The organism is Gordonia crocea (genome assembly GCF_009932435.1).
GTDB classification, from domain to species: Bacteria; Actinomycetota; Actinomycetes; order Mycobacteriales; family Mycobacteriaceae; genus Gordonia; species Gordonia crocea.
The window spans coordinates 2040690-2097399 of sequence record NZ_BJOU01000001.1 but is presented as its reverse complement, the minus strand read 5'-3'; the positions used below and the strand labels follow the sequence as shown (position 1 = coordinate 2097399).

55 protein-coding genes and 1 riboswitch (2 of these 56 only partly in view) are annotated in these 56710 nt (G+C 69.4%); of the genes, 10 read left to right on the top strand and 45 right to left on the bottom strand.

From position 1 onward, the window contains the following. Positions 1 to 756: the 5' portion of an alpha/beta hydrolase gene (locus nbrcactino_RS09920; protein ID WP_228460763.1), read on the bottom strand. The gene continues 588 nt to the left of window position 1, outside the view; the window shows 756 of its 1344 coding nt (coding positions 1–756); it begins with the start codon at positions 754 to 756; the stop codon falls past the left edge of the window. A gap of 335 nt (positions 757 to 1091) precedes the next feature. Here nbrcactino_RS09920 and nbrcactino_RS09915 point away from each other — a divergent pair, with 335 nt between their 5' ends. Beyond that, the gene (locus nbrcactino_RS09915) at positions 1092 to 1556 is read left to right on the top strand and encodes a MarR family winged helix-turn-helix transcriptional regulator (protein WP_161927196.1); all 465 of its coding nucleotides are present in this window, start codon (positions 1092 to 1094) and stop codon (positions 1554 to 1556) included. Here nbrcactino_RS09915 and nbrcactino_RS09910 read toward each other — a convergent pair. Together nbrcactino_RS09910 and nbrcactino_RS18185 are read right to left on the bottom strand one after the other, a co-directional pair. Continuing rightward, on the bottom strand, positions 1553 to 2557 hold the full coding sequence (locus nbrcactino_RS09910; RefSeq protein ID WP_161927195.1) for an IS481 family transposase: 1005 nt from the start codon (positions 2555 to 2557) through the stop codon (positions 1553 to 1555). The two genes, nbrcactino_RS09915 and nbrcactino_RS09910, sit on opposite strands and share 4 nt — an antisense overlap. 112 nt (positions 2558 to 2669) lie before the next feature. After that, positions 2670 to 3038 carry a hypothetical protein gene (locus nbrcactino_RS18185; RefSeq protein WP_228460762.1) on the bottom strand — a complete coding sequence of 123 codons (369 nt, stop codon included), beginning with the start codon at positions 3036 to 3038 and terminating at the stop codon, positions 2670 to 2672. 34 nt (positions 3039 to 3072) lie between these two features. On the opposite strand from nbrcactino_RS18185, the gene nbrcactino_RS18180 reads away from it, so the two are divergent. From nbrcactino_RS18180 to nbrcactino_RS09900, 3 genes are read left to right on the top strand one after another with little or no spacing between them, the layout of a single operon-like run. Next, positions 3073 to 3588 carry an MFS transporter gene (locus nbrcactino_RS18180; protein ID WP_228460761.1) on the top strand — a complete coding sequence of 172 codons (516 nt, stop codon included), beginning with the start codon at positions 3073 to 3075 and terminating at the stop codon, positions 3586 to 3588. Next, complete coding sequence (locus nbrcactino_RS18175; protein WP_228460760.1) at positions 3540 to 4079, top strand: MFS transporter; 540 nt, start codon at positions 3540 to 3542, stop codon at positions 4077 to 4079. The genes nbrcactino_RS18180 and nbrcactino_RS18175 overlap by 49 nt, the downstream gene beginning before the upstream one ends. Before the next feature lie 17 nt (positions 4080 to 4096). Continuing rightward, the gene (locus tag nbrcactino_RS09900) at positions 4097 to 4381 is read left to right on the top strand and encodes a GlsB/YeaQ/YmgE family stress response membrane protein (RefSeq protein ID WP_161927700.1); all 285 of its coding nucleotides are present in this window, start codon (positions 4097 to 4099) and stop codon (positions 4379 to 4381) included. Here the strand turns inward: nbrcactino_RS09900 and nbrcactino_RS09895 are convergent. Together nbrcactino_RS09895 and nbrcactino_RS09890 are read right to left on the bottom strand one after the other, a co-directional pair. Next, a complete protein-coding gene (locus nbrcactino_RS09895) occupies positions 4378 to 4809 on the bottom strand; it encodes a PPOX class F420-dependent oxidoreductase (protein WP_161927194.1) in 432 nt (143 codons plus the stop codon). The two genes, nbrcactino_RS09900 and nbrcactino_RS09895, sit on opposite strands and share 4 nt — an antisense overlap. A 54-nt stretch (positions 4810 to 4863) precedes the next feature. Beyond that, entirely contained in the window at positions 4864 to 5247 is a 384-nt protein-coding gene (locus tag nbrcactino_RS09890; RefSeq protein WP_161927193.1) for a VOC family protein, read from the bottom strand. An 81-nt stretch (positions 5248 to 5328) separates the two neighbouring features. Between nbrcactino_RS09890 and nbrcactino_RS09885 the strand changes: the two genes are divergently transcribed. Then, the gene (locus nbrcactino_RS09885) at positions 5329 to 6066 is read left to right on the top strand and encodes a TetR/AcrR family transcriptional regulator (protein WP_161927192.1); all 738 of its coding nucleotides are present in this window, start codon (positions 5329 to 5331) and stop codon (positions 6064 to 6066) included. A 9-nt stretch (positions 6067 to 6075) separates the two neighbouring features. Further along, positions 6076 to 8460 carry an ATP-binding cassette domain-containing protein gene (locus nbrcactino_RS09880; protein ID WP_161927191.1) on the top strand — a complete coding sequence of 795 codons (2385 nt, stop codon included), beginning with the start codon at positions 6076 to 6078 and terminating at the stop codon, positions 8458 to 8460. Here nbrcactino_RS09880 and nbrcactino_RS09875 read toward each other — a convergent pair. Then, positions 8457 to 9320 carry a universal stress protein gene (locus nbrcactino_RS09875; RefSeq protein WP_161927190.1) on the bottom strand — a complete coding sequence of 288 codons (864 nt, stop codon included), beginning with the start codon at positions 9318 to 9320 and terminating at the stop codon, positions 8457 to 8459. The two genes, nbrcactino_RS09880 and nbrcactino_RS09875, sit on opposite strands and share 4 nt — an antisense overlap. A gap of 138 nt (positions 9321 to 9458) precedes the next feature. Here nbrcactino_RS09875 and nbrcactino_RS09870 point away from each other — a divergent pair, with 138 nt between their 5' ends. After that, positions 9459 to 9980, top strand: coding sequence for a hypothetical protein (locus tag nbrcactino_RS09870; RefSeq protein ID WP_161927189.1), 522 nt, complete (start codon positions 9459 to 9461; stop codon positions 9978 to 9980). A 32-nt stretch (positions 9981 to 10012) separates the two neighbouring features. Then, positions 10013 to 11305: a flotillin family protein gene (locus nbrcactino_RS09865; RefSeq protein ID WP_161927188.1), complete on the top strand. Its 1293-nt coding sequence runs from the start codon at positions 10013 to 10015 to the stop codon at positions 11303 to 11305. A gap of 9 nt (positions 11306 to 11314) precedes the next feature. Here nbrcactino_RS09865 and nbrcactino_RS09860 read toward each other — a convergent pair whose 3' ends face one another. From nbrcactino_RS09860 to nbrcactino_RS09790, 15 genes are all read right to left on the bottom strand, one after another. Continuing rightward, positions 11315 to 12130, bottom strand: a complete 816-nt coding sequence (locus nbrcactino_RS09860) for an SDR family oxidoreductase (RefSeq protein ID WP_161927187.1) — start codon at positions 12128 to 12130, stop codon at positions 11315 to 11317. Between the two features lie 39 nt (positions 12131 to 12169). Beyond that, entirely contained in the window at positions 12170 to 14416 is a 2247-nt protein-coding gene (locus nbrcactino_RS09855) for a SulP family inorganic anion transporter (protein WP_186343333.1), read from the bottom strand. A 236-nt stretch (positions 14417 to 14652) separates the two neighbouring features. Next, a complete protein-coding gene (ppc, locus tag nbrcactino_RS09850; protein ID WP_161927185.1) occupies positions 14653 to 17511 on the bottom strand; it encodes a phosphoenolpyruvate carboxylase in 2859 nt (952 codons plus the stop codon). 52 nt (positions 17512 to 17563) lie between these two features. Then, the gene (gene secG / locus nbrcactino_RS09845) at positions 17564 to 17800 is read right to left on the bottom strand and encodes a preprotein translocase subunit SecG (RefSeq protein ID WP_161927699.1); all 237 of its coding nucleotides are present in this window, start codon (positions 17798 to 17800) and stop codon (positions 17564 to 17566) included. A gap of 124 nt (positions 17801 to 17924) precedes the next feature. Beyond that, positions 17925 to 18716, bottom strand: coding sequence for a triose-phosphate isomerase (gene tpiA / locus nbrcactino_RS09840; RefSeq protein ID WP_161927184.1), 792 nt, complete (start codon positions 18714 to 18716; stop codon positions 17925 to 17927). A 3-nt stretch (positions 18717 to 18719) separates the two neighbouring features. After that, on the bottom strand, positions 18720 to 19934 hold the full coding sequence (locus tag nbrcactino_RS09835) for a phosphoglycerate kinase (protein WP_161927183.1): 1215 nt from the start codon (positions 19932 to 19934) through the stop codon (positions 18720 to 18722). Positions 19935 to 19969: 35 nt separating this feature from the next. After that, positions 19970 to 20989 carry a type I glyceraldehyde-3-phosphate dehydrogenase gene (gene gap / locus nbrcactino_RS09830; protein ID WP_161927182.1) on the bottom strand — a complete coding sequence of 340 codons (1020 nt, stop codon included), beginning with the start codon at positions 20987 to 20989 and terminating at the stop codon, positions 19970 to 19972. A gap of 106 nt (positions 20990 to 21095) precedes the next feature. Further along, positions 21096 to 22073: a DNA-binding protein WhiA gene (gene whiA / locus nbrcactino_RS09825; protein WP_186343371.1), complete on the bottom strand. Its 978-nt coding sequence runs from the start codon at positions 22071 to 22073 to the stop codon at positions 21096 to 21098. A gap of 46 nt (positions 22074 to 22119) precedes the next feature. After that, positions 22120 to 23166, bottom strand: a complete 1047-nt coding sequence (locus nbrcactino_RS09820; protein ID WP_161927180.1) for a gluconeogenesis factor YvcK family protein — start codon at positions 23164 to 23166, stop codon at positions 22120 to 22122. Beyond that, entirely contained in the window at positions 23163 to 24044 is an 882-nt protein-coding gene (rapZ, locus tag nbrcactino_RS09815; protein ID WP_161927179.1) for an RNase adapter RapZ, read from the bottom strand. The genes nbrcactino_RS09820 and rapZ overlap by 4 nt, the downstream gene beginning before the upstream one ends. Next, a complete protein-coding gene (uvrC, locus tag nbrcactino_RS09810; protein WP_161927178.1) occupies positions 24037 to 25989 on the bottom strand; it encodes an excinuclease ABC subunit UvrC in 1953 nt (650 codons plus the stop codon). The genes rapZ and uvrC overlap by 8 nt, the downstream gene beginning before the upstream one ends. A gap of 10 nt (positions 25990 to 25999) precedes the next feature. Next, positions 26000 to 26566 (bottom strand): PH domain-containing protein, encoded by a 567-nt coding sequence (locus nbrcactino_RS09805; RefSeq protein ID WP_161927177.1) that lies wholly within the window; start codon positions 26564 to 26566, stop codon positions 26000 to 26002. Beyond that, positions 26563 to 27033, bottom strand: coding sequence for a 6,7-dimethyl-8-ribityllumazine synthase (gene ribH / locus nbrcactino_RS09800; RefSeq protein WP_161927176.1), 471 nt, complete (start codon positions 27031 to 27033; stop codon positions 26563 to 26565). The genes nbrcactino_RS09805 and ribH overlap by 4 nt, the downstream gene beginning before the upstream one ends. Continuing rightward, positions 27030 to 28352, bottom strand: coding sequence for a bifunctional 3,4-dihydroxy-2-butanone-4-phosphate synthase/GTP cyclohydrolase II (locus nbrcactino_RS09795; RefSeq protein ID WP_161927175.1), 1323 nt, complete (start codon positions 28350 to 28352; stop codon positions 27030 to 27032). The genes ribH and nbrcactino_RS09795 overlap by 4 nt, the downstream gene beginning before the upstream one ends. After that, a complete protein-coding gene (locus tag nbrcactino_RS09790) occupies positions 28345 to 28965 on the bottom strand; it encodes a riboflavin synthase (RefSeq protein WP_161927174.1) in 621 nt (206 codons plus the stop codon). Before nbrcactino_RS09790 ends, nbrcactino_RS09795 begins: the two co-directional genes overlap by 8 nt. Positions 28966 to 29093: 128 nt before the next feature. Next, a riboswitch (FMN riboswitch) is annotated at positions 29094 to 29242 on the bottom strand. Positions 29243 to 29359: 117 nt separating this feature from the next. On the opposite strand from nbrcactino_RS09790, the gene nbrcactino_RS09785 reads away from it, so the two are divergent. Continuing rightward, a complete protein-coding gene (locus tag nbrcactino_RS09785) occupies positions 29360 to 29602 on the top strand; it encodes a LapA family protein (protein WP_161927173.1) in 243 nt (80 codons plus the stop codon). On the opposite strand, the gene ribD is transcribed toward nbrcactino_RS09785, so the two are convergent. From ribD to nbrcactino_RS09670, 23 genes are all read right to left on the bottom strand, one after another. Beyond that, entirely contained in the window at positions 29599 to 30621 is a 1023-nt protein-coding gene (ribD, locus tag nbrcactino_RS09780) for a bifunctional diaminohydroxyphosphoribosylaminopyrimidine deaminase/5-amino-6-(5-phosphoribosylamino)uracil reductase RibD (RefSeq protein WP_161927172.1), read from the bottom strand. The two genes, nbrcactino_RS09785 and ribD, sit on opposite strands and share 4 nt — an antisense overlap. 9 nt (positions 30622 to 30630) lie before the next feature. Beyond that, the gene (rpe, locus tag nbrcactino_RS09775; RefSeq protein ID WP_161927171.1) at positions 30631 to 31323 is read right to left on the bottom strand and encodes a ribulose-phosphate 3-epimerase; all 693 of its coding nucleotides are present in this window, start codon (positions 31321 to 31323) and stop codon (positions 30631 to 30633) included. Positions 31324 to 31378: 55 nt separating this feature from the next. Continuing rightward, positions 31379 to 32401: a zinc-binding alcohol dehydrogenase family protein gene (locus nbrcactino_RS09770; RefSeq protein WP_161927170.1), complete on the bottom strand. Its 1023-nt coding sequence runs from the start codon at positions 32399 to 32401 to the stop codon at positions 31379 to 31381. Positions 32402 to 32416: 15 nt separating this feature from the next. Further along, the gene (locus nbrcactino_RS09765) at positions 32417 to 33817 is read right to left on the bottom strand and encodes an RsmB/NOP family class I SAM-dependent RNA methyltransferase (protein ID WP_161927169.1); all 1401 of its coding nucleotides are present in this window, start codon (positions 33815 to 33817) and stop codon (positions 32417 to 32419) included. Further along, a complete protein-coding gene (gene fmt / locus nbrcactino_RS09760; RefSeq protein ID WP_161927168.1) occupies positions 33814 to 34785 on the bottom strand; it encodes a methionyl-tRNA formyltransferase in 972 nt (323 codons plus the stop codon). The genes nbrcactino_RS09765 and fmt overlap by 4 nt, the downstream gene beginning before the upstream one ends. 10 nt (positions 34786 to 34795) lie before the next feature. Next, entirely contained in the window at positions 34796 to 36355 is a 1560-nt protein-coding gene (locus nbrcactino_RS09755; RefSeq protein WP_161927167.1) for a DUF222 domain-containing protein, read from the bottom strand. A 118-nt stretch (positions 36356 to 36473) separates the two neighbouring features. Continuing rightward, complete coding sequence (locus nbrcactino_RS09750; protein ID WP_161927698.1) at positions 36474 to 38435, bottom strand: primosomal protein N'; 1962 nt, start codon at positions 38433 to 38435, stop codon at positions 36474 to 36476. An 87-nt stretch (positions 38436 to 38522) separates the two neighbouring features. Further along, positions 38523 to 39731 carry a methionine adenosyltransferase gene (gene metK, locus nbrcactino_RS09745; RefSeq protein WP_161927166.1) on the bottom strand — a complete coding sequence of 403 codons (1209 nt, stop codon included), beginning with the start codon at positions 39729 to 39731 and terminating at the stop codon, positions 38523 to 38525. A gap of 102 nt (positions 39732 to 39833) precedes the next feature. Then, on the bottom strand, positions 39834 to 41078 hold the full coding sequence (gene coaBC / locus nbrcactino_RS09740; RefSeq protein WP_161927165.1) for a bifunctional phosphopantothenoylcysteine decarboxylase/phosphopantothenate--cysteine ligase CoaBC: 1245 nt from the start codon (positions 41076 to 41078) through the stop codon (positions 39834 to 39836). A 14-nt stretch (positions 41079 to 41092) separates the two neighbouring features. Continuing rightward, a complete protein-coding gene (rpoZ, locus tag nbrcactino_RS09735) occupies positions 41093 to 41389 on the bottom strand; it encodes a DNA-directed RNA polymerase subunit omega (RefSeq protein WP_161927164.1) in 297 nt (98 codons plus the stop codon). A gap of 20 nt (positions 41390 to 41409) precedes the next feature. Next, positions 41410 to 42000, bottom strand: coding sequence for a guanylate kinase (gene gmk / locus nbrcactino_RS09730; protein WP_161927163.1), 591 nt, complete (start codon positions 41998 to 42000; stop codon positions 41410 to 41412). After that, a complete protein-coding gene (mihF, locus tag nbrcactino_RS09725; protein ID WP_161927162.1) occupies positions 41993 to 42310 on the bottom strand; it encodes an integration host factor, actinobacterial type in 318 nt (105 codons plus the stop codon). Before mihF ends, gmk begins: the two co-directional genes overlap by 8 nt. 363 nt (positions 42311 to 42673) lie before the next feature. Beyond that, entirely contained in the window at positions 42674 to 43510 is an 837-nt protein-coding gene (pyrF, locus tag nbrcactino_RS09720) for an orotidine-5'-phosphate decarboxylase (RefSeq protein ID WP_161927161.1), read from the bottom strand. Then, positions 43507 to 46878: a carbamoyl-phosphate synthase large subunit gene (gene carB / locus nbrcactino_RS09715; protein WP_161927160.1), complete on the bottom strand. Its 3372-nt coding sequence runs from the start codon at positions 46876 to 46878 to the stop codon at positions 43507 to 43509. Before carB ends, pyrF begins: the two co-directional genes overlap by 4 nt. Continuing rightward, positions 46878 to 48104, bottom strand: coding sequence for a glutamine-hydrolyzing carbamoyl-phosphate synthase small subunit (gene carA, locus nbrcactino_RS09710; RefSeq protein WP_161927697.1), 1227 nt, complete (start codon positions 48102 to 48104; stop codon positions 46878 to 46880). Before carA ends, carB begins: the two co-directional genes overlap by 1 nt. A gap of 8 nt (positions 48105 to 48112) precedes the next feature. Then, positions 48113 to 48658, bottom strand: a complete 546-nt coding sequence (locus nbrcactino_RS09705) for a PH-like domain-containing protein (RefSeq protein ID WP_228460759.1) — start codon at positions 48656 to 48658, stop codon at positions 48113 to 48115. Then, positions 48655 to 49968 carry a dihydroorotase gene (locus nbrcactino_RS09700; protein WP_228460758.1) on the bottom strand — a complete coding sequence of 438 codons (1314 nt, stop codon included), beginning with the start codon at positions 49966 to 49968 and terminating at the stop codon, positions 48655 to 48657. The genes nbrcactino_RS09705 and nbrcactino_RS09700 overlap by 4 nt, the downstream gene beginning before the upstream one ends. Next, a complete protein-coding gene (locus nbrcactino_RS09695; RefSeq protein WP_161927159.1) occupies positions 49965 to 50951 on the bottom strand; it encodes an aspartate carbamoyltransferase catalytic subunit in 987 nt (328 codons plus the stop codon). Before nbrcactino_RS09695 ends, nbrcactino_RS09700 begins: the two co-directional genes overlap by 4 nt. 1 nt (position 50952) lies before the next feature. Further along, positions 50953 to 51531, bottom strand: a complete 579-nt coding sequence (pyrR, locus tag nbrcactino_RS09690; RefSeq protein WP_161927158.1) for a bifunctional pyr operon transcriptional regulator/uracil phosphoribosyltransferase PyrR — start codon at positions 51529 to 51531, stop codon at positions 50953 to 50955. Positions 51532 to 51608: 77 nt separating this feature from the next. Continuing rightward, a complete protein-coding gene (locus tag nbrcactino_RS09685; protein WP_161927157.1) occupies positions 51609 to 52766 on the bottom strand; it encodes a YncE family protein in 1158 nt (385 codons plus the stop codon). Positions 52767 to 52823: 57 nt separating this feature from the next. Next, a complete protein-coding gene (nusB, locus tag nbrcactino_RS09680) occupies positions 52824 to 53297 on the bottom strand; it encodes a transcription antitermination factor NusB (RefSeq protein WP_161927156.1) in 474 nt (157 codons plus the stop codon). A 19-nt stretch (positions 53298 to 53316) separates the two neighbouring features. Further along, positions 53317 to 53880, bottom strand: coding sequence for an elongation factor P (efp, locus tag nbrcactino_RS09675; RefSeq protein ID WP_161927155.1), 564 nt, complete (start codon positions 53878 to 53880; stop codon positions 53317 to 53319). Positions 53881 to 53935: 55 nt separating this feature from the next. Next, the gene (locus tag nbrcactino_RS09670; protein ID WP_161927154.1) at positions 53936 to 55048 is read right to left on the bottom strand and encodes an aminopeptidase P family protein; all 1113 of its coding nucleotides are present in this window, start codon (positions 55046 to 55048) and stop codon (positions 53936 to 53938) included. 103 nt (positions 55049 to 55151) lie between these two features. On the opposite strand from nbrcactino_RS09670, the gene nbrcactino_RS09665 reads away from it, so the two are divergent. Continuing rightward, entirely contained in the window at positions 55152 to 55625 is a 474-nt protein-coding gene (locus nbrcactino_RS09665) for a B-4DMT family transporter (protein WP_228460757.1), read from the top strand. 10 nt (positions 55626 to 55635) lie between these two features. On the opposite strand, the gene aroB is transcribed toward nbrcactino_RS09665, so the two are convergent. Beyond that, on the bottom strand, positions 55636 to 56710 hold the 3' portion of the coding sequence (gene aroB / locus nbrcactino_RS09660; RefSeq protein ID WP_161927153.1) for a 3-dehydroquinate synthase. It continues 5 nt past the right edge of the window; the window shows 1075 of its 1080 coding nt (coding positions 6–1080); the start codon falls outside the window, past its right edge; its stop codon occupies positions 55636 to 55638.

Below are 56710 nucleotides of genomic sequence, written 5' to 3'. Positions count from 1 at the left end.
GGCCTCATTGAACCCGAAGGAGCCTCGGTCACCGGCCGGGATCGGGTCGTCGATCAGCGGTCGGACCAGATCGAGGAACCGCTCGGTGGCCTGCGCCGGAACAGAACCCAGGGGACAATCCGACTGGCGCGAACAGAACGCGGCCAACTGGTCGAACGCACGCTGAAAGCCGCGCCACTGGATCACGCGCCGGCTCGAGGTATCCAAGTTGGGATCGACGGCACCGTCGAGAACCAGGGCCCGAACCTTCTTCGGGAACATCTCCGCATAGACGGCGCCCAGACGCGTGCCATAGCTCTGACCGAGGAAGTTCAGCTTGGAATCGCCGATCGCTTCGCGGAGGACATCCAGGTCGCGGACCGTGCTTCGCGTGCTCATCGCCTGCAACGCGTCCATTCCCCCGGTGTGTTCGGCACACCTGTCGACCAGAGCGCGACTGCCAGCCTCGGTGACCTTGCCCAGCCCGACGGTGGCAGACATGGCGGCCTCGCCACGATCCACCTCCGCGTCGGAGAAGCAGCGGATTGCGGGAGTCGACGCGCCGACGCCGCGCGGGTCGAACCCGATCACGTCGAACCGTTCGGTGAGCGCGCTGCGCGCCCATGTCGTCGCAGCCCCCGCTGCCATCGGCACTCCGGGACCGCCCGGCCCACCGGGATTGACGACGAGGGACCCGATCCGCTGTCCACGGGCCGGAACCTTCAGGACCGCGATCTCGGCGGTCCGTCCCTGCGGCGAGTCATAGTCGAGCGGCACCCTTCAAGCGGGCGCACTGAAACCGCTTGTCCCCCACAACGATTGCCTCATCCGTCGAGGTGGAGCCGAACCCGGCACAGGAACCGAAGGTCAACTACTGACCGTAGAACGCGTCCAACGCCTCACGGGCGCCTCCGCCAGACGACGTCGAGCACGCCCCGACCGCACTTGCCGCCACCGCCACCGCCAGGACCGCCGCGCCACGTCTCGCAGGTCTCCCCCACACCCCTAACCCGTCATGGCCCCATCATGGCCGATTCCGCACACGCGGCGCGTGCCATCGTCGCGCGGGCTCATTTCGGTAGGCCGCTATTCGATAGCGGTATATTCAGGCCATGGGCCGCGCGACAACACCGATCGACGACAATCCCCTACTGCTGGAGCGCCAGGTGTGTTTCGCCTTGGCCGTGGCCAACCGCTCGGTTCTCAAGATCTACCGCCGGGTGCTCGACCCGCTCGGGCTGACCCACCCGCAATACCTGGTGATGCTCGCCCTCTGGGAACACGAACACCTCTCGGTCAAGGCGATCGGTTCGCTGCTCCAACTCGACTCGGCGACCCTGTCCCCGCTGTTGAAGCGACTTGAGGCCAACCGATTCATCGAGCGCCGCCGGCGCGACGACGACGAGCGCAGTGTCGACATCCTGCTCACCGCCTCGGGCCGCGCATTGCGCGAGCAGGCGCTCGACGTCCCTGGCCAGGTCGTTGCGGCGCTCAACGTCGATCTCGACGATCTCGTCGAACTCCACACGGTGTTGACGAAGGTCAACGCCGCGGCGCTGCAAGCCGACCTGGCCTAGGTGTACTTCCCCGTGAGGTTGTGTACGCGGTCTGAGGGGACTTGGCCGCCGATCCCGGTGTGGGGTCGGTGGTGATTGTAGTGGTGGAGCCATGCGGTGTAGGCGGCTTCTCGTTCGGCTTCGCTGGCATAGGGTTTCGCGTAGGCCCATTCGGCGGCCAGGGTCCGGTTGAAGCGTTCGACCTTCCCGTTCGTCTGTGGCCGGTAGGGCTTGGTCTTCTTGTGTTTGATCCCGGCGTCGGCCAGTGCTTCGGCGAACATCGTTGAGCGGTAGCAGGAGCCGTTGTCGGTCATCACTGCGGTCACCCTCACACCGTGCTCGGCGAAGAACGCGTTCGCCCGCCGCCAGAAGCCGGCCGCGGTCTCCTTGCGTTCGTCATCAAGGATCTCCGAGTACGCCACCCGGGAGTGGTCATCGACGGCGTGGTGCAGGTAGCGGTAACCACGCGAGCCCGGTGCTCCCGAGCGTGCTGCCCGGTCGCGGGCCACACCGGCGGTACGGTCGGCGGCTGATCCGCGACCATGCACACGCCAGCCGCCGCCGTCGGGGATTCGGCCTTGTTTCTTGATGTCGACGTGCACGAGCTGGCCGGGCCGGCCGACCTCGTACCGTTTCGGTTTCGGTCTGCGTACCGGCAGTCCGGTGGCCTGGTCGATATTGGCCAGCAGCGGCATCTGATAGCGGTCGAGGACCCGGCCGACCGTCGAACGCGGGATACCCAGGTGATAGGCGATCCGATGCGGGCCCCACCGGCGGGTGCAGCGCAGGTTGATGATCCGGCGCTCGGTGCGGCGGGGCAGCCGGGCCGGTGAACGTGTGGGCCGGGAACTGCGGTCGGTCAGCACCTGGCCGGCGCGGTAGCGGTCGGCCCACCGCTTGGCTGTGGCCGGTGAACACTGGAACCGTTCGGCAGCGCGCCGCAGTGACCAGCCCTGGTCCACCACGAGTGAAGCAAGACGTCGACGCCCCTCGGGCGTCAAAGGTGCGTTAGCGTGAGTCACGAAGACCTCCGTGGCTAGATGGTGGTTGTGGTAACCCACATCCTGCCCGGAGGTCTTCGCCTCACCTCAGATGTTCACAACGTGTCGGGGAAGTACACCTAGGACTGCCGGCTCAGATCTCGACCGGTACGCCTCGTAGCCCCACCCCTTGCCGTGAACCGTTGCGACCCTTGAGAATGGGCAAATCAGGCAGACCGATCCGGCGAACCCCAAAGGGCGCTCCATGACCGACTCGATCCTGCGCGTGCGCGACTATCGCCACCTGTTCGGCGCGCAGTTGGTCGCGCTCGCCGGCAACGGCCTGGCCACCGTCGCACTGGGGCTGCTCGCCTTCCAACTCGCCGGCTCGTCGGCCGCCGCCGTTCTCGGCACCGCGCTGGCGATCAAGATCGTCGCGCTGATGCAAGCAGCATCGGCGGCCTTCACCCCGACCTTCCAGGCGACGCTGCCCGAAGTGGTGCCCGACGAGGCCCCAGTACACCCGGGCACTGTCCTTGTCTCAGTTGGCGGCCACCATGGAGACCCTTCTCAGCCCGTTGCTCGCCGCGGTACTGATCACCGTCGTCGACTTCCACTGGCTGTTCGGTGCGACGGCCGCGGGCTTCGTGGCCTCGGGTGTGCTCGTCGTGACCAGCCGGATTCCGAATGCGTTGCGCGGCAACGACTATGGGGTGGGCGAGCGCCTGTTCACCGGTGCCCGGATCTTCTCAGCCACCCCCCGATTGCGGGGGTTGATGGGCTTGAATCTCGCGGTGTCGGCAATAGGCGCGATCGTCATGGTCAACACCGTCAACCTGGTCCAGGAGCACCTGCGGCGACCGGCCGCCGATGTCGCGTGGCTGCTGACCGCGAACGGCGCCGGCATCCTCGTCGTCGCGATGGCCATTCCCCGGCTCCTGCGGCGCTATGGCGAGCGACGCGTGATGATCACCGGGGCCGCGACGATGACGGCGGCCGGGGTCGTGGCCCTGATCGCCGTCCGGTGGGCACCACCCCGTCGTGGCCGGTGCTCTGCGCGATCTGGGCGGTGATCGGGATGGGCAGCGGCGCCGTGCTCACCCCGGCCGGCAACGTCATCCGACGCTCGAGCGCTCCCGCTGACCGCCCGGCCCTGTTCGCCGCCCAGTTCTCGTTGTCGCACGCCTGCTGGCTCCTCAGCTACCCGATCGCCGGGTTGCTGGCGACGTGGCGCGGCTATCCGGCGGCCTGGACACTCCTCGTCGCCTTGGCCGTGCTGGGCACGGCGACCGCGTTGCGCGCATGGCCGGCACGCGAGACCGACCAGGTCGAGCACTGCCACCCGTTGGGCGCCGCGGACCGGCCCACGTCCGCGGCGCCACGCGGACCGAACACGGCTACACCCACCGCCACGTGTTGGTCATCGACCGCCAGCACCGTCACTGGCCCGACGACAAGGGTTTTCTCGCCGTCTAGGCGTTCCCACCCCGCCCGACGTCGCAGTGTGCGACGGTGGCAAGAGCCCCCGAGCTTCGGGAGTGACGCCGAAGGGAGAACGTCGTGACCATCGCAGAAACGACCATGCTGGCAGTAGAGCGTTCCACGACGACGACCAGTGTGAGCCTGGTCGGCTACATCATCATCGGCGCCCTGGCCGGCTGGATCGCCGGCAAGATCGTCAAGGGCGGCGGCTCCGGAATCCTCATGAACATCGTCATCGGCGTCGTCGGCGCCTTGCTCGGCGGCTTCCTGCTGAGCTTCTTCTTCGACACCGCCTCGGGTGGCTGGTGGTTCACCTTCTTCACCGCGATCCTCGGATCAGTGATCCTGTTGTGGCTGATCGGGCTGGTGACCGGCAAGGATTAGCGCAGTTTCGCGCCGTATGCATGCTCGACGCGCAGCGTCATGAGGACGCGGCGGTCCTCGACCATGACCCGCCGGTACTCGGCCCAGTCGGGGTGTTCCCCGGCGCCCAACCGGTAGTACTCGACCAGGGCGTCGACCTCGGGACCATCGGGGTCGGCGCCCGGTCCGGTTAACGTGACCGACCCCTCCGCGGTCGCCCAGGTGTAGCCGTCGGGACTGGTGAACTCGATGGCGGCACGCGGGTCGCGGCGCAGATTCGCTGTCTTCGCGCGCCCCTGGGTCATCGAGACGAGGACCGCGTCGGATTCCCGGTCGTAGACCGCGGTCACCGGGGAGAGCTGTGGCAATCCGTCGGATTTGATGGTGGCAAGGATGCCGATCTTGCTCTCGGCGATGAGGGTGCGCGGGTCGAATCCGGAGTCGGTCATGTCATGGGCAACAGCATGGGATCCACCGGCATTCCGCCCCGGCTCGATCATCAATCAGGCGACCCATTGCACCAGTTGGACGATGATGCCGTTGGGGTCGGCGAACTGACAGTATCGCTCCCCCCAGGGTTCTGTCTCCGGCTCGGTGACCACCGGTGCACCCGCGCCACGCATCCGTGCGAAGTCGCCGTCGAGGTCGTCCACGACGAATGCCAACAACAATCCCTCACCGGCACTTCCTGCCCGGTATGCCGGCCGGAACGTCTGCAGGCCGGTGCGCAGGAAGATGACGTTCGGACCACCCTCGAGGGGGCTCGCCAAGGACACAAACCCGTCGGCCTCCATCTCGGTGCGGAAGCCCAAGTGTTCGGTGAGAAATGCGGCGGACGCGGCCGGGTTGGCGACGTTGAGGGAGATGGCCATCGCGGTGATCGACATGGGAGCCCCTTTCACGTACTGTGTACTGTTACAGTAGACCGTACGCAGTACGTAAATCAACCGCGACCCGAGGATGACCCGATGGACACCATCGACTTGCTGTGGCGACACGAGGTCGCCCCCGCTCGACGGGGCCGGCCGCCCAGGTACACCGTCGACCAGGTCGTCGACGCCGCCATCGACCTTGCCGACCGGGTCGGTTCAGCCTTCTCCATCCGCGACGTCGCCGGTGAACTGGGCATCCCGGTGATGTCGCTCTACTCCTACGTGCAGAACCGCGACCAACTCGTCGAGCTCATGGTCGACGACGTGTACGCCGGGATGACCCGGGCGGCGGGCACCGGCGACTGGCGCAACCGCCTCGCCACCATCGCCGAGGAGAACCTCGAACTGATCACCGGTCACGGATGGCTCGCCGACATCGAGTCCGAACGGGCGATCCTCGGACCCGGGACACTGGCCAAGTACGAACACGAACTCGACGCCCTCGACGGCCTGCCCCTCCCCGACCCGGACAAGGATGCGGCACTGACCGTCGTCCTCGACTTCGTGAAGGCCAGCGCGCGGTCGATGGCGCGCGCCCGCGTCGAACGCGAACAGGAGTCGCCGCAGCCGTGGTGGGAACGCGAGGGCGCCAAACTGGCGGTGCTCGGCATCGAGGCCCGCTTCCCCCTCGCGTCCCGGATCGGTGCCGCCGCCGGCGAAGCCCAGGGCGCGGCCCGAAACGCGCGCCACGCCTACGAATTCGGCCTCCAGGTGATCCTCGACGGGATCGCCGCGCGGCTTACCACCGGACCCGGTGTCCGAGACAAGGATTAGGTTGTGACCATGCCAGCCACGACACCCGCGCGCGCCCACCCCGCCGACTCCCACGACCTGATCCGCGTCGTCGGGGCGCGGGTCAACAATCTGCGCGACGTCAGCGTCGAACTCCCCAAACGCCGGCTCACGGTGTTCACCGGCGTATCCGGATCGGGGAAGAGTTCGCTGGTCTTCGGCACCATCGCCGCCGAGTCGCAGCGCCTGGTCAACGAGACCTACAGCGCGTTCGTGCAGGGCTTCATGCCGACCCTGAACCGGCCCGACGTCGACGTCCTCGACGGGCTGACGACGGCGATCATCGTCGACCAGGAACGCATCGGCGGCAATCCCCGGTCGACGGTCGGGACGATCACCGACGCCTACGCGATGCTGCGCATCCTGTTCAGCCGGTGCAGCGAGCCCCATGTCGGCCCGTCGACCGCCTTCTCGTTCAACGTGCCGACGGTCAGCGGCGCCGGGGCCATCAAGGTCGGCGACAAGAAGGCGAAGAAGGCGACCTTCGAAAGCCTGGGCGGAATGTGTCCGCGGTGCGAGGGCATGGGCACGGTTTCCGACGTCGATCTGGCCGAAATCTACGACGAGACGAAATCCTTCAACGACGGTGCCATCAAGGTTCCGGGGATCACCCCCGAGGGCTGGTACGGCCGGGTGTACGGCGGGTCCGGGTTTTTCGACCCGGACAAGCCGATCAAGGACTTCACCGCCAAACAACTCGACGCCCTGCTCTACAAATCGGCGACCAAGATCAAGGTCGACGGCATCAACATCACCTACGAGGGCATCATCCCCCGGATCCAGAAGTCGATGCTGTCCAAGGACATCGACTCGGTCCAACCCCATATCCGCGCTTTCATCGAACGCGCCGTCACGGCCTCGGTGTGCCCGGAATGCGACGGCACCCGGTTGGCCGAGCATGCTCGGACCGCCACCATCGACGGCACGAGCATCGCCGACGCGGGACGGATGCAGATCAGCGACCTCGCCGCCTGGGTGCGCGGCCTGGACCGCCCGACGGTGGCCCCGCTGCTGGCGAGCCTCGTCGCCACCCTCGACTCCTTCGTGGAAATCGGCCTGGGCTACCTGTCCCTGGAACGCCCCACCGGAACGCTCTCGGGCGGAGAAGCCCAGCGCACCAAGATGATTCGCCATCTCGGGTCGTCGTTGACCGACATCACCTACGTGTTCGACGAGCCGACCGTGGGTCTGCACCCGCACGACATCACCCGGATGAACGATCTGCTGCTGCGCCTGCGGGACAAGGGGAACACCGTGCTCGTCGTCGAGCACAAGCCGGAGACCATCGCCATCGCCGACCACGTCGTGGACCTCGGTCCGGGCGCCGGCACCAACGGCGGGACGATCTGTTTCGAGGGAACCGTCAACGGGTTGCGCGGCAGCGACACCCTCACCGGTCGCCACCTGGGCGACCGGGCCGCACTGAAACCGTCGGTGCGCACCCCGACGGGTGTGTTGGCCGTGCGCGGCGCGGCCACCAACAACCTCGACGACGTCGACGTCGACATCCCCCTGGGGGTGTTGACGGTGATCACGGGGGTGGCCGGCTCGGGGAAGAGTTCGCTGATCCACGGCTCGGTCGCGCCGCGCGAGCAGGTGGTCACGATCGACCAGACCGCGATCCGGGGTTCTCGGCGCAGCAACCCGGCGACCTACACCGGTCTCCTCGAACCGATCCGCAAGGCCTTCGCGAAGGCCAACGGGGTCAAGCCCGCGTTGTTCAGCGCGAACTCCGAGGGGGCGTGCCCGACCTGCAAGGGCAACGGCGTCATTTACACCGACCTCGCCACCATGGCCGGTGTGGTCACCCGCTGCGAGGAGTGCGAGGGACGGCGGTTCAGGCCCGAGGTCCTCGACTACCGACTCGGCGGCCGCGACATCAGCGAGGTGCTGGCGATGTCGGTGGACCAGGCGCTGGACTTCTTCGGCGGCGGGGTCGACGGCGCGGCCGACGCGGCGACCCCCGCCGCGCACAAGGTCCTCGCCCGGCTCTCCGACGTCGGGCTGGGCTACCTGCGCATCGGCCAGCCGCTGACCACACTGTCCGGCGGTGAACGGCAGCGCCTCAAGCTCGCCGCCCAGATGGGCGAAAAGGCGGCCGTCTACATCCTCGACGAGCCGACCACCGGGCTGCACCTGGCGGACGTGGAGAACCTGCTGCGTCTGTTGGACCGGCTGGTGGACGCCGGGATGTCGGTCATCGTCATCGAGCACCACCAGGCCGTGATGGCGCATGCGGATTGGATCATCGACCTCGGCCCGGGCGCCGGCCACGACGGCGGGCGGATCGTCTTCGAGGGCTCACCGGCAGACATGACCGCCCAGGCCGACACCCTGACGGCGCAGCACCTGGCGGCCTATGTCGGTGCCGGTTAGTCGCGCACGATCATGACCGCACACGGCGCCGTGTGGAGGACCGCCTGGCTGGTCGACCCGAGCAGCAGTCCGCGGAACCCGCCGCGGCCCCGACTGCCCACCACGACCAGCTGCGCCTCGCGCGCCGCGTCGAGAATCTGCTGAGCGGGACCCGCGGCGGCCACCACCGTCTCGACCGACACGTCCGGGTGGTCTTCCAAGCCGCCGGCGAGTTGGGATCCGAGCGCCTCGACCGCCTCGTCGCTGATCCGGCGGCGCTGCTCCTCGCTGAGATTTTCCAGGGCCAGACCGCGTTCCCCGAAGGCGTGCACCGCGATCAGCGGGACTCCCAGGAAGTCGGCCTGCTCGAAGGCGGTCCGGATCGCCCCGGTCGACACCGGCGAGCCGTCGACGCCCACGACGACGGGCCCGGCGGTGGGTGTGTCCTCGGGGACGACGACGACCGGGGACTGACCGTGGGCGGCGAGGTCGGCGGTCACCGATCCCAACGCCAGGCCTTCGGCGCCGCCAAGGCCCCGGCGCCCGAGCACGACGACGTGTGCATGCTCGGACACCTCGCGCAGGACGAGCGCCGGGCGGCCGTCGAGGACATCGCCGGTCACCGTCGCGGTGGGCGCCGCTTCGGCGCTCACGTCACGCGCCAGGTCCACGGCTCCCTCGGCGAAGGCACGCGAGGCATCGACGTAGGCCTGCGCCGTCACGATGCCGTAACCGGCCTGCGGAACCGCCGGCTCCACCACGCTGACCACTCGCAGCGGGCGGTTCTCCCGTGCGGCGGCCGCTGCCGCCCACCGAACCGCCTGCAATGCGGGATCCGACCCGTCCACCGCCACCACAATCGGTGCATTCACCGTCGTCACGCCATCAACCCCTCGGGTTCGTCCGCCATCGTCTTGGCCCCAACCTTACGTGCCCGGTCCCTCGTCCACCCGACGTCGGAGGGGGTGGTTCGGATAAGTTGGAGGACAACACCGACGGCAGCGTGAGAGGGGTATCGGATGCTGGGCGCGATCTTGCTGACAATCGGACTTATCGGTCTCGCCTTGACCGTCCTCTCGCTGGTCGGTTTGGACCTCGATGCGGCCATCGACATCGACTTCGACCTCGGTGATTCCGGGGTGGGCCTGCTCTCGCTGCTGACCCCGTTCGTCACCGGCTTCGGATTGATCGCCGGCGGACTCATGACCCTCGCGGACACCCCGACTTTGCCGGCGTTGGCGGCCGGAGCGCTGACCGGGCTGGTGCTGGCCGCGGTGGCGGGCGTGCTGGTGTCCTACCTGGTCAAATCCGGTACCGAATTGCCCAGCGTCGACCTCGTCGGCGAACGCGTTCGGATCGTCGAGCCGGTCGGGCCGACGCACCTGGGCATCGGCGAGGTGAAGACCGAGACCGGCGCCCGGCAGGTGTCCCTCACCGCCGACGAGGATTACGCCCTCGGCGACATCGTGCGGATCACGTCCAAACTCGACGACCGCAACGTCTACCACGTCCAACGACTCCCCTACGACGAGCTCTCCTGAGCATCTGAGATTTCCAAGGAAAGGTTCCGCCAATGACGACACTGATCCCCGCCATCGGGGCTGCTGCCGTACTTCTCATCCTGTTCATCCTGCTGCTGCTGTCCCGCTACCGCGTGCCCGGCGCCGAAGAGGCGTTCATCGTCACCGGTACCGGCAAGGGCCACCAGGGCAAGGTCTACCGGGGAACCGGGACATTCGTGCTCCCCGTGGTCCAGAAGGCCACCCGCGTCCAACTGTCGTCGGTCAAAGCCGACCTGGACACCTCGACGCCCGCCAACGACGGCATCGAGCTGAAGGTCCGCGGCGTGGCCGTGGTCAAGGTCGGCGACACCCCCGAGGACATCCTCAAGGCCGGTCCGCGTTTCGGTGACGACCTCATGCGGATCAACGCGCTGGTCACCGAACAGCTTTCCGGTGAACTCCGCTCGATCGTCGGCACCATGACCGCCAAGAGCATCCTCGTGGACCGCCAACAGCTCGTCGACCAGGTCGCCCAGTCGATCAAGGAGATCCTGTCGAACCAGGGCCTGGTCCTCGACAGCTTCTCGATCAACGACGTGCAGGACTCCGACGGCCAGTACTTCAGCGACCTCGCGGCCAAAGAGCGATCGGATCAGGCCGCCATCGCGGCCCAGTCGCGCGCCGTTGCCCACCGCGTCGCCGAGCAGAGCCGGATCGAGAACGAGCAGGCCATCATCGAGCAGCAGCGCGAGCTCGACATCCAGCGCGAGACCGCCCGCCAGGCCACCGATCGCGCCTCGGCGGAGGCCGACGCGGTGCGTCCGCTCGTCGAGGCCGAGCGGCGCCGGGTCCAGGTGGAGAAGGACAACGAGGTTGCCGCCCAGCAGGCGAAGCTGCGCGACACCGAGCTCGACGCCGAGGTCCGGCGGCCGGCCGAGGCGGAGCTTTACGCCGCCCAGCAGCGGGCCGAGGCCAAGAAGGCCGAGATCACCGCGGAGGCCGAGGCCCGCGCGGCCGGTATCCGCATCACCGGTGAGGCCGAGGCACAGGCCCTCGAGATGCGCGCCGAGGCCCTGGGCAAGCTCGACCAGGTCGGTCAGCTCGAGCTGGTGCTGAGCAAGCTGCCCGAGATCGTCCGGGCCGCCTCCGAGCCGCTCGGCGAGGCGAACATCACCCTCGTCGGCGATTCTGTCGACCCGCTGACCCGCGGTGCCGGTGCCGGCCTGGCCAGCGGCCTCGAGGTGATTCGCGGCACCACCGGTGTCGACATCGCCGGCCTGCTGAACGACCTCGGCGACAAGGTCATCGGCTCCGGAAACAACAGCGCTGCGCGCGACGACGTATCGGGCGACCAGAACGCCTGAGCCACAGCCCTAACGCTTGAGCCCGTGCCGCCGGGCCACCATCGTGGTGACCAGGCGGCGCGGGACAAGTCGTTTCAGGGTGAAGACGAGTGGGGCGTTGGAACCCACCGCGTAGAACTCGCGCGGCCGATCGGCCTCGATCGCCGACACGATGGTCGCGGCCACCTTGGCCGGTGAGATGCCGGCCTGCTCGTTGGCGTCGAGGTGGCGGATCATCGTGTCGTAGTCGTCGCGGTAGGGCGAGTCGTCGGCGATGTAGTGGGTGCGGCGCTCGCCGATGCCGGTGGCGATCGAGCCCGGCTCCACGTGGCTGACCCAGACCCCGAACGGCGACAACTCCTGTCGCGCCGCCAACGCGAAGCCCTTTAGTGCCGCCTTGGCCGCCGTGTATGAACCACGGTGTGCGAGCGGGAAGCTGGCTAGCATCGAGCCGACGGTGATGACCCGGCCGTAGCCCTGTGCCCGCATGTGCGGGAGCAGCGGCTGTGTCAGCTGGACCGCCCCGAAGACGTTGGTCTGGAACAACCGGTCCACCGCCTCGTCGGGCAGTTCCTCGACCGGCCCGGACTGGCTCTCCCCCGCGTTGTGCACCACGATGTCGACGTCGCCGACCGCTGCGGCGCATGCCTTGATCGACTGGCGGTCCGCCAGGTCCAGGGCGACGTATTCCACACCCGGGATGCGCTTGTCGTCCGGCACCGTGTCCGGGTTGCGGCTGGTCCCAATGACGCGGTATCCGCGGGCGGCCAGTTGGCGCGCGACCTCGAGCCCGATGCCCGACGACGCCCCGGTGACCAATGCGGTCTTGTCGTTGTTCGATGCCACGTGCACTCCTCGACTCGCCTCACAGTGTTGGCACCGAGCTTAGCCAGGCAGCTGGGCAACCTCTCCCGAGGGCCGCAGCTGGTCGAGGACGTCGGCCTGCGCATCGATGTGGGACAACCCGTGCGGGGTCACCTCGACGACCCGCGCGGTGGCGAGGTCGAAGAACATCCCCGACACCACCAGCCCGCGCTCGGCTACCGCGCGCTGCACGGCCGGGTGCGCTCGCAGCTTCTCCACCTGGACGGCGACGTTGACCATGCTCAGTTGATCCACCTCGGCGAAGCCGGCATCGTCGGCGGCCCGTGCCACCGGGTCGCCGGCGCGGAACCGCTCGACACTGGACTTCCCGTGTTCGAGCCAGCGGTCGATGCCCGACCCGGCCGAGACGCCGGAGAGGAGACCCGCCATCGCGCCGCACGACGAGTGCCCGCACACCACGACCGCGCGGACGCCCAACACGTCGACCGCGAAAGCCAGTGCGGCGTCGACCGAGGCGTCGTCGCTGCCGGGCACCAGATTCCCGACGTTGCGGACGGTGAACAGGTCGCCCGGTCCGCTGCACGTGATCACGTTGGGCACGATCCGGGAGTCGGCACAGGTCAGGAAGAACGCCTCCGGATCCTGGCCGGACTTCATTTCCTCCAAATGCGGCCGCAGCAGGTGGGAATGGCCCCGGTTGTAGTTCGCGACGCCGGCGACGAGTGAGGCCGACGGCGCATCAGATCCGAATGCGGCGCGGTTCTGCGCCGCCTGCCACGGTCCCAGGACGTCGTCGAGGACGGCGCGCCCCATGCTGCGAGACGGGCGTTCCACCGCGGCCCGGCTCATCCGGGCCTCCCCGATCTCGACGAGGTCGACCGACCCGCCGGTCGCCCGGTGGGCGATCATCCAGTCTTCGATCGCCTCGTGGGCCGCGTGGTCGAGGAAGTCGACCGTCATCTCGACCGTCACCGGCACACCGGCCGGTACGGTCGCCAGACTCGCGGTGAGACGGGGCAGGGACAGGAAGGTGGCCGAACCGTCGATCCGCACCAACCAGCGGCCGGTACCGGCGATCTCGTCGACGTGGACGGCAATCCGGACCACCCGGATGATCAGCTGCACCGCGGCGATGGCCAGGCCGATCAGCACCCCCTCCAGCAGGTTCAGGAATACGACGCCGAGGAGCGTCGCCGCGTAGACGACGAGGTCGCCGGTCAGGTGCGCCAGGCGGACGTGCGACAGCTTGACCAGCTGGGTGCCGATGACGATGAGCAGGCCGGCCAGGGCAGCGAGCGGAATCTGCTCGACCACCGACACGAGGAACACCGAGAACACCAGCAGCCACACGCCGTGGAGGACCGCCGAGGCCCGGGTCCGGGCGCCCGCGGCCACGTTGGTCGAGCTGCGGACGATGACACCGGTGATTGGCAGACCGCCGATCAGGCCGGAAACAGTGTTCGCCGCCCCCTGTCCGATCATCTCCCGGTCGAAGTCGGCCCGCGGGCCGGTGTGGAGCTTGTCCACGGCCACCGCTGACAGCAGGCTCTCGACACTGGCGATCAGCGCGATCGTGACGATGGTCAGGGCGATGGCACCCCAACTCCCCGAGGGGATTTCCGGCAGGCCGAGCGAATCGAAGAGGGATCCGTCGATCTGCACCCGGGCGACGTCCACCGGCGCGACCAGCGACACGATCGTCGCCAGCAGGATCGCCGCGAGTGCGGCCGGGACGGCGCGGACTTTGGCGGGCATGTACTTCCACCCGAACATGACCGCGATGACGAGGAGACCGAGGACGGCCGAGGCGCCGTGCAGGGACATCACCTGGCCGGGCAGCGCGGTGAGGTTCTCCCAGGCACCGCTGTGCGACGTGCCGCCGAGCAGCACATGCGCCTGTTGCAGGGCGATCGTGATGCCGATTCCGGCGAGCATCGCGTGAACAACCACCGGGGCCACCGCCAAAGCCGAGCGGGCGACGCGGCTGAGGCCGAAGGCGATCTGGAGGAGTCCGGCCGCCGCGACGATGAAACACGTTGCGGCAAAACCGAACCGGCTGATCGATTCGGCGACGACGACGGTCAGGCCGGCCGCCGGGCCACTGACTTGGACGACCGATCCGCCAAGGGCGCCGGCCACGATCCCGCCGATCACCCCGGCGATCAGACCCGCCGCGACGGGAGCCCCCGAGGCGATCGCGATTCCGAGGGACAGCGGCAACGCCACCAGGAACACGACGATCGACGCTGGGACGTCGTAGCGCAGTATCGACCGTAGCCGGGTGGTCAGATCATGAGTCGGTTCCATCGTTTCCCCCTGTATCGCCGCCGCGCTGGTGCGCGGGCATGGCATGACGCGAGGCCGCTCTCGGACACGAGCACGGAGATCCCCCACGGATGACTGAGTGCTCGGCACGACGGTGGGCCGGCGACTCTCCGACCGAGGATAATAGTAAAGACTTAGTAATAGCTTTGGGCGTGGCGGCGGTCACCGGTGATTGTCAGCACAGTGACACCCCCACTGTTGCGGACCGCATCCTATCGTTAGCCGCTGTTGCGCAGCGCCGTCGCGAGTCCGTTCATCGTGAGCAGGATGCCGCGTCGGACCTCCCGGCTGTCATCACCGGCCCGGTAGCGGCGAAGGAACTCCACCTGAAGCAGGTTCAGCGGCTCCAGATACGGGTAGCGGTTGTAGACCGACCGCTTCAGCGCCGGGTTGTCCGCGAGGAGGTCGTCGTTGCCGGTGATCGCGGCGTGCATCCGCAGCGTCAGGTCGTGTTCGGCGACGATCCGGCCGAACACCCGCTCGCGCAGCTCCTCGTCGGGCACCAGCTGCGAATAGCGGTGGGCCACCCCCATGTCCGACTTGGCGAGGACCTGGGCCATGTTCGACATCACGCTGGCGAAGAAGGGCCAGTGCTCGTTGTAGTCGCGCAGCACCGCCAACCGTTCCTGCGCGTCCGCGCCGTCGCCGATCCACTCGGCGAATGCCGTTCCGGCGCCGTACCACCCGGGCAGCATGACCCGAGACTGGCTCCACGACAGGACCCACGGAATCGCCCGTAGGTCGGAGATGGCCGTGGTCTGCTTGCGCGAGGCTGGCCGGCTGCCGATGTTGAGCTCCCCGATCTCCGACAGCGGCGTGGACGTGGTGAAGTACTCGACGAATCCCGGTGTCTCGTGCACGAGTTCGCCGTATGCGCGCCGGCCCCGTTCGGCGATGTCGTCGAGGATCGCGTAGGCCCGCTCGGATTCGTCGCCCAGACCCTCCACGTCGAGGAGGGAGGATTCGATCGTCGCGGCCAGGATGGTCTCCAGGTTGCGGTGCGCCGAGACGGGCTCGGCGTACTTCGCGGCGATGATCTCGCCCTGCTCGGTGATCCGCAGGGATCCCTGGACCGCCCCGGGCGGCTGCGCCAGGATGGCCTCGTAGCTGGGCCCGCCGCCGCGGCCGACGGTGCCGCCCCGGCCGTGGAAGAGCCGCAGCCGGATCCCGGCCTGCTCCGCCGCGGCCACCAGGTCCAGCTCGGCCCGGTACAGCGCCCAGTTGGCGGCGAGGTAGCCGCCGTCTTTGTTGGAGTCGGAGTAGCCGAGCATGACCTCTTGGGTGCCGTCCTGCCCGGCGACCACCTGCCGGTAGAGCGGGACGTCGAGGGCGGCGAGGATCGTCGCCGCACCCTGCTGGAGGTCTTCGATCGTCTCGAACAGCGGCACGACGCGCAGCGCGCACCGCGCCTGGCCGCCCTCCCCCGCATCGTAGAGCCCGGCCTCCTTGAGCAGGATCATCGCCTCGAGCATGTCGCTGACCGAGGTACACATGCTGATCACGTAGTTCGGCACCGCCTCCGGCCCGAACCGGGCGACCGCCGTGGCGGCCGCCCGCACGATCGCCAGCTCCTTGGCGGCGAGTTCGCTCAACGCGGCGTCCGGCCCGGTCAGCGGTCGGCGCGACGCCAGTTCCGCGGTGAGCACGGCGACCCGCTCATCTTCGGGCAGCGCCCGATAGTCCTCGTGCACGCCGGCCCAGGCCAGCAGTTCGGCCACCACCGTCTCGTGGACCTCGGAGTTCTGCCTCATGTCGAGCCCCGACAGGTTGAACCCGAAGGCCAGCACGCCCTCGCGCACCCGCAACAGGCGGTCGTCGGCGATGGTGTCGTCGGCGTTGGCCCGCAGCGCGGCGTCGAGGACGTCGAGATCTGCCCGCAGCTCGGTCTTGTCGGCGTACGGCTCGACCCCGACACCGGGGTCGACCAGGTGCGGCAGGATCGACGCCGACGGCCCGAGACTGGCGAGCGCCGTGGCGGACACGCGGGCGCGAATACTGGTCAACGCCCGCCGGAACGGCTCGTCGGCGGAGGCGCCGGTGGTCTGCTCCGCCAACTCGGCCAGCCCCGGCGGTACCTCGACGAGCCGGGCCGACATGCTCAGTTCCTGCGACAACGCCGCCAACTGCTCGAGGTGGTGGGTAAAGGCGAGGCGGGCCGCCGACGAGGTCGCCGTGGCCACCACCTCGCCGGTGACGAAGGGGTTTCCGTCGCGGTCGCCCCCGATCCACGAGCCCATCCGAACCAGCGGGAGATTGCCGAGCCCGGCATCGGGGTAGGCCCGGCACAACGCCGCCCGGGTCTCGGTGTTGATCCGCGGGACGACGTCGAAGAAGGTCGCGTCGTAGTAGCGCAAACCGGCCGCGATCTCGTCGAGGATCGTCAACCGGTCGAGCCGGATGAGGGCGGTCTGCCACATGGTGAGGATCTGGCGGTGGATCGCGGTGAGCGCCGCGGACTCCTCCGCGGGGGTCAGCTCGGTCCGGCGCAGCATGCGCATGACCTCGGTGATGCGGTTCTGGGCCTCGAAGATCGTCCGACGCCGGGTCTCCGTCGGGTGGGCGGTGATGACCGGGACCACCAGCGCCCCGGCCAGTCGTGCCCCGACGGTCTCGTCGGAGAGGTCCGCGGCCGCGAGTTTCGCGTAGGTGGCCGCCAGGCTGCTGTTCTGCGGCCGGTCGCCGGCCCGCAGATGGATCGACCGTCGGCGTTCACGGTGCAGGTCTTCGGCCAGATTGGCCAGCAGGGCGAACAGCGAGAAGGCCCGCGCGACGGGGAGGAGGTCGGTGGCCGGCGGCTCGACGAACCGCTGCGCGAGGTCGTCGCGATCGAGGTCGTCCTCGCGGATGTCGAACGAGGCCTGCCGGGAGCCCTCGACGAGGTTGAACGTGGCAGTCCCGGAATGTTCCCGGACCACGTCCCCCAGCATGCCGCCGAGCAGGCGGATGTCCTCGCGCAAGGGTTCGGTCAGCGCCCGATCGGTGGTGTCCACCTCCAGGTGGCTGACGATCGCGCGGGACGGCCGCCAGGCGGCCGAAGAAACCGGGACCGGGGAAACAGACTCGACATCATCACCCATAGGTCGAGTATTCCCGACGCCGGGTGAACCGGCGACCCGAGTGGAATCGGACTCAGGCCGACAGCTTGATGTACAACTCCATGCCGATGATCAGGATCACCCAGAGCAGGCCGACGAGGATGGTCATCCGGTCGAGGTTCCGCTCCACCACGCTCGAACCCGAGAGGCTCGACTGCACACCGCCACCGAACAGGGACGACAGGCCACCACCCTTGCCGCGGTGCAGCAGCACCAGCACCACCAGCAGCACGCTGGTGACGAGGATTCCGATCTCGAGTGCGAGTTTCACGGTGGTCAGGTCCTTGCTCTTGCTGTTCGGCAACGCCGAGGCGGTGGAGTCGGCGCCGTTACGGCCACCGAAAAGTGTACGCGACGGCGGGCGCCGCCCAGGGCAGCGCCCCGCCGGTCGCGGATCAGGGCAGTGGTCCGCCGGCGGCGATCGCCGACAGGGTGGCGAATTCCTCGGCCTTGAGCGAGGCACCGCCGACGAGGGCGCCGTCGACGTCGGCCTGCGCGATCAGGTCGCCGATGTTCTTGGCGTTCACCGAACCGCCGTACAGGATGCGGATCTTGTCGGCGACCGCGTCGCCGGCGAGTTCGACGATGGTCGCACGGACCGCCGCACACACCTCCTGGGCGTCGTCGGCGCTGGCCACCCGGCCGGTACCGATGGCCCACACCGGCTCGTAGGCGATCACGGTCTTCGCGATCTCCTCGGCGCTCAATCCTGCGAGCGAGCCCTTGAGCTGCTCGGTGTTGTAGGCGATGTGCTCGCCGGCCTCGCGCACCTCGAGCCCCTCGCCGATGCAGACGATCGGGGTGAGTTCGTGCCGCAACGCCGCCTTGGTCTTGGCGACGACGACCTCGTTGGTCTCGTCGTGGTAGGTGCGCCGCTCCGAGTGCCCGACCACCACGTAGGTGCAGCCGAGCTTGGCGAGGAACGCCCCGCTGATCTCGCCGGTGTACGCACCCGAGTCGTGCGCGGACAGGTCCTGCGCGCCGTAGGTGAGCAAGAGCTTGTCACCGTCGACGATGGTCTGCACGCTGCGGATGTCGGTGAACGGCGGGATCACCGTCACATCGACCTTGTCGAAATACTTGTTCGGCAGCCGGAAGTCGATGTTCTGCACCAAGGCGATCGCCTCGAGGTGCGTCATGTTCATCTTCCAGTTGCCGGCGATCAGCGGCTTGCGGTTGGTCGACACGGGTTACGCCTCCAGCACGGTGAGACCGGGCAGCTTCTTGCCCTCCAAGTATTCCAGCGAGGCTCCCCCGCCGGTCGAGATGTGCGAGAAGTTGTCGTCGGGAATCCCGAGCACGCGCACGGCGGCCGCCGAGTCACCACCGCCGACCACGGTGAACGCACCACCGGCGGTCGTGGCCGCAATCGCCTCGGCGACGCCCTTGGTGCCGGCCGCGAACTTCTCGAACTCGAACACGCCCGACGGGCCGTTCCAGAAGATCGTCTTGGCCTCCGACAACGCCGCGGCGAACCGCTTCACCGACTCCGGTCCGATGTCCAGGCCCATCCAGCCGTCCGGGATCGCGTCGGACGCCACCGTCTTGGCCTCGGCGTCGGCGGCGAACTTGTCGGCGACCACCACGTCGACCGGCAGGCGGATCACGTCGCCGAACCGTTCGAGCAGGCCCTTGCAGACGTCGATCTGGTCTTCCTGCAGCAGCGAGGTGCCGACCGGCAGCCCCTGGGCGGCCAGGAAGGTGAACGCCATGCCGCCGCCGATCACCAGGGTGTCGACCTTGGGTGCGAGGGCCTCGATGACGCCGAGCTTGTCCGAGACCTTCGAACCACCGAGGACGACCGCGTAGGGGCGGGCCGGATCCTCGGTCAGCCGCGACAGGACCTCGACCTCGGCGGCCACCAGGTCACCGGCGTAGTGCGGCAACAGCTTGGCCACGTCGTACACCGAGGCCTGCTCGCGGTGCACCACCCCGAAACCGTCGGAGACGAATGCGCCGTCGGGTCCGGTCAGCTCGGCCAGCGCCGCGGCCAGCTTGGCCCGCTGCGCCTCGTCCTTGCTGGTCTCCCGCGGGTCGAAACGGATGTTCTCCAGCAGCAGCACATCGCCGTCGGTCAGGCCTTCGGCCCGGGCCAGCGCGTCCGTGCCCACCACATCGGCCGCGAGCTGGACGTTGCGGCCCAGCTCCTCCCCGAGTCGCTGCGCCACCGGCGCCAACGACAGCTTCGGGTCGGGTTCGCCTTTCGGGCGCCCCAGGTGAGCGGTCACGATGACGCCGGCACCCGCTTCCGCGAGCTTGCGGATCGTCGGCGCCGAGGCCACGATCCGACCGGGGTCGGTGATGTTGCCGTCGTCGTCGAGCGGGACGTTGAGGTCCGAGCGCACCAGAACGTTGCGCCCGGAAACCCCGGTCTCCAGCAGGTCTTCGAGGGTGGGCACGGCCATGCGTGTACTCCTTAGGATCCGCGTGCGAAGGGTGGTTAGAGCGACTTGCCGACGAGGCCGATGAGGTCGACCAGGCGGTTGGAGTAGCCCCACTCGTTGTCGTACCAGGACACGACCTTCGCCTGGTCGTCGATGACCTTGGTCAGGTCGGCGTCGAACAGCGAGCTGTGCGGGTCGGTGACGATGTCGCTGGAGACGATCGGCGCGTCGTAGTACTTCAGGATGCCCTTGAGCGGACCCTCGGCGGCGGCCTTGAGGGCGGCGTTGATCTCCTCGGCGGTGGCCTTCTTGGCCAGGTTCGCGGTGAGGTCGGTCACCGAGCCGGTGGGGATCGGCACGCGCAGCGCGTAGCCGTCGAGCTTGCCCTTGAGCTCGGGCAGGACCAGGCCGATGGCCTTGGCCGCACCGGTGGAGGTCGGCACGATGTTGATCGCGGCGGCGCGGGCGCGGCGCAGATCCTTGTGCGGGCCGTCCTGCAGGTTCTGGTCCTGCGTGTAGGCGTGGATGGTGGTCATCAGGCCCTTGACGATGCCGAACTCGTCGTTGAGGACCTTGGCCAGCGGGCCGAGGCAGTTGGTGGTGCACGACGCGTTGGAGATGATGTTCTGGCTGCCGTCGTACTGGTCGTCGTTCACGCCCATCACGATGGTGATGTCCTCGTCGGAGGCCGGCGCGGAGATGATGACCTTCTTGGCACCCGCGTCCAGGTGGCCCTGGGCCTTGGCGCGCGCGGTGAAGATGCCGGTCGACTCCACGACGACGTCGACGCCGAGATCGCCCCACGGAATGGCCGCCGGGCCCTCCTTGACCTCGAGGGCCTTGATCTTCTGGTCGCCGACGACGATGGTGTCCTCGCCCTCCAGGCTCACGTCCTGCGGCAGGCGGCCGAGGATGGAGTCGAACTTCAGCAGGTGGGCCAGCGTGGCGTTGTCGGTGAGGTCGTTGACGGCGACGATCTCGATATCGGTGGTGCCGAGGGCCTTCTGCGCCTCGACGGCGCGGAAGAAGTTACGGCCGATTCGGCCGAATCCGTTGACGCCTACGCGAACAGTCACGTGCTTTCTCCTTTGTGGGTCGGCGCGGTGTGATGTCGCGCCGGGTGGACGGTCTGACGGTCTCGTATCTCAGCGTAGTCGGTGCTCACCGGCCAGTCTCGGGGGGCTATGCCTCGTCGAGCAGATCGGAGGTGACCACCGATTCGGTGTCCGGGATCCCGTCGGTCCGGGCCTTCTTGTCGGCCATCGAGAGCAGGCGCCGGATGCGCCCGGCGACGGCATCCTTGGTCATCGGCGGGTCGGCGAGCTTGCCCAACTCCTCCAACGAGGCCTGGCGGTGGGTGACGCGGAGTTGACCCGCGGCGATGAGGTGATCGGGTACCTCGTCGCCGAGGATCTCCAGGGCCCGCTCGACGCGCGCGGCCGCGGCGACCGCGGCCCGGGCCGACCGGCGGAGGTTGGCGTCGTCGAAGTTGGCCAGCCGGTTGGCCGTCGCGCGCACCTCGCGCCGCATCCGCCGCTCTTCCCAGTCCAACCGCGTGTCTTGGGCGCCCATCCGGGTCAGCAGCGCGCCGATGGCCTCGCCGTCGCGGATGACGACCCGGTCGCCGCCCCGCACCTCGCGCGCCTTGGCGGTGACGCCCAGCCGTCGGGCGGCCCCCACGAGCGCGAGCGCCGCCTCGGGCCCGGGACAACTGACCTCCAGCGCCGAGGAGCGGCCCGGCTCGGTCAGGGAACCGTGCGCCAAAAACGCGCCGCGCCAGGCGGCTTCGGCATCGGCGACGCTGCCGCCGACGACCATCGCGGGCAATCCGCGGACCGGTCGCCCGCGCTGGTCGAGCAGTCCGGTCTGACGGGCCAGCGCCTCACCGTCCTTGACGACACGGACGATGTAGCGGGCCCCCTTGCGGATACCGCCGCTGCGCAGCACGTGCACGTCGGACGGATACCCGTAGAGATCGTGGATCTCGCGCCGCAGGCGGCGGGCGACGTTGCCGGTGTCGAGCTCGGCTTCGACGACGACCCGACCGGCGACGATGTGCAGGCCCCCTGCGAAACGCAGCAGGGCCGACACCTCTGCCCGCCGGCAGCTCACCTGGGTCACAGTGAGCCGACTGAGCTCGTCCTTGACCGCCGCTGTCATCGCCACCGGTGACATTCCTCCATTCACGAATAATCCTTCGCGCCCACTATGACAATCTCCCGTGCTTCCCGTCGGTTTGTACCGGAAGCGGCTTATCGTCCATCAATCCGGCGACCGCCCGCGCGACCCGTTCCGGGTCGTGGACGTGCCTCCCGGGAACTGCGAGCTCCCCCAGGTGCAAGTCGGCTCCGAACAGCGCCGCTGCCCGTGCCAGGTGGTCGCGCTCCCGCCCGGCCGGAACCGAGCGCTCGTCGACGAGGACGTCGTCGATGCGGAGCCGGTCTGCGTGTGCGTGCAGCACGTGCAGATGGCGTTCTACCGAGAAGCCGGGGGTCTCGCCCGGCTCCGGCGCAAGATTGACGATCAGCATCTTACGTGCGGATGTCGAAATAAGCGCGTCGAGCTGATCAGGCACCAAAACGTGCGGGATCACGCTGGAGAACCAGGAGCCCGGCCCGAGCACGACGAGGTCGGCATCCTCGATGGCCGAGCAGGCCTCCGGACTCGCCGGCGCGCGGTCCGGCAGCAGGCGCACCCGGCGCACCTTGCCGGGGGTGGTGGCCACGGCCACCTGGCCGAGAATTGCCCGGCTCAGCCGAGGATCGGCTTCGAGGCCGGTCACATCGGCCTCGATGACCAGGGGCACCGTCGACATGGGCAACACCCGCCCGGTGACGTCGAACAACCGGCGCAGATGGTCCAATGCCTCGATCGGATCGCCCAGCAACTCGGTCAGCCCGACGAGCAGCAGGTTGCCGATGGGATGGCCGGCCAGCGCCCCGTGACCGCCGAACCGGTGTTGCAACAGTGCGCCCCAGAGTTGGGCCTCCTCGGCCGCGGCAGCAGGTTTGTCGGCCAACGCCGTGGGTGCCACCAGCAGCGCCGCGAGCGCCATCCGCAGGTCTCCCGGCGGAATCAGGTCGAGTTCGCCGCGCAGCCGGCCCGACGATCCGCCGTCGTCGGCCACCGTCACGATGGCGGTGACCTCTGGGCTGAGAAAGCGCATCGCGGTCAGGGTCGCGTAGAGGCCGTGTCCGCCGCCGAGTGCGACGATTCGCGGGCCGGCCGGGCCGTCTGCCGCCGGGCCGCTCATTCGCGCCCCAGATCCCGGTGCATCACCCGCACGTCGAAGGTGGGGTCGTCGTCGCCGCCCTCGGCGAGGCGCCGCGCCAGCTCCTGAACCATCGCGACGCTGCGGTGCTTACCGCCGGTGCAGCCGATGCCCACGCTCATGTAGCGCTTGCCCTCGCGCAAATAGCCGTCGGCGACGAGCCGGATGATGTCGGCATAGAGACGGGCGAACTCGTCGGCCCCCTCCTGGCTCAACACGTAGTCGCGCACCGGTGCGTCGGTGCCGTTCAGCGCGCGCAGTTCCGGCTCCCAGTACGGGTTGGGCAGGAAGCGCACATCGGTGACCAGATCGGAGTCGATCGGCACCCCGTATTTGAATCCGAAGGACTGGATCGACACCGACAGGCTGGCCGGGTGTTCGGTGTCCTCCGAGGCATTGGCCAGTACCTCGCGCAGCCGGGCGACCGACAACGACGAGGTGTCGATCACGAGGTCGGATTGCGCCTTCACCCCCGAGAGGTACTCGCGCTCACGGCCGATCGCCTCGACGAGGGTGTCGTCGGTTTGCAGTGGGTGGCGCCGCCGCACCTGTTCGAACCGGCGTACCAACGCGTCATCGGAGGCGTCGAGGAAGACCTGCCACACCGAGGCGCCGTCGGACTCCAAGTCGGCGCGCAACTGGGCCAATTCGGTACCGAAATGCTCATCGGCGCCGCGCACCACCATCGCCAGCCGAGAGGTCTGGTCGCCGCCGGTGCGCGCCAGTTCGACGAGCTTCCCGATGAGCGATACCGGGACGTTGTCGGCGACGTACCAGCCTTCGTCCTCGAACACGTCAGCAGCCGCCGACCGCCCGGCACCCGACATGCCCGCGATGAAGACAACCGTGATCTCAGCCATCGTTCTCCTGTCTACTCACTGCCAGGGCCTCGTGGACCGTCTTTGCCGTTGTTGGACCGATTCCGGGGACGGCCGCGATGTCCGCGACACTCGCCGCGCGCAGGTTGGCCACCGAGCCGAAGGCGGTGACCAGCGCCGTGCGGCGGGTCGGACCGAGTCCGGGGATGGCGTCGAGCGCGGAACTGGTCATGCGTTTGCTGCGCTTGCTGCGGTGGAAGGTGATCGCGAACCGGTGCGCCTCGTCGCGCACCCGCTGCAGCAGGAACAGCCCCTCGCTCGTCCGCGGCATGATGATCGGCTCGTCGTCGCCGGGCGCCCAGATCTCCTCCATCCGCTTGGCCAATCCGACCACCGTCACATCGGTGATCCCGAGTTCGTCGAGAACCGCTGCGGCGGCGTGGGTTTGGGGTGCACCGCCGTCGACGACGAAAAGATTGGGCGGATAGGCGAACTTGCGGGGACGGCCGGTCTGCGGGTCGAGCGCCTCGGGCTGCTCGGCGTCGGCCCGGTGCCGGAGGAACCGGCGCCGGGTCACCTCGGCGATCGAGGCGACGTCGTCGGAGTGCCCGTCGCCGGCAGCCTCCTTGATCGAGTAGTGCCGGTAGTCCGACTTCCGCGGCAGCCCGTCCTCGAACACGACGAGGGAGGCGACGACGTCGGTTCCCTGGACGTGCGAGATGTCGACACATTCGATGCGCAGTGGCGCCGAGTCCATCCCCAGGTATTCCTGGATCTCGGTCAGTGCGGCCGACCGTGAGGTGAGGTCACCGGCCCGGCGCAGCTTGTGCAGCGCGAGTGCCTCCGACGCGTTGCGCTCCACGGTCTCCAGCAGATCGCGCTTGTCGCCGCGTTGCGGGACCCGCAGGTTCACCCGGGAGCCGCGCAGCGCGGAGAGCCACTCGGTCAATTCCGCGGCATCCTCGGGCAGTTCGGGAACCAGGACCTCCCGCGGAACGGACTCGGCCATCTCGCGGCTCGCCGAGACGGCGACGGTCGCATCCTGGTCGGCCTGGGCGCCGTAGAACTGGGTGAGGAACTGCTCGACCTGCGCCCCGAGCGAGTCGTCGTCGGGGCGTTCCACGACCCACCCGCGCTGGCCGCGGACGCGGCCGTCGCGCACCTGGAACACCTGGACCGAGGTTTCCAATTCGTCGCCGACCATGGCGACGACGTCGGCGTCGGTACCGTCGCCGAGGACGACGGTCTGCTTCTCCATGGCGCGGCGCAAGGCGGTGACGTCGTCACGCAGCCGGGCGGCTCGTTCGAAGTCCAAATCGTCAGCGGCCGCGCGCATCTGGTTCTCGACGTCGGCGATCATCTTGTCGGTGCGCCCGGCGAGGAAGTCGCAGAAGTCGTCGACGATCTCCCGGTGCTCGGCCGCGCTCACCCGGCCGATACACGGGGCCGAGCACTTGTCGATGTACCCGAGCAGGCAGGGGCGGCCCATCTGGTTGTGCCGCTTGAAGACACCGGCCGAACAGGTGCGCGCGGGGAACACGCGGGTCAACAGGTCCACCGTCTCCCGGATGGCCCACGCGTGCGAATACGGGCCGAAGTAGCGCACGCCCTTGCGCCGTGGCCCGCGGTAGACGTGCAGCCGGGGGTACTCCTCGTTGAGGGTGACCGCCAGCATCGGATAGGACTTGTCGTCGCGGTAGCGGACGTTGAACCGCGGGTCGAACTCCTTGATCCAGTTGTATTCCAGCTGAAGCGCCTCGACCTCGGTGCCCACCACGGTCCATTCCACCGATGCCGCGGTGGTGACCATCTGCTGGGTGCGCGGGTGCAGCGACGCGATGTCGGCGAAGTACGACGTGAGGCGGGAACGGAGATTCTTGGCCTTGCCGACGTAGATGACGCGGCCATGCGGATCCCGGAACTTGTATACCCCCGGATCGGTGGGGATCGACCCGGGCGCGGGTCGGTAGACAGAGGGATCAGGCACGTATTACACGTTAGTCGCCCGCACGGACATCCTCGGTGCCGCCGAACGCGGTCCGCCCGTCCTCCGGCGGAGTCTTCCCCGGCGTATCGGCCGGACGGTATCGGTCTTGCAGGTCGCGCACCCGCTCCATCGCCTCGACCGCGCGCAGGCCGTCGCCGACGCGGATCGCCAGGATGGGCACGTGCTCGTCCAGCGGGAACTCCAACCACGCCGACGACCCCCGCTCGGGATAGGTCACGCCGACGACCTCGTCCCAGCCGAAGACCCGCTCCCCCACCAGGTTCCGCACCCCGACACCGGCGGCGCCGACCCGGACCCGCGGACGGGTCAGCAGGGCGATGCCGCACGAGATGAGCACGCCGATGGCCAAGATGGACCACTGGTCGGTGGAGCCGATGTTGCGGACGCCGTTGTCGCCGAAGGTGATGGTGTGGCCGAAAACCACGATGTGCGACTTGGTCAGGAGATAGGCGAAGACGGCGTGGATGATCAGCACGACGATGATCGCCGCGCAGCTCCACCACACCAGGCGGCGAGGCCGGTAGACGAAGTCCCAGGCGGGGGTGGTCTCGGTCATCGCAACGAACGCAGGATGAGGGCCGAGGCGATGGCGGCGTTGACTGCCTGCGCCCCCTTGTCCTCACTGGATTCGGGCAGCCCGGCGCGGGCCAAAGCCTGCGCCTCGGTGTCGACGGTGAGCACCCCGTTGCCGATGGGAGTCGATTCGTCCAGGGACACCCGGGTCAGTCCGGCGGTCACCGCGTCGCAGACGTAGTCGAAGTGCCGGGTCTCGCCGCGGATGACGACGCCGAGCGCCACCACGGCGTCGTGGTGGCGGGCCAGTGCCTGCGCAATGACGGGCAGCTCGATGGCCCCCGCGACGCGGATGATCGTCAAGTCGGCGACGCCGGCGGCGGTGGCCGCCCCGGTGGCACCGTTGAGCAGCGCCGTGCAGATCTGCTCGTGCCACTGCGACGCGACGATTGCCAGCCGCACCTCATCGGCGCGCTGGAGGTCCAGCGTCGGTTCCCCGTATCCACTCATGCCCGGTCTCCTCCTTCGGCGACGTCCGCGGTCAATCCTGTCACCGGCGGCAGCCCGTCGGGCAAGTCCAGGTCATACTCGTCGAGACCTTCCAGGACGTGACCCATCCGATCCCGCTTCGTGCGCAGGTACCGCAGGTTCTCCTTGTTGGCCCGCACCGGCATGGCCACCCGCTCGATGATCGTGAGGCCGTAACCGTCCAGGCCGACCCGCTTGGCCGGGTTGTTGGTCAGCAACCGCATCGAGCGCACGCCGAGGTCGACGAGGATCTGCGCGCCGATGCCGTAGTCGCGGGCGTCGGCCGGCAGGCCCAAGGACAGGTTCGCATCGACGGTGTCCTCGCCCGCGTCCTGGAGCTGGTAGGCCTGCAGCTTGTGCAGCAACCCGATCCCGCGCCCCTCGTGGCCGCGCATGTACAGCACGATGCCGCGGCCCTCCTCGGCAACCATGCGCATGGCCGCGTCGAGCTGTGGCCCACAATCACACCGCAGGGAGCCGAACACGTCGCCGGTGAGGCATTCCGAATGCACCCGGACCAAGACGTCGTCGCCGTTGTCGGCTTCGATGTCGCCCATCACCAGCGCGACGTGCTCGGCGTCGTCGAACGGTGAGGTGTAGCCGACCGCGCGGAACGTCCCGTGCACGGTCGGGATCCGGGCATCGGCGACGCGGATGACGTGCTTCTCGTTGCGGCGGCGCCAGGCGATCAGATCGGCGATGGAGATCATGGCCAGGCCGTGGTCGTCGGCGAAGACCCGCAGTTCCTCGCCCTGGGCCATCGCCCCCTCGTCCTTCTGGCTGACGATCTCGCAGATGACACCGGCCGGCGCGAGCCCGGCCAGGGTCGCCAGATCGACGGCGGCCTCGGTGTGGCCGGGGCGGCGCAACACCCCGCCGTCCTTGGCCCGCAACGGCACGACGTGGCCGGGGCGGGTGAAGTCGGCGGCGCGGCTCTCCGGGTCGGCAAGCAGACGCATCGTGGTGGCCCGGTCCGAGGCACTGATACCGGTGCCGATGCCCTCGCGCGCGTCGACGGTGACCGTGTATGCGGTGCCGTGCTTGTCCTGGTTGGTGGAGTACATCGGTGGCAGGCCGAGTCGGTCGCAGTCGTCTCCGGCCAGCGGCACACACAGGTAGCCGGAGGTGTAGCGCACCATGAACGCGACGAGTTCGGGCGTCGCCATCTCCGCGGCGAAGATCAGGTCGCCCTCGTTCTCGCGGTCCTCGTCGTCGACGACCACGACGGCTTTGCCGGCCTTGATGTCGGCGATCGCCCGCTCGACGGTGTCGAACCGGATCGGCTCACTGGTCTCAGTCATTGTCCTTGCCTCCTGCCGCGGTCAGCCGCTCCACGTATTTCGCGATCACGTCGGCCTCCAGGTTCACCGGGTTGCCGACCTGCGCCTGCCCCAGGTTGGTGTGCTCGAGGGTCGTCGGGATGAGGGAGATCTCGAACCACGACCCGCCGTCGTCGTGCCCGACGCCCGAGACCGTCAACGACACCCCGTCGACGGTGATCGACCCCTTTTCCACGACGTACCGGCTCAACGCCGGCGGCAGCACGATGCGGATGACGGTCCAGTTCGGGGTCGGGGAAATCGCGGCGATCGTGCCGACGCCGTCGACGTGGCCCTGCACGATGTGTCCGCCGAAGCGCCCATCGGCGCGCATCGCCCGCTCGAGGTTGACCGTTGCCCCTACGCCGAGATCGGCCAACGAGCTGCGGCGCAGCGTCTCGGCCATCACGTCGACGGTGAACCCGCCGTCGTCGGTCAACTCGGTGACGGTCAAGCAGACCCCGTTGACGGCGATCGAATCGCCGAATGCGGCGTCGCTGGTGACCGTCGGCCCGCGGACCGTCAGCCGTGCGGCTTCGGCCAGCTCGTCCTTCGCGGTGATCGTGCCGCGCTCTTCGACGATTCCGGTGAACACGTCGACTCCTCTCCTACTCCCGTCGTGCCCGCGTGGCGCGCCGAGTGTTCGGCACACGCATTGCGCGCAGAGTCGTTTGGGGCAGGGGCGCGAGGGCGCCGACGGCGGCCCGTGCAAAGCACGGTGCCGCGGGTTCTCTCACATCCGGACTATGACCGTCGGCTCCGGAATCACACCGGATCTGCTGACCCCGCTGCTGTGGCGGGCGCTCGCGGGCTCGACCGAAAGAATCGGTATCACCGCCGGTAGGGAATCTCACCCTGCCCCGAGAACTCTCTTACGAAAGTAGCACGCATCGGGCGTCGGTTCGAAGCCGCGACCACGTTGGATCTAACCGGATCTGGACTTCCGATCCGCCCGCTCGGTGCGCTAGGGCTGTGCGATGCTGAGCGGCATGACGACACCTGCGAAGAACAACAGCTTCGGACAGTCCGCCCTCAACCTGCTGCGCAAACACTGGTTTCCCTTGGCTGTGACGATCATCGCCATCACCTTCATCGCCCTGAACCGCTCGACCGCGCGGGTGAACTTCCTCTTCTTCACCGTGGATATCGCGCTGTGGCTCGCCCTGACGGTCGCCGCCGTGCTCGGCCTGCTCATCGGGCTCTTCGTGAAACGGGGCAACGGCCGCGACTAGGCCGTACTCCCCCGACGCAGGGTCAGGCGCACATCGTCACCGAGCCGTGTGACGGCGACGGTGGCGAACCGGTGCGCCTGCGCCAGCGTCGAGACTCCGAGGTCCGCCACGGCATTCGCACCGGCACCGAGGATGACCGGCGCGAGGTAGGCGTGCACCTCATCGACCAGGTCGGCGGCGAAGAAGGCACCGAGGATCGACGGACCGCCTTCGACGAGGACGACGAGGGCGTCGGGCAGCGCCGCGAGGACGGCGGCCGGGTCATGCGAGTCGATGAACCTGGTGGGCGCCGAGTCGTCGCGGATCCGGGCCGAACCGGGGATGTCCCGGTGGCCCATCACCACGCGGATCGGCTGGTGCGGGCGCAGGACGCCGTCGGGGTCCCGGGCGGTCAGCGACGGATCGTCGGCGAGGACCGTGCCGGTGCCGACGATGATCGCGTCTAGTCCGGATCGGACCAGGTGGGCGTCTTCCCGTGCGGCGTCCCCGGTGATCCATTGGCTGGTGCCGTCGGTCGCCGCGACACGGCCGTCGACGGTGGCGGCGATCTTGGCGATGACCAGCGGGCGGCCGGTGCGCTGCCGGTGCAGCCAACCCCGCAGCGGCCCGTCCACGACGTCAGCGGCGCCGACCCCGGAGACCACCTCGATCCCCGCCTCGCGCAGGGTGTCGGCACCACCGGCGGCCGCCGGGTTGGGGTCGGCGACCGCATAAACCACGCGGGCCACGCCGGCGTCGATGAGTGCCCGGGCGCAGGGTCCGGTGCGCCCGGTGTGGTTGCACGGTTCCAGCGTGACGACGGCGGTGGCGCCGCGCGCGGCTTCGCCGGCCGCCTCGAGTGCCACGACCTCCGCGTGGGGGCCGCCGGGCGGGCGGGTGCTCCCGACGGCGATCACGTCGCCCCGCTCGCCGATGATCACCGCGCCCACCGGCGGATTCGGCGAGGAGACGCCCGCCGCGGACCGCGACTCCGCAATCGCGCGCGACATCGCGTCGAGTAGTACCGCGTCGGCGACCATGGTGCGGCCCTACTCGGCTTCGACCGCCGTCGGCCAGAACGCGGCGGCCTGTGCCCGCAGTGCGGCGACCGCCCGACCGGGATCGTCGGCGCTGTACACCGCGGAGCCGGCGACGAAGCAGTCCACGCCGGCCTCGGCGGCTTCTTCGATCGTGTCGGCGTTGATCCCCCCGTCGATCTCCACGAGGACGCTCAGCTCACCGGCGTCGACGAGGTTGCGCACGGTACGGACCTTGGACAGCACCTCGGGGATGAACCGCTGGCCGCCGAAGCCGGGTTCGACGCTCATCACCAGCAGGGTGTCGACGTCGCGGAGGATCTCCAGGTAGGGCGTCAGGTCGGTGCCCGGCTTGATCGCCAGGCCGGCCTTCGCCCCGGCGGCGCGGATGTCGCGGGCAACCGCGCGCGGATCATCGGTGGCCTCGGCGTGAAAAGTGACGTTGTACGCACCGGCTTCGGCGTACGGGGGTGCCCAGCGCCGCGGGTCCTCGATCATCAGATGGCAGTCCATCGGGATGTCGGTGGCCTTGAGGAGGCTCTCCACCACGGGCAGGCCCAGGGTCAGGTTCGGCACGAAGTGGGCGTCCATCACGTCGACGTGCAACCAGTCGGAGCCCTCGACGGCACGCGTCTCGGCCGCCAGATTGGCGAAATCGGCCGAAAGGATGGACGGAGCGATCATCGGGGCGCTGGGTCGGCACATGGCCACGATTGTATGTGTCGCAGGCGCGGTTTCACGGCACCGGGACCGCGACCGATCAGTCGGGCACCAGGACGGCCGCGCCGTCGAACCGGCCGGCCTTCAAATCGCGCAGCGCGCGGTCGGCTTCACAGAGCCGATAGCGATGGGTGGTGGCCCGGATCCCGTGGCGGACTGCCAGCTCCAAGAACTCCCGCCCGTCGGCACGGGTGTTCGCGGTGACCGAGCGGATCTCCTTCTCGTAGAACAATTCGTGCTCGTAGTCCATCGGCGGAATGTCGCTGAGGTGGATCCCCGCGATCGACAGCACACCGCCGCGGTCGAGTGCCCGCATCGCGATCGGCACGAGGTCGCCGACCGGGGCGAAGGTGATGGCGGCATCGAGGGCCACCGGCGGCGCGTCGCGGGCATCGCCGACCGAGGCCGCCCCGAGATCGAGAGCCAGTCGACGCGACTGTTCCCCGCGGGTGAGGACGTGGACTTCGATCCCCAGGGCGATGGCCAACTGCGCGCACAGGTGGGCGCTGCCCCCGAATCCGTAGAGCCCGAGGCGCTTCGGATGGTCGGCCGGTGCCGGACCGTCCAGCAGCGACGTGCGTTTGAGTGCGCGGTAGCCGATGATCCCGGCACAGAGCAGGGGCGCGGCGGCCACATCGTCGAGCGCGTCCGGCAGCCGGTAGGCGTAGTCCGCCACCACGGTGGCGAACTCGGCGTATCCGCCGTCGACGTCCCACCCGGTGTACGTGGAGTGCGGGCAGAGGTTCTCCGCGCCCCCGCGGCAGTAGCGGCACGTCCCGTCGGTCCGGTGGAGCCAGGCGATCCCGACCCGATCCCCCAGCGAGAATCCGACCACCAGAGAGCCGGTTCCCACCACCTCGCCGACCACCTCGTGGCCGGGAGTCACCGATGGACGGTGGACGGGCAGATCGCCTTCGGCGACGTGCAGGTCGGTGCGACACACCCCGCAGGCGCGGACCCGCACCAACAGTTCGTCGGGTGCCGGGGCGGGCATCGGCTTGTCGACCAATTCGACGGGACCGGCGTCGATCGGCCCGGGTTCACCGACTACCCATGCGCGCATGGGTCCAGGCTAGGCCTATGACAGCTGGGCGGGGCGGCGCAGGACCGCGAGGAACATCGCATCGGTGCCGTGCAGGTGCGGCCACAGCTGGACATGCGGACCCGGTCCGAGGGCCGGGAAGTCCAGTCCCTCGGTCTGGACGAATCCGCGTGCGTCCACGAATTCGGCACCGGTGGCCGCGCAAACCGCTTCCACCACGCCGGTCGTCTCCGCCGGGTGCGGGGAACACGTCGAGTAGACGACCGCTCCCCCCGGCCGCACCAGCGCCAACGCGGAGGTGAGCAGATCCCGCTGCAACGGCAGCAGTTCGTCGACGTCGGAGGGCCGGCGGCGCCAGCGGGCCTCGGGCCGGCGGCGCAGCGAGCCGAGGCCGCTGCACGGCGCGTCGACCAGCACGCGGTCATAGCCGGGGGCCAAGCCCGGATCGCGTCCGTCGGCGACGTAGACCTCGACGGGGAGGTCCGCGGTGACCGAGCGGATCAGGTCCGCCCGGTGCTCGGAGATCTCTACCGCATCCAGGTGGGCGCCGGCGATCTCGGCGAGTGAGCCGAGCAGGGCCGCTTTGCCCCCCGGGCCGGCACACAGGTCGAGCCAGCGGCCCTCGTCGGGCCCGTCGAGCGTCGCCCTCGCCAGCGCGAGGGCGACGAGCTGGCTGCCCTCGTCCTGCACGCCGGCCAATCCTTCGCGGACCACCTCGAGCCGGCCGGGATCGCCACCGGGCAGATACACGCAGTAGGGCGACAACCGGCCTTCGGTGCCACCGGACACCAGGGCGAGTTCCGCCGCGCTGATCTGCCCCGGCCGGGCCACGAGGTGCACCGGCGGACGGGCGTCGTCGGCCGCCAGCGCCGCCTGCAGCGAGCCGACCGAACCGCCCAACGCCTCCGCGAAGACCTCGGCGATCCATCGTGGATGCGCATAGCTGAACGCCAGGTGGCCGATCGGGTCGTCGACGATCGAGGGCGCGAGATCGTCGATCCACAGCTGTTCGTCGCGCTGGGAGATCTTGCGCAGGACGGCGTTGACGAACCCGGCGGGCCCCTGGCCGTCCTCGGCGCGGACCAGGTCCACCGAGGTCGACACGGCGGCATGCGGCTCGATGCGGGTCCGCAACAACTGGTACGCGCCGAGCCGCAGGACATCCAGCAGTCTGGGGTCGATCTCGCCGACCGGCCGACCGGCCGCGTCGGTGATCACGGCGTCGAGCAATCCCTGCGCCCGTGCGGTGCCGTAGGTCAGTTCCGTCGCCAGGGCGGCGTCGCGTCCGCCGAGGCGCCGCTCGCGCAACAGCGAGGGCAGCAGCAGGTTGGCGTACGCATCGCGTTCCCGGACTGCGCGCAGCACCTCCAGCGCGGTGGTGCGCACCTGGTCGATGGGCTTGTCGCGGAACTTGCGGTTCGACCGGCGGTCGTTCATCGCAGCACCGTCTCTGCATCGAGTCGCGCACCCCGCGCCCAGTCGGCGGCGGGCATCTGCTTCTTTCCCGGTGGAATCACCCAGGTGAGTGCGACCACCTCGTCCGCGGTGCCGACGTAAACGGCCTTCTTCGCCGCCACCACCTCCCCCGGGCGCAGCGACGCCGGTGCCGCCGGTTCGCCCGCGACATTGCGGCGCAACGGCCCGACGCGCAGCCGGGTCTGTGCGCCGCCGGCCTCGAGGAGGGCCCACGCTCCCGGATCCGGGGTGTGCGCGCGGATCAGCCGGTCGACGATGTGCGCCGGGCGGTCCCAGACGATGCGGGCGTCGTCGACGGTGATCTTCGGCGCATACGACACGTCGTGCTCGGGTTGGGCAACCGGGGCGAGTTCCCCGGCCTCGATGCCGTCGAGCGTGGCCACGAGCAGTCGGGCGCCGGAATCGGCCAGGCGGCCCAACAACTCGCCGCTGGTGTCGGTGGGCCCGATATCGGTGGTGAGGGTGCCGTAGACCGGTCCGGTGTCCAGACCGGCCTCGAGTTGGAAGGTACTCGCACCGGTCACCGTGTCACCGGCGGCGATAGCAGCCTGGACCGGCCCGGCACCGCGCCACGCCGGCAGCAGCGAGAAGTGCAGGTTGATCCAGCCGTGGGCCGGGAGGACGAGCAGCGCCGGCGGGATCAGCGCGCCGTATGCCACCACGGCGGCACAGTCCGGCGCCCAGCGCGCCAGCTGCTCCTGGACCTCGGCAACGACCTGACCGCCCTCGACGAGTCGCTCCGGGGTGAATACCTCGATGCCCAGTTCGTCGGCTCGCCGCGCCACCTCGCTGCGGCTGACCTTGCGGCCGCGGCCCGAGACCGCATCGGGACGTGACAGCACCCCGACGACCTCGTGGTCGGGTGACTCGTGCAGAGCACTGAGCGAGGGCACCGCGGCAGCGGGCGTGCCGGCAAAGAGGACGCGCATTCGGTCAATACTAGGCGGCACCGGCCGGGCGAGAGGCCGCGGTGTTCGGCAACGCCGCGGGATCCTCCTGTTCCGCGGGTGGGTCCGAATCGGTGGCGGCCTGGGCCGGTTCAGCACGGTGCCCCAGCGAGTGGACGGGGTCGTGGACGGGGTTGGTCCGCCAGGGCCCGTCACTGCCGGTCAGGCGCCAGCCGGTGCGCCCGGCGTCCGGTCCGGCGGTCAGTGGCCGCGTTTGCCATTGACCCGGCCGGTCACCGACATTGCGGTTGTCGGCCCCGCAGGCCGCGGCAAGATCGCCGAGATCGGTCTGCCCGCCGTCGGCCCAGTCGGCGGCGGCGTGGTGCGCCTGCGTGCGGGAGAACGGCTCGGTGCAGAGTGGCCGGGTGCATCCACGGTCCCGGCCGAACAACGCCAACCGCTGGGCCAGGGTCGCAATCCGCTTTCCACGGCCGAAGTCGAGGACCTGGCGGGTCGAGTTCTTGAACACCTCCAGCCAGGGCACCGCGTCGGCGGCCACCGCGACGAGGTCGCCGACGGGAATGAGGGTTCCGGTCGCGGTGAGCCCGACTCCGGCCCGCCGTGCCAGATCTGCCTCATCGACGGTGATCACCAATTGCGCCGGAATCCGATCGGGCGAACCGAACGCTTCCCGCCCGAGCAACCAGTCCAACCCTTTGTCGAGCGCGTCATGATTGCGCTGGGCCGGGGTGCGCCGATCCCGGGCAGCCGCGTCGCTCGCGACGACGCGGTCCTGGGTCCCCAATTGGGCCGCCGACCCCGACAGCGAGTCTTCGTCGTCGGGGTTGTTCATCCCCGGCTTGGCCCAGTTGTCCAACAACACTTCCAACTTCGCGCGCACCGCCGGGGTCAGGTACCCAGAGATCTTCGACATCAGCCGGGCGTCTTGACGGCCGATGGTGATGCCGCGCTGCCGGCGCCGATCGACATCGTCGGTCAACGTTCCGTCGGGATCGAGGTGGGCCAAGATCCGCTGGCCCAGCTTCCCGATCTCCTCGGGCATCACTTCTCGGGCCGCGGTGCTGAGCATCGCCACCGCCAGCTCGGTGTCCTCGGTGGTGACGGCACCGGGGATCTTGTCGAGGACCTTTTCCACCTCGCGGACATGATGTCCACCGACCTCGCCGGCGGCCACGGCCTCGGCGAGTCGTTCGCGCTTGGGTGCCAACTTCTCCCCCGTCATAGCGGTCAACCGTCCGATCGTCGCGGCGATCTGCTCCCGGAACTTGGCTTCGGTCGCACCGAGCCGCAGATGCTGCGCGTAGAAATCGCGCGGCTTGGCGTGTCCGGTCCGCAGGAAGACCTGGCGGTCATTCACCTCGACGAAGAATGCCGCGTCCACACCGTCGATCCGCCGACGGGTCGTCTCCAGCGACTCCACCGCGGCCAGTACGTCGCCGTCGGTCATCAGTCCCAGCGGCGCGGCCGACAGCTTCTGCACCGCCGCATCGATCAGCCTGGCCAACTCCAACGGCGACTCCGACAACCCGGACTCTGACAACCCGGACCCTGGCAACCGTGACTCCTCCGATCCGAGTGTGACGTCGACCATGAAATCACCCCCGTGAACTGCGACTAGCCCGATCTATTCGAACTGGTGTTCAGTTTACCAGCGCGGTGTGACCTGCGCCACTACCGAATCGGGTGGCCTTTCGGCGGGATCGCGGTCATCACCCGATCGTCGACGGATCGACCTGGACCCGCAGCGGGCCCGCCTCACCTCCGGAGACCCGGCGCGCTTGAGCCGCGGTCAACGCCGCGGCGAGCGCGCGCCCGTGGCGCCGGTCAACCCGGACCAGCAGCCGCTCGTACTCGTCGACGGAACGGCCTCGGTCGGTGCGCTCCCCGCCCGCCGGGCCGCGCACGCCGGGCGGTAGCGGGACCGGCCCCAAGACGCTCGCGCCGTCGGGGAGTTCGAGGGCATCGACGAAGGCCCGCACCGCACCCGGCGTCCCATCGACGGCTGCCATGGTCACCGCCGGCGGAAAGCCCAATTCGGCGCGGGCGGAAAGCTGGTCGGCGGCGAAGCCAACCGGGTCCCACCGCACGAGCGCCTGCACGACGGGAAGATCGTTGTCGGCCAGCAGCACGACGTTCCCGCCGTCGACGGCTGGTCTGGCCAGGGCCGCGATGGCGAACCAATGCCGGGCGGCGTCCTCGTCGGCGCGCAGGTCCTCCCGGTCCAGTTGCGCCCAGGTGTCGACCGCGATGACCGTGCCATACCCGGCGCCGTCGACGATCGGCTCGGCCCCGGGGGTCGCGACGACCAGCCGTGCCCCGTCGGCGATGAGGTCGACGCGGCGCGCCCCATCGCTGGTCACCACCGGCACCCCGCGGAATGCCCGCCCCAGTTCCTCCGCGGTGCGGGCCGCGCCGATGGTGCGCGCCCGGATCTCGGTGGAACCGCAGGCCGCACACCGAGGCGCGGGGTCCGCGCGCCCGCACCAACGGCACGACACCGAGTGGTCCGGCGCCATGGCCAGCGGCCCGTGGCAGTGCCGACAGCGGGCGTGGGTGCGGCACTTGGCACAGGCCAGCGACGGCAGATAGCCGCGTCGGGGCACGCTGATCAGCACCGGTTGTCCGGCGTCGAGGCTGGCGCGCGCCAGTCGGAAGGCGAACTCTGGCACCCGGGCCAACCGCACGAGCGGGTCGTTGCCGACGGCCCGGTTCTCCTCGGCAAGCGCCTGCACCCTGGCCCCGGCACGGCGCACCGTCGCCCGATCCGCCACCAAATCATGTGCCCAGTCCGCCTCGACGAGGGCCTGCGCCTCGGCCGTGCGGGCATAGCCGCCGATCAACAGGCCGCACTGCTGCTGGTGACTGCGCAGCACCGCGACCTCCCGCGGATGCGGATAGGGCGCACGCGGCTCGTCCAGGCTTGGATCGCCGTCGTCCCAGACGATGACCAGACCGAGGTCGCGGACCGGGGCGAACACCGCGCTGCGGGTACCCAGGACCACCTGGGCGGTGCCGCGCAACGCGGCCAGCCACCGCCGGTAGCGCGCCGTCGGGCCGAGCCCGGCGGCCAAGGTGACGCAGCGCTCCCCCAGTGGCTCGCACGCCTGCGCCAACCGGTCGAGGTCGCGCTGGTCGGGCACCACCGCGATGACCCCGCGCCCGGCCGCCACGGTGTGGCCGATCAGTTCGGCAAGCCGCTGCGGCCAATCCGTACCCGGAAGCGCCTGCCACGCCGCCCGCGGCGCCCGGCCCTCGCGCACGGCGTTGGCGAATGCCCGGCCCCCGCGGTAGTCGCCCCAGGCCGGTAACTCCGGGTCGGGGTCGAGGTAGGGCTCGGTACGCGCCGGCGGTCGCGGCTCCTTCTCGGTGCGGGCGTGTCGGGGCGGGACCGCCAAGCGCACCACATCCGACATCGTCCCGGCATAACGGTCGGCGACCGACCGGCACAGGACGGCGATCTCCGGGGCCAGCACCGGCTCCGGGGACACGACCCGGTCGATCCACCCCAGCTTGCCGTCGTGCTCACTGGACTCGAGGCGCGCGAGGAGGAAGGCGTCGACCAGCCGCCCGGCGAAGCGGACCCTCAACCGGGCCCCGGGAACCGCGTCGGCGTCCTGCGCCGCGTCGACCAGATAGTCGAACGGCCGGTCCAGATGCGCCAGTCCGAGCATCGGGAGCACCTGCGCGACCGGGGCGGTCGGGGCCGGCTCCCGGGAGGAACTCACCCGAGCGACTTCACATGCGTGGCGCGCCGCGGGTCACAGCCCGGCGGCGGCCTTGAGCTCGGCGGCCTTGCCGGTGCTCTCCCACGGCAGGTCGACATCGGTGCGACCGAAGTGTCCGTACGCGGCGGTCGGCGCGTAGATCGGGCGCAGCAGGTCCAGATCGCGAATGATCGCGCCCGGCCGCAAGTCGAAGACCTGGGTGATCGCCTTCTGGATCAACGCCGGGTCGGTGGCCTCGGTGCCGAAGGTCTCGACGAACAGCCCCACCGGGGCGGCCTTGCCGATCGCATAGGCGACCTGGACCTCGATCCGGCTGGCCAACCCGGCGGCCACCGCGTTCTTGGCGACCCAGCGCATGGCATACGCGGCGCTGCGGTCGACCTTCGACGGGTCCTTGCCCGAGAACGCGCCACCACCGTGGCGGGCCATGCCGCCGTAGGTGTCGACGATGATCTTGCGGCCGGTCAGACCGGCGTCACCCATCGGGCCGCCGAGGATGAAGCTGCCGGTCGGGTTCACCAGCAGCCGCGGGTCGGAGGTGTCGAGGCCCTCGATCTGGAACTCGGCGAGAACCGGCTTCAGCACGGTGTCGGTCAGCGCGGGCGCCAGCACCGCGTCGCGGTCGATGCCCTCGCCGTGCTGGGTGGAGATGACCACGGTGTCCAGGCGCACCGGCTTGTCCCCGGCGTATTCGATGGTGACCTGCGTCTTGCCATCCGGGCGCAGGTAGTCCAACTCGCCACTCTTGCGCACCTCGGTCAGGCGGCGGGCCAGCCGGTGGGCCAGCGCGATCGGCACCGGCATGTACTCCGGCGTCTCCGCGGTGGCGTAGCCGAACATCAGGCCCTGGTCGCCGGCGCCCTGCTTGTCCAGGTCGTCCCCGTCGGAACCGGTCTGCGTCTCATGCGACGAGGTCAGCCCCTGGTTGATCTCCGGTGACTGCGCGCCGATCGCCACGTTCACACCGCACGACGCCCCGTCGAAGCCCTTCGTCGACGAGTCGTAGCCGATGTCGAGGATCCGCTCGCGCACGATCGTCGGGATATCCGCGTACGCGGTGGTGTTGACCTCGCCGGCCACATGGACCTGACCGGTGGTCACCAACGTCTCGACCGCGACCTTCGCCTGCGGGTCTTTCGTCAGCAGTGCGTCGAGGATCGAATCACTGATCGCGTCGCAAATCTTGTCGGGGTGTCCCTCGGTGACGGATTCACTGGTGAACAGTCGCGACGAGATTGTCATCGGGTCCCTCTCCTGCCGTAGTCTGCCGATCGCTGATCGATCGCGCCGAAATTCAGTTCCAACCTACACACCGAGTCCGACGCAGGAGTGCGGAGGACCGGGTCACCCGCGGTCGAGCAGGGGTGCCAGCGCGTCGAGGATCCGGCTGGCGAGAAGCGTTTTCGACGTCAACGGCAGCGCGGTCTCGGTCCCGGCCGCGCTGAGCAGCCAGCCGGTGTTGTCCTCGGTGCCGAATGCCTTGCCCGAACCGACCGGGTTCACAACCAGTAGGTCGCAGCCCTTGCGGGCGAATTTCGCCCGCCCGTGTTCCAATACCCCGCCGTTGTCGTCACCGGTCTCGGCGGCGAACCCGACGATGACCGTCGATGCCGGGATCTCGCCGCGCTTGCGGGCCTGGACCAACCCGGCGAGGATGTCGGGATTGGTCTCCAGCTCGATCGGCGCGGGCCCGGCGTCGCGTTTTTTGATTTTTGCCTCGGCGACGGCGAGCGGCCGGAAATCGGCGACCGCTGCGGCCATGATGACGACGTCGGCGGCCGCGGCGCGCGCGGACATCTCGTCGGACAGTTCCCGGGCACTGGCGATGGGAACGATCTGTACACCGGCCGGATCACCCGCCCCCGACGTGGAGCCGGCCACGATGGTGACCTCGGCACCGCGGGCCGCCGCGGCCCGCGCCAGCGCGAAGCCCTGTTTGCCCGAGCTGTGGTTGCCCAGATAGCGCACCGGGTCCAACGCCTCGCGGGTACCGCCGGCACTGATCAGGATGCGGACCCCGTCCAGGTCGAACGGAAGGGCCGTGGACTCGTCCAACAGCAGATCCCCGAGCAGGCCGATCTCACTCGGGTCGGGCAGGCGTCCGGCACCGCTGTCGGTCCCGGTCAACCGACCGCTGTCGGGGGGCATGACGATGGCGCCGCGTCGCCGCAGGAGCGCGACGTTGTCCACGGTGGCGGGGTGTTCCCACATCTCCGTGTGCATGGCCGGCACGAACAGGACCGGACAGCGCGCGGTCAACAGCGACGCGGTCAGCAGGTCGTCGGCGCGCCCGGCGGCGGCGCGGGCCAACAGGTCGGCGGTGGCCGGGGCGACGACGACCAGGTCGGCCGCCTGCCCGAGCCGCACGTGGGCGACTTCGTCGACGTTGTCGAAGACGGTGGTCGACACGGGGTGTCCGGACAGCGCCTCAAAGGTGGCGGCGCCGACGAAGTTCAGCGCCGAGGCGGTCGGTATGACGTGGACGTCGTGGCCCTGCTCGGTGAAGTGCCGGATGACCGAACAGACCTTGTAGGCGGCGATCCCCCCGCCCACACCGACGAGTACGCGCTTGCGCGCCGAAACGGCCATGCCCGGCGGGTTCGCTATTCGCCTTCGGTGTGCTCGAGCAGGTCGGCGTGGATCTCACGCATGGCGATGGACAGCGGCTTCTCGTGCATGCCCGGCTCGACCAGCGGGCCGATGAACTCGAGGATGCCGTCGCCGAGCTGGTTGTAGTAGTCGTTGATCTGGCGCGCCCGCTTGGCGGCGAAGATCACCAATGCGTACTTCGACGACACGCGGTCGAGCAGGTCGTCAATCGGCGGGTTGGTGATGCCCAGCGGGGTGTCGTACGCCGGTGCATCGGCGATCTCGGTGACATCAAGGTTCTGGGTGCTCACGCAAACTCCTGCTCAGGTTCTTAGGGACGTCCGACCAGCAAGGATACCAACCGGTCGGCGGTCGAGTCGACTTCGCTGTTCACCAGCGTGTGGTCGAAGGTGTGGGCGAGCTCCATCTCGGCCCTCGCCGTCTCCAACCGGCGCGCCACGACCTCGTCGGTTTCGGTGCCGCGACCGGTGAGTCGGGCCACCAATTCCTCCCACGTCGGAGGGGCCAGGAAGACCGTCTGCGCTTCCGGCAGGCGTTCGACGAGATTCTGCGCGCCCTGGATGTCGACCTCGATCAACACCGGAACCCCGGAGTCGAGGGCGGCGAGCACCGGTGCGGCGGGGGTCCCCGACCGCTGCAGTCCGCCGTGGATCTCGGCCCACTCGAGCAACTCGCCGTCGGCGATCATCGCGTCGAAGCGGTCGCGGGTCACGAAGTGGTAGTCGCGGCCGTCGGTTTCGCCGGGCCGCGGGTCGCGGGTCGTCGCGGACACGCTGAAGAACAGTTCGGGCAGCCGTTCGCGAACGGCGTTGACGACGGTCGACTTCCCGACAGCCGAGGGGCCGACCAGTACAACCAGTCGGCCCCTCGGCGTCGAAAGCTCAGGAGAGCGATCAGGCAAGGTCAAACTTCTCCAGAAGCGCCTTGCGCTGACGGTCGCCCAGGCCGCGCACGCGGCGGGTGGGGGCGATCTCCAGCTCGTCCATGATCTCGGCAGCCTTGACCTTGCCCACCTTGGGCAAAGCCTCGAGCAACGCCGAAACCTTCATCTTGCCGAGGATCTCGTCGTTCTCGGCGTCCTTGAGGACCTGCTTCAGGTCGGTGCCACCGCGCTTCAGGCGCTCCTTGAGCTCGGCGCGGGCCCGGCGGGCGGCCGCAGCCTTCTCCAACGCTGCTGCGCGCTGCTCATCGGTCAACTGGGGAAGGGCCACGAGATCCTCCGTAAATAGTGCTTGATCAGGGTCTGTCCGAGTCTGGCGACTCGTTCGGCTGCGACCCTACACCGGGTCGCCGCACTGCGTAGACGCTACCCAACCTGCTCCACCGGGACGAGGGGTACCCGGGCAAACTCCCAGGAAGGCCCTCCTGTAGGTTGCCCGAGCCCCGACCGTCGCCACCGGTCGCGGAAACGCTGCGGAATGCCGGTGTTTCCGCAGGTCAATCGGGGAATTCTCCGTTCCCCCGGACCTTTCCGACGACGGCGCACAGCGCACGTGCGCCGCGTCGTCGCGAGGGGCGCGCCCGGCCCAAACTACTTCCCGCAGAACCTGCTGTCAGTGGGCGTGTCGCGCTGGTCAGACGCCTGTGAGCGCCGTCTCGATGTCGTCGCGGGTGGCTTCGCAGGCTGCTCGCAGGGCCGCCACGTCGGGGCCGGCACGCAGGACGCCGCGCGAACTGGCGGGCAGCAGCCAACCCTGATCGGCACCACGGAACAGGTCGGGCAGATCGGCGGCCTGCGCCCCCTGGGCGCCGAGTCCCGGCGCCAGGATCACCCCACCGAGTGCGCCGAGGTCGAGCCCGTGGGCCCGGGTCGCCCCGACGACCACACCGACCGTCGCACGCCCGTCAGCGTTGATCTCAGCGGCATCGTCGACGATGGTCTGCCCGACCGTCGCACCACCGGCCTGGGCGAGTTGCAGCCCGGCACCCTCCGGATTCGATGTGCGGGCCAGCACGATGACCGCGCGCGACGTCTCGGCGGCCTGCGCCACCGCGGGCGACAGCGAGCCGAAGCCCAGGTATGGCGACGCGGTGACCGCGTCGGCGCACAGCGGCGACTCGTCGCCCAGCCAGGCCCGGGTATAGGCGGCCATGGTCGACCCGATGTCGCCGCGCTTGGCGTCGGCGAGGACCAGCGCCCCCGCATCCCGACAACCGGCGATGACCCGTTCCAACACCGCCATCCCGGCGGACCCGAAGGCCTCGAAGAACGCGACCTGCGGCTTGATCACCGCCGCGGTGGGCCCCAGCGCGCCTACGCAGACATCCCCGAACCGGGCGAGTCCCTCCGCCGATACCGGCAGGCCCCACTGCTCCAGCAGTTCCGGATGCGGGTCGATCCCGGCGCACAGGCGGCCGCGGGCCGCCACCGCCTCGCGGTACCGGCCGGCAAACCCGCCCGCGTCCGTCATCGCGCCGCCGCTCCGGGGCTGTTGACGAGGGCCGCATGGAGGTTCTGCAGCGAGTTCACGCCCAAGTCCCCGGTGAGCAGCGCCTCGATACCCTGCACGGCGGCGCTGGCCCCCTGCACCGTCGTGATGCACGGGATGGTGGCGCTCACCGCGGCGGTGCGGATCTCGTAGCCGTCGACGCGCGGACCGGAGTTGCCGAACGGCGTGTTGATGACCATCGCGACCTCGCCGTCGCGGATCTGGTCGACGATCGACCGCTCCCCCGCGGCAACCTCCGGGTCCGAGTGCTTACGCACCCGGGTACAGCTGATCCCGTTGCGCCGCAACATGTCTGCGGTCCCCTCGGTGGCCAGGATGTCGAAGCCGAGATCAGCCAGCCGCTTGACCGGGAACAACAGGGCCCGCTTGTCCTTGTTGGCGACGGAGACGAACACCGCCCCGGACTTGGGCAGCGAACCGTAGGCGGCGGTCTGCGACTTGGCGAAGGCCCGGCCGAAGTCACCGTCGATTCCCATCACCTCGCCGGTGGACTTCATCTCCGGACTCAGCAGGGAGTCGACGCCGGTGCCGTCGGCCCGACGGAACCGGTGGAACGGCAACACGGCCTCCTTGACCGCGATCGGTGCCTCGACCGGGGTGTTCCCACCGTCGCCGGACGCGGGCAGGATCTGCGCGGCGCGCAGCTCGGCGATGCTCTCCCCCATCATGACGCGGGCGCAGGCCTTGGCCAGCGGCACCGCGGTCGCCTTGGAGACGAAGGGCACGGTACGGCTGGCGCGCGGGTTCGCCTCGAGCACATAGAGGATGTCGTCCTTGAGTGCGTACTGGACGTTGATCAGGCCGCGCACGCCGATGCCGTGCGCCAGCGCCTCGGTGGCCGCGCGGACCGCTTCGAGGTCGGAGCGTCCGAGGGTCACCGGCGGCAACGCGCACGCGGAGTCGCCGGAGTGGATGCCGGCCTCCTCGATGTGCTCCATGATTCCGCCGAGGTAGACCTCGGTGCCGTCGCACAGGGCGTCGACGTCGATCTCCACCGCGTCTTCGAGGAAGCGGTCGACCAGGACCGGGTGGTCCGACGTCAGTTCCGTGGCCCGAGAGATGTAGTCGCGCAGCGACTCCTCGTCGTAGACGATCTCCATGCCGCGCCCGCCGAGCACGTACGACGGCCGCACCAGGACCGGGTAGCCGATCCGGTCGGCGACCTCGCGCGCCTCGTCGACGCTGGTCGCGGTGCCGAAGGCGGGGGCGGGCAGTCCGGCCTCGGTGAGCACCTTGCCGAATTCGCCGCGGTCCTCGGCCAGGTCGATGGCGTGGGGCGAGGTTCCGACGATGGGCACGCCGGCCTCGGCGAGCCGGTGGGCCAGGCCCAGCGGCGTTTGTCCGCCGAGTTGGACGATGACCCCGGCGACGGTCCCCGATTCGGACTCGGCGCGGTACACCTCGAGCACGTCTTCGAAGGTCAGCGGCTCGAAGTACAGCCGGTCGGCGGTGTCGTAGTCGGTGGACACCGTCTCCGGGTTGCAGTTGACCATCACCGTCTCGTACCCGGCCTGCGACAGCGTCAGGGCCGCATGCACACACGAGTAGTCGAATTCGATGCCCTGGCCGATGCGGTTGGGCCCGGAGCCGAGGATCAGCACCTTGGGCCGCTCGGTCTGCGGCGCGATCTCGCTGGTGGCCGCCGGGTCCAGCTCATACGTCGAGTAGTGGTACGGGGTGCGCGCCTCGAACTCTGCGGCACAGGTGTCCACCGTCTTGTACACCGGGTGGACGTCGAGCCGCTCGCGCAGCGCGGCGACCGCCGCCTCCGATCCCAGCTCCGCGTCGCCGGCGGCACTGCGCAGCGCGGCGATCTGCTTGTCCGACAGCCCGGTCGTCTTGGCCAACCGCAGAAGCGGCTCGTCGACGGCGTCGGCGTCGCGGACCTGCGCGCCGACCTCGCCGATCCAGGCGATCTCGGCGAGGAACCACGGGTCGATGGCGGTCGCCTCGTAGAGCTGTTCGATGCTCGCCCCGGCCTCCAGTGCCAACATGACGTCGTAGAAGCGTCCGTCCTTGGGGGTCCGCACCTTCTCCAGCAGCGCCGGCAGGTCGATCGTGGCGGGGTCGGCCCGGTCGGGCTCGGTCCAGAACCCGGCGGCCTTGGTCTCCAGCGACCGCAGCACCTTGCCGAAGGCCTCGCCGAAGCTGCGGCCCAGACTCATCGCCTCGCCCACCGACTTCATCGTGGTGGTCAGGGTGTCGTCGGCGCCGGGGAACTTCTCGAAGGCGAAACGGGGGGCCTTGACCACGACGTAGTCGAGCGTCGGCTCGAAACAGGCCGGCGTCTCCTTGGTGATGTCGTTGACGATCTCGTCGAGGCTGTAGCCGATGGCCAGCTTCGCCGCGATCTTGGCGATCGGGAAGCCGGTGGCCTTCGACGCCAGCGCCGAGGACCGCGACACGCGGGGATTCATCTCGATGACGACGAGGCGCCCGTCGCGCGGGTCCTGGGCGAACTGGATGTTGCAGCCGCCGGTGTCCACGCCGACTTCGCGCAGGATGTCGATCGACAGGTCGCGCATCTGTTGGTACTCGCGGTCGGTGAGCGTCATCGCCGGGGCGACGGTGACCGAGTCGCCGGTGTGCACGCCCACCGGGTCGACGTTCTCGATGGAGCAGACCACCACGACGTTGTCGCGGTTGTCGCGCATCAGTTCGAGCTCGTACTCCTTCCACCCGAGGATCGACTCCTCGATGAGCACGTTGGCAGTCGGCGATGCGGCCAATCCGCCGCCGGCGATCCGGTCGAGGTCCTTCTCGTCGTAGGCCATGCCCGATCCCAGCCCGCCCATGGTGAACGACGGCCGGACGACGACCGGGTAGCCCAGTTCCTCGACGGTCGCGCGGACCTCGTCCATCGTGTGGCACACCCGCGAGCGGGCGCTTTCGCCACCGACCGAGGCCACGATGTCCTTGAACATCTGCCGGTCCTCGCCGCGCTGAATGGCGTCGAAGTCGGCGCCGATCAGCTCGATGTCGTACTTCTCCAGCGAACCGCGGTCGTGCAGGGCGACGGCGGTGTTCAGCGCGGTCTGCCCGCCGAGCGTCGCGAGGACCGCGTCGATCGGGTGGCCGGCATCGCGCTCGGCCTCGATGACCTTCTCGACGAACTCCGGGGTGATCGGCTCGACGTACGTGGCGTCGGCGAACTCCGGGTCGGTCATGATGGTCGCCGGGTTGGAGTTGATCAGCGACACCCGCAGGCCCTCGGCCTTGAGCACGCGGCAGGCCTGGGTCCCGGAATAGTCGAACTCGCACGCCTGGCCGATGACGATCGGGCCCGACCCGATGACCAGGACGTGGTTGAGATCAGAACGGCGTGGCATCAGGAACGAGTCCCTTCCTGCTCGGTCTTCTCCTGTTTCGCCCGGTCCATGGCCGAGACGAACTTGTCGAAGAGGTTGGCGGCGTCGTGGGGGCCGGACGCGGCCTCGGGGTGGTATTGGACGGAGAAGGCCTTGCCGCTGAGGAGTTCCACTCCCTCGACGACGCCGTCGTTGGCGCAGACGTGGCTGACCCGGCCGCGGCCGAAGTCGGTGTCGAACTCGTCGCCGGCTTTGCCCTCGAGTGCGAAGCCGTGGTTCTGCGAGGTGATCGCCACCCGGCCGGTCTCGAGGTCGACGACGGGGATGTTGATCCCGCGGTGGCCGAACTTCAGCTTGTAGGTGGAGCGCCCCAGGGCGCGCCCGAGGATCTGGTTGCCGAAGCAGATGCCGAACATCGGCAGACCGGCGGCCAGCACCTCCCGGGTCAGCTCGACGGCGCGGTCGGCGGTCTGCGGGTCACCCGGACCGTTGGAGAGGAAGAAGCCGTCCGGGTTAAGCGCGGCCACATCGGCGTAGGTCGCGGTCGACGGCAGGACGTGCACCTGCACGCCGCGCGCGGCGAGCATGCGCGGCGTGTTGGCCTTGATGCCCAGGTCGATCGCGGCCACCGTGTAGCGCGGCTCACCGGCCGCCTGCACCACGTAGGGCTCGGTGGTGCTGACCTCGTCGGCCAGCGCGGCGCCGGCCATCGTCGGCTGGCTGCGCACCTGCTCGAGCATCTCCTCGTCGGAGCCCAGGGCGGGGCCGGAGAAGATGCCGGCGCGCATCGAGCCGTGGTCGCGCAGCACGCGCACCACCGCCCGGGTGTCGATCCCGGCGATGCCGACGACCCCCTGACCGACCAGCTCGTCCTCGAGGGTCGATCCGGCGCGCCAGTTGGAGACCCGGCGCGTGGGGTTGCGCACCGCGTATCCGGCGACCCAGATCTTGCCCGGGTCGTCGTGGTCCACGAACTCCGCCGACCAGCTGACCTCGGACCGCTTGCCCAGCAGCGACTCGGAATCCTCGGTGTTCCAGCCGGTGTTGCCGATCTGCGGGGCGGTGGCCACCAGGATCTGGCGGTGGTAGCTGGGGTCGGTGAGCGACTCCTGGTATCCGGTCATCGCGGTGCAGAACACCGCCTCGCCCAGAGTCTGCCCCACCGCACCGAATTCGGTGCCGGTGAAGACCTGGCCGTTCTCCAAGACCAGTTTCGCCGTCTTGGCCGCTGTTGCCGTCGTCGTCATATGCGCTCTCACTCCGCTGCTTCTGGGTCGGTGGTCTCGGTGGTGCCGGGGTAGGCGGCAAGCCAGTGGGGGTAGTCGTCCTTGTCGTCGGCGCGCAGGGCGCTGGTGATCTCCACCCCCGACGGCAGTCGCCAGTCGAACGCCAGCAGGCCGCCCGAATGCACGACCTTTCCGGCCGCGCGGGCGGTGGTGTGGACGCTGATCAGGGCGTCGTGCGGGATCCAGACGGTCGAGGCCCCGTGGCGTTCGATCGCCACGCCGTGGGTGTAGCCGGTGGCCGACGCGGCGGCCCGGTCGCCGAGGTCGTCGATGTGGATCCGCTGGATCCAGCCCTGGGTCGGTGTGGTCCCGACGTACAGGCCCGGCGTGGGGCCCACGACGAGTTCGCCGAATTCGGCCGGCGCCGCCGGGAACTCGCCGAATACCTCGGCCTGTTCGCGACCGCGTCGCGACGAGCCGGTGATCACCAGCCAGAGCAGCCAGCCGATGAAGACGAGGAAGGCCGCGACACCGGCGAGGAAGACGATGTTGACGACGAGGGTTCCGGTACTCACCAGCGCACCTGCCCGTCGAGTTGGGTGATCCGGCCGCGCAGCAGCGTGGCGGTGATCGTGGCCGGCATCGTCATCCCCTGGTACGGGGTGTTGCGGGACCGGCTGGCCAGGTCGTCGGGGACGACCTCCCACGCCCGGTCCGGGTCGACGAGGGCCAGCGTGGCCGGCTCGCCCACCGCGATGGGCCGGCCCTGGTCGGGCAGGCCGACGATCTGCGCCGGCCGCTCGCTCATCACCCGGGCCACACCGCGCCAGTCGAGCAGGCCGGGGACCACCATGGTGTCGACGATGATCGGCAGCGCCGTTTCCAGGCCGAGCATCCCGGGGCGGGCGACGGAGAACTCGCAACACTTGTCCTGCATCGCGTGCGGTGCGTGGTCGGTGGCGACGCAGTCGATGACGCCCTCCGCCAATGCCGCGCGCAGTGCCGCGGTGTCGCTCTCCTCGCGCAGCGGCGGGTTGACCCGGTTCACCCCGTCGTAGGTGTTGAGCCGCTCGTCGGTGAGCAACAGGTGGTGCGGAGTGACCTCGGCGGTGATCGAAATACCTTGGGCCCGAGCCCATTTCACCAGTTCCACGGTGCCGGCGGTCGAGGCGTGACAGATGTGGATGCGGGCGCCGGCGTCGCGCGCCAGCAAGGCGTCGCGGGCCACGATCGACTCTTCGGCGGCACGCGGCCAACCGGCCAGGCCGAGGCGGGCGGCGGTGGGCCCCTCGTGTGCCACCGCGCCGACCGTCAGCCGCGGCTCCTCCGCATGCTGGGCGATCAGCACGCCGAGCCCCGTCGCGTACTCCAGTGCGCGGCGCATCACCAGCGGGTCGTCGACGCAGATGCCGTCGTCGCTGAACATCTTGACCTTGGCCGCGCCGGCGGCCATCATCCCCATCTCGGCCAGCTGGCGGCCCTTCAGGCCCACCGTGACCGCGCCGACGGGGTGCACGTCCACCAGCCCGACCTCGCGGCCGGTGCGGTAGACGTTGTCGGTGATCGTCGCGTTGTCGGCGACCGGGTCGGTGTTGGCCATGGCGAACACCGCCGTGTAGCCGCCGCGGGCGGCCGCGGCCGATCCGGTGGCGATGGTCTCGGTGTCCTCGCGGCCGGGCTCGCGCAGATGGGTGTGCAGGTCGACGAATCCGGGCAGCAGGACCGCGCCGCGGCCGTCGATGATCTCGGCGCCCTCGGGTGCGGTGAGACCGGCGCCGATCTCGGCGATCGTCTCGCCGAGAACCAGCACGTCGACCTCGTCCTCGCCGTAGGGCCGCACCCGGCGCACCAGTACCGCCCCGCTGCCGATCACTGGGTCGCTCACTGGGCCGCCTCCACCTTGTCGTCTCCTCGTTGTTGATCCGAATCGGTCCCGACGAGCAGCCGCAGCAGCACCGCCATCCGGACGTGCACGCCGTTGCGCACCTGCTCGAGCACGGTTGCCTGCGGTGCGTCGGCCACCGAGTAGCCAATCTCCATGCCGCGCAACATCGGGCCCGGGTGCAGGACCACCCCGTCGTCGCCGAGGAGCCGCAGGCGGTCGTCGTTCAGCCCGTAGCGCACCGAGTACTCCCGGGTGCTCGGGAAGAATCCGCCGTTCATCCGCTCGGCCTGCACGCGCAGCATCATCACCGCGTCGGCCGACGGCAGTTGCGCGTCGAGGTCGTGGGCGACCGTGACCGGCCAGGTGTCGACGCCGACGGGCAGCAGCGTGGGCGGTGCGACCAGCACCACCTCCGCACCCAGGGTCGACAGCAGGTGCGCGTTGGAGCGGGCCACCCGCGAGTGCACGATGTCGCCGACGATCACCACCCGGCGGCCTTCGATGTCACCGAGGCGCTGGCGCAGAGTGAGGGCGTCGAGCAACGCCTGGGTGGGGTGTTCGTGGGTGCCGTCGCCGGCGTTGATCACCGCCGGGCCCGTCACCAGGCCCGCGTCGTCGGTCTCGGCGGTCCACTGCGCGATCTGCTGGGCGGCACCGGAGCTGGGGTGGCGCACGATCAGGGCGTCGGCCCCGGCCGCATGCAGGGTCTTCGCGGTGTCGCGCAGCGACTCTCCCTTGCCGACCGACGAACTGCTGGCGCTCACATTGATGACGTCGGCGCTCATCCACTTGCCGGCGACCTCGAACGAGACGCGGGTGCGGGTGGAGTTCTCGTAGAACACCGTCATCACGGTGCGCCCGCGCAGCGTGGGCAGCTTGCGGATCTCCCGGCCGAGCAGCGCCTGGGCGAACCCCTCGGCGTCGTCGAGGATCCCGAGCGCGTCGTCGCGGCTCAGGTCGGCGGTGGACAACAGGTGGCGCATCTCAGGCACTCCCCCCGGCCGTCGTGTCGCGTGGGCCGAGGACCACCTCGTCGACGCCGTCGGTCTCGGTGAAATGGACGGCGACGTCTTCGTCGCGGGCGGTGGGCAGGTTCTTCCCGACGTAGTCGGCGCGGATCGGCAGCTCGCGGTGGCCGCGGTCGACCAGGACGGCCAGCTGGACGGTGGCCGGCCGGCCGAGATCGCGCAGCGCGTCGAGGGCGGCGCGGACGGTACGGCCCGAGTAGAGGACGTCGTCGACGAGGATCACGTGGGCGTTGTCGATGCCGCCGGCGGGGACGGTGGTGCGCTCCAACGGGCGGTGCGGCTGGCCGCGCAGATCATCGCGGTAGAGCGTGGTGTCGAGGAAGCCGGTCGGGATCTCGATGCCGGAGAATTCGGCGACCTTCGCGGCGAAACGGCTGGCCAGGACCGGTCCGCGGGTGGGAATACCCAGCAGGACGACGTGCTTGTCGCCGTCGTCGTCGAGGGCGGTCTTCTCGATGATCTGGTGCGCGATTCGCGCGATCGTCCGATTCACATCGGCACTGTCGAGCAAGACTCTGCGGGCAGCGCTGGTCAAAGCAGCCGACCTCCTTCTCCGCCTCACGGGACGGATCGTTAAAGGATGTCTGTCGACTTCGAGGCTACACCGTGGCGTTACCGCCCGAGGCGTTGTGGGCGGGTGACGCTCAACACCGTGAGGTCGGGACTCTGGAATCCGGTGGCGAAGACCCGGCCGCTACGCGCATCGACGGCCACCGTGTGCGGACGGTCCCGGGTGCGGACCGTCGCAATGATGCGATCGCTGTCGAGGTCGAGGACCGAGATCGTCCGCTGGAACAGGTTGGCGGTGTAGGCCAACCGCCGGTTGGCGTCGATCGCAACGTTGACCGGGGTGGTTTTCGTCGCGATCCGCTTGACGATGGTCAGCGAATCCGGGTCGATGACCGCGATCTCGCCGGTGGCGAAGCTCGCCGCGTACACCCGGCCGGTGGCCGGGTCGACCGTGGGCCGACTGTTGAACGCGGTGGGGATCTTCTTGATGATCCGGTTGGTCGCCACGTCGATGACCGTCACGTAGTTCGCGGTCTTGCGCTTGGTGTCGGCGTTGCCCACGTACAGGCGACCGCGGGCGGAGTCGACCGACATCAGCGACGGCCGGAAGACGTCGCGCACCACCGCGATCTCGCGCCGGGTGGCGGTGTCCACGACGATGACGGCGTTGGCGTTGCTGTTGGCGATGAAGGCGTGCCCGGACTTCGGGTCGGCGGCAATGCCCATCACATGCTCGAGCGGGATGCTGGTGCGCACGACGTCGGCGGGTCCGGCCCGGCGCGCACCCATCGGCACGATGACGGCGGTGCCCGCCCGCGCACTCGAGGTCAACACCCGGCCGCGGACCGGGTCGACGGCCAGCCCGACCGGTACGTGCGGCATGGGCAGCGTGAGCGGGCCCATCGGTGTGGTCCGGTGCGGCACGCCGTTGTAGTCGATGGTGTGCGCGACGCGGCGCGTATCGGTGCCGACGACGGCCACCTTCGGCTTGAGCGGGTGCGGGTAAGGGAGGACCGCTCCGGTGGTGTCTTCCTTCTGGTTGTAGTCATCGCCGTCGGCGATGAAGACCGCCCGGCGACCGGGGTCCACCGCCAGCTCGGCACCCTCGGCGACGCCAGCCGACACCGTGGCCACCCGGTAGGGCACCGCGGCGGTGGGCGCCGCGTGCGTCGACGGCGAGACCAGCGTCAACGCCGGAAGGATGCCGATGGCCAGTGTCGCCGTACCGCGACGGAATTGTCCGATTCCCCGTGAAGTCACGAACCTGAGGCTAGCAGCGAAATTAGCCAACCCTAATTCGAGCTGGCGTGATCCCGCTCACGCCTCGTCGGTCGGCTCCGGCAGCACTGCCGCGGCGGCGGCGCGCACCTGCGGCGCGAGCTCGGCGATCTTGGCCAGCACGCCGTTGACGAAAGCCGGCGAGTTGTCGGTGGACAACTCCTTGGCGAGCTGGACCGCCTCGTCGACGATCACGACCGGGTCCACGTCGGCGACGTTGAACAACTCCCAGGTGGCCAGCCGCAGGATCGCACGATCGACGGCGGGCAGCCGGTCGAGCTGCCACTTGTCCAGATGCGACGCGATGACCGCGTCGACCTGGGCCTGGTCGGAGGCGACCCCGGCCACGGCGGTGGCGGTGTAGTCGTGGATCGTGCCGACACTGTCGTCGTCGACGAAAATCTTGCGCCGCTCGTCGATCAACTCGAGGGGCGACACGCCCTTCGCCTCGGCCTCGAACAGGAGGTCGACGGCACGATTGCGGGCTTTGTGCCGGGTACCGGAATGCTTCACGTCGGAAGGGCCGCCCTCGTCAGGAGTTGACGCGGCCGAGGTAGCTGCCGTCGCGCGAGTCGACCTTCAGCTTGTCGCCGGTGTTGATGAACAGCGGAACCTGGATCTCTGCGCCGCTCTCCATGGTGGCGGGCTTGGTGCCGCCGGTCGAGCGGTCGCCCTGCAGACCCGGGTCGGTGTGGGTGACCACCATCTCGACGGTGACCGGCAGTTCGATGAACAGCGGCGCACCCTCGTTGAGCGAGACCTGCACGGTCATGTTCTCCAGCAGGAACTGGGCACCGTCGCCGACGGTCTCCGGCGAGATCGCGAACTGCTCGAAGTCCTGGGTGTCCATGAAGACGTAGTCGGTGCCGTCGTTGTAGAGGAAGGTCATGTCGCGGCGGTCGACCGTGGCGGTCTCCACCTTCACGCCGGCGTTGAAGGTCTTGTCGACGATCTTGCCCGACAGCACGTTCTTGATCTTGGTGCGCACAAAGGCCGGGCCCTTACCGGGCTTGACGTGCTGGAACTCCAAGATCTGCCAGAGCTGGTCGTCCATCCTCAGCACGAGGCCGTTCTTGAAATCCGCAGTCGTCGCCATGGGCGTGCCTTTCTGTCATGCTTGTCGAGCTCGATGGTCCGCCGTGGACGTTCGGTCAGTCCAGGACGGTGAAAGTCCGGTCGGCAGCAGTGAGGATCCGGCAGGGCCCGTCAGACACGACAACCGTGTCCTCGATGCGGACACCTCCGCGTCCGGGCAGGTAGACCCCTGGTTCCACCGTCACCACTGCGCCGTCAAGCAGTGTACCCGCCGCCGTCGCACCCACCGACGGGGCTTCGTGGATCTGCAAACCGAGGCCGTGGCCGAGGCCGTGGACGAAGTCCTCGCCGTGTCCGGCATCGGCGATCACCGCGCGGGCCGCAGCATCGACGTCAGCCGCTCGGACCCCGGCACGAGCGGCTTCCCGCCCGGCCTGCGCAGCCCGGGCCACCAACTCGTAAATCTCGCGCTGCCACGGTTGTTCGTGTGACAGGACGAAGGTGCGCGTCATGTCCGAGTGGTAGCCGTCGACGACGGCACCGAAGTCGATCTTCACGAAATCACCCTCGGCCAGGAGCGCGTCGGTCGGCCGGTGGTGGGGCACCGCCGAGTTCGCCCCGGCGGCGACGATCGTCTCGAACGCAATCGCAGCCGCACCGTGGGCATACATGGCCCACTCCAAATCCCGGGCCACCTCCCGTTCGGTCCGGCCCGGGGCGATGGCGCCGGCGGCGATGAGCTGGGCCAGCGCCGCGTCGCCGACGGCGCAGGCGGCCGCGATGGCGTCCACCTCGCCCGGGTCTTTGACCTCGCGCAACCGCTCGACCAACCCCGTCGAGGCGACGAGGTCGACGTCGGGCACCGCCTCGCGCAGGGCTGCGTCGGCGGCCACCGTCACCGAGTCGGCCTCGATGGCGACCCGCCGCGCTCCGGCACCGGCCGCCTCCTGCAGGAGCACCGACGCGACCGCGCGCCCCGGGACCAGCGGCAGGTCGCCGGCCTGCTCGCCGACCTGGACCGTGTAGCGCCCGTCGGTGCTGATCGCATCGCGGCGCTGCTCCCCCGGTTCGGCCCAGACCAGCACCGCGCCGTTCGACCCGGTGAACCCGGAGAGGTAACGGACGTTGACCAGGTCGGTGACCAGGACCGCATCGACGTCGGACAGGGCGTCGCGCAGGCGGTCGCGGCGGGCGCGGTGGGGGCTGGTCGACGATGCTTCGCGGCTCATACCGCCACGGTAGTCGCGGATTTCGGGGCCGGGCCGCGGCGCGACGCGGCCGATCGGCACCCTGTGATTGGCTTCACTGCCGGCGACCGCTAGGCTGTTGCGCATGAGTGCGTGGATGCTGCGCGGCCTGGTGATGGGTGCGCTGACGACGGTGGCATGGGTGTTGGTCGGCGTGTTGATGACCGCGACGCCCACAATCGGCACCGTCTGGAAGATCGTGGCCCTCGCCCTGATCGTGCTTGCCGCGGTCGTCTGGGGTGGATACGACGGCATTCGCGACGCCCGGGCCAACCCCGATCCCGACGACTACGCCGACCTCACCATGGTGTGGCTCAAGGCGGGCTTCCTCGCCGCCGTCATCGCCGTGGTCATCGGCTGGATCGCCGGGATGACGCTGGTCCCGGGCATGCGCCCGGCGGGTCTCTTCGTGGTCCTGACCGCCGGGATCTCGTTCCTGACGCTCCTGGTGTACGTGCCGGCCTTCGCTGGTGTGGCCATCGGCCGGTGGCTGGTCCGCCGCGACGAGCGCAAGGCCGCCGACGCCGTCGCCGTGATCGACGAGGCGCAGGCCGCCTGAGCCGGTCTGATCAGTCGGCCGCCACCGCCGAGTAGGCGGCGGCGATCAGCGTCGGATCGGGTCCTTCCAATCGGCCGGGCTTGGCCAATCCGTCGAGGACCACGAACCGCAGGACACCCGACCGGTTCTTCTTGTCCCCGGCCATCCCCTTCATGAGGTCGCCGAGCGCATCGGCGTCGTAGGTGGTCGGCAGGCCGATCAGCTCCAGGATGGACCGATGCCGGTCGGCCGTCGCATCATCGAGACGCCCGGCCAGCCGCGCCAGTTCGGCGGCGAAGACCAACCCGACCGACACCGCCGCGCCGTGGCGCCAGCGGTAGCGCTCCCGACGCTCGATGGCGTGTCCGAGGGTGTGCCCATAGTTCAGGATTTCGCGCAGCGAGGACTCTTTCAGGTCGGCCGACACGACGTCGGCCTTCACCTGGACCGACCGCCGGATCAGCTCCGGGAGCACGTCGCCGGCGGTGTCGAGGGCCGCCACCGGATCCGCCTCGATCAGGTCGAGGATCGTCGGGTCCGCGATGAAGCCGGTCTTGATCACCTCGGCCATTCCCGCGATCACCTCGTTGCGCGGGACGGTCTCCAGGGTCGCGGTGTCGATGAGGACCGCGTCGGGCTCGTGGAACGAGCCCACCAGGTTCTTCCCGGCGTCGGTGTTGATCCCGGTCTTGCCGCCGACCGCGGCGTCGACCATCGCCAACAGGGTGGTGGGAATGTGGATGACCCCGATGCCACGCATCCAGGTGGCCGCGACGAAACCGGCCAGGTCGGTGGCCGCGCCGCCGCCCAGGCTGATGATCTTGTCGTTGCGCTTGAGGCCGATCCGGCCGCACACATCCCAGCAGAAGGCCGCGACCTGCAGGTCCTTGCCGGCCTCCGCATCGGGGATTTCCACCCGGTGCGCGTCGAACCCCTTGGCCGCCAGGAACTCCCGGATCTGCTCGGCCGTGGCCTGGAGCGGCGGTTGGTACAGGATGGCCACCGAGTCCGCCCCCTGCGCGGCCGCCGCGACGTCGTCGAGCAGGCCGCGGCCGATGGTGACCTGGTAGGGCGACGCGGCGTTGACGCCGATCCGAATGGGTTCG

Coding starts and splice junctions, on each gene's coding strand:
- fmt (WP_161927168.1), bottom strand. CDS start 34,785: ATGCGCGTCCTCTTTGCCGGCACGCCCGCTGCCGCGGTGCCCTCGCTC.
- nbrcactino_RS09805 (WP_161927177.1), bottom strand. CDS start 26,566: ATGACCGAGACCACCCCCGCCTGGGACTTCGTCTACCGGCCTCGCCGC.
- rpe (WP_161927171.1), bottom strand. CDS start 31,323: ATGTGCCGACCCAGCGCCCCGATGATCGCTCCGTCCATCCTTTCGGCC.
- carA (WP_161927697.1), bottom strand. CDS start 48,104: ATGACGACGACGGCAACAGCGGCCAAGACGGCGAAACTGGTCTTGGAG.
- ribD (WP_161927172.1), bottom strand. CDS start 30,621: ATGGTCGCCGACGCGGTACTACTCGACGCGATGTCGCGCGCGATTGCG.
- nbrcactino_RS09665 (WP_228460757.1), top strand. CDS start 55,152: ATGAGTGCGTGGATGCTGCGCGGCCTGGTGATGGGTGCGCTGACGACG.
- pyrF (WP_161927161.1), bottom strand. CDS start 43,510: ATGACGGACGCGGGCGGGTTTGCCGGCCGGTACCGCGAGGCGGTGGCG.
- nbrcactino_RS09880 (WP_161927191.1), top strand. CDS start 6,076: ATGCCAGCCACGACACCCGCGCGCGCCCACCCCGCCGACTCCCACGAC.
- ppc (WP_161927185.1), bottom strand. CDS start 17,511: ATGGGTGATGATGTCGAGTCTGTTTCCCCGGTCCCGGTTTCTTCGGCC.
- nbrcactino_RS09885 (WP_161927192.1), top strand. CDS start 5,329: ATGGACACCATCGACTTGCTGTGGCGACACGAGGTCGCCCCCGCTCGA.
- efp (WP_161927155.1), bottom strand. CDS start 53,880: ATGGCGACGACTGCGGATTTCAAGAACGGCCTCGTGCTGAGGATGGAC.
- nbrcactino_RS09750 (WP_161927698.1), bottom strand. CDS start 38,435: ATGCTCGGACTGGCGCATCTGGACCGGCCGTTCGACTATCTGGTCGAC.
- nbrcactino_RS09820 (WP_161927180.1), bottom strand. CDS start 23,166: ATGAGCGGCCCGGCGGCAGACGGCCCGGCCGGCCCGCGAATCGTCGCA.
- metK (WP_161927166.1), bottom strand. CDS start 39,731: ATGACAATCTCGTCGCGACTGTTCACCAGTGAATCCGTCACCGAGGGA.
- coaBC (WP_161927165.1), bottom strand. CDS start 41,078: ATGGCCGTTTCGGCGCGCAAGCGCGTACTCGTCGGTGTGGGCGGGGGG.
- nbrcactino_RS09915 (WP_161927196.1), top strand. CDS start 1,092: ATGGGCCGCGCGACAACACCGATCGACGACAATCCCCTACTGCTGGAG.
- nbrcactino_RS09670 (WP_161927154.1), bottom strand. CDS start 55,048: ATGAGCCGCGAAGCATCGTCGACCAGCCCCCACCGCGCCCGCCGCGAC.
- nbrcactino_RS09865 (WP_161927188.1), top strand. CDS start 10,013: ATGACGACACTGATCCCCGCCATCGGGGCTGCTGCCGTACTTCTCATC.
- nbrcactino_RS09755 (WP_161927167.1), bottom strand. CDS start 36,355: ATGGTCGACGTCACACTCGGATCGGAGGAGTCACGGTTGCCAGGGTCC.
- nbrcactino_RS09695 (WP_161927159.1), bottom strand. CDS start 50,951: ATGCGCCACCTGTTGTCCACCGCCGACCTGAGCCGCGACGACGCGCTC.
- nbrcactino_RS09835 (WP_161927183.1), bottom strand. CDS start 19,934: ATGGCCGTGCCCACCCTCGAAGACCTGCTGGAGACCGGGGTTTCCGGG.
- ribH (WP_161927176.1), bottom strand. CDS start 27,033: ATGAGTGGATACGGGGAACCGACGCTGGACCTCCAGCGCGCCGATGAG.
- carB (WP_161927160.1), bottom strand. CDS start 46,878: ATGCCACGCCGTTCTGATCTCAACCACGTCCTGGTCATCGGGTCGGGC.
- nbrcactino_RS09795 (WP_161927175.1), bottom strand. CDS start 28,352: ATGACTGAGACCAGTGAGCCGATCCGGTTCGACACCGTCGAGCGGGCG.
- nbrcactino_RS09785 (WP_161927173.1), top strand. CDS start 29,360: ATGACGACACCTGCGAAGAACAACAGCTTCGGACAGTCCGCCCTCAAC.
- nbrcactino_RS09855 (WP_186343333.1), bottom strand. CDS start 14,416: ATGGAACCGACTCATGATCTGACCACCCGGCTACGGTCGATACTGCGC.
- nbrcactino_RS09770 (WP_161927170.1), bottom strand. CDS start 32,401: ATGCGCGCATGGGTAGTCGGTGAACCCGGGCCGATCGACGCCGGTCCC.
- nbrcactino_RS18180 (WP_228460761.1), top strand. CDS start 3,073: ATGGAGACCCTTCTCAGCCCGTTGCTCGCCGCGGTACTGATCACCGTC.
- nbrcactino_RS09895 (WP_161927194.1), bottom strand. CDS start 4,809: ATGACCGACTCCGGATTCGACCCGCGCACCCTCATCGCCGAGAGCAAG.
- nbrcactino_RS09870 (WP_161927189.1), top strand. CDS start 9,459: ATGCTGGGCGCGATCTTGCTGACAATCGGACTTATCGGTCTCGCCTTG.
- whiA (WP_186343371.1), bottom strand. CDS start 22,073: ATGACAGCGGCGGTCAAGGACGAGCTCAGTCGGCTCACTGTGACCCAG.
- nbrcactino_RS09890 (WP_161927193.1), bottom strand. CDS start 5,247: ATGTCGATCACCGCGATGGCCATCTCCCTCAACGTCGCCAACCCGGCC.
- rapZ (WP_161927179.1), bottom strand. CDS start 24,044: ATGGCTGAGATCACGGTTGTCTTCATCGCGGGCATGTCGGGTGCCGGG.
- nbrcactino_RS09765 (WP_161927169.1), bottom strand. CDS start 33,817: ATGAACGACCGCCGGTCGAACCGCAAGTTCCGCGACAAGCCCATCGAC.
- nbrcactino_RS09900 (WP_161927700.1), top strand. CDS start 4,097: ATGCTGGCAGTAGAGCGTTCCACGACGACGACCAGTGTGAGCCTGGTC.